Annotated in this window: 44 protein-coding genes and 1 riboswitch (2 of these 45 running past the window's edge); of the genes, 26 read left to right on the forward strand and 18 right to left on the reverse strand. The window is 39.0% G+C overall.

Annotation, left to right across the window (positions count from 1 at the left end; translation table 11 throughout):
* Positions 1-761 carry the 5' portion of a glycogen/starch synthase gene (locus FZF08_RS23755; RefSeq protein ID WP_137339094.1) on the reverse strand. 46 nt of this gene lie to the left of the window's left edge, so the window shows 761 of its 807 coding nt (coding positions 1-761); the start codon lies at positions 759-761; the stop codon falls past the left edge of the window.
* Positions 762-986: 225 nt separating this feature from the next.
* Between FZF08_RS23755 and panC the strand changes: the two genes are divergently transcribed.
* Positions 987-1829, forward strand: a complete 843-nt coding sequence (panC, locus tag FZF08_RS23760) for a pantoate--beta-alanine ligase (protein ID WP_159474482.1) — start codon at positions 987-989, stop codon at positions 1827-1829.
* A 65-nt stretch (positions 1830-1894) separates the two neighbouring features.
* Here panC and FZF08_RS23765 read toward each other — a convergent pair whose 3' ends face one another.
* The gene (locus FZF08_RS23765; protein ID WP_159474485.1) at positions 1895-3367 is read right to left on the reverse strand and encodes a Gfo/Idh/MocA family protein; all 1473 of its coding nucleotides are present in this window, start codon (positions 3365-3367) and stop codon (positions 1895-1897) included.
* Positions 3368-3694: 327 nt separating this feature from the next.
* On the opposite strand from FZF08_RS23765, the gene panD reads away from it, so the two are divergent.
* From panD to FZF08_RS23790, 5 genes are all read left to right on the forward strand, one after another.
* Positions 3695-4045, forward strand: coding sequence for an aspartate 1-decarboxylase (gene panD, locus FZF08_RS23770; protein ID WP_159474488.1), 351 nt, complete (start codon positions 3695-3697; stop codon positions 4043-4045).
* 49 nt (positions 4046-4094) lie between these two features.
* Positions 4095-5129 carry a lysylphosphatidylglycerol synthase transmembrane domain-containing protein gene (locus tag FZF08_RS23775; RefSeq protein WP_159474491.1) on the forward strand — a complete coding sequence of 345 codons (1035 nt, stop codon included), beginning with the start codon at positions 4095-4097 and terminating at the stop codon, positions 5127-5129.
* Positions 5130-5163: 34 nt separating this feature from the next.
* Positions 5164-5649, forward strand: a complete 486-nt coding sequence (gene rfaE2, locus FZF08_RS23780; protein WP_159474494.1) for a D-glycero-beta-D-manno-heptose 1-phosphate adenylyltransferase — start codon at positions 5164-5166, stop codon at positions 5647-5649.
* Between the two features lie 96 nt (positions 5650-5745).
* On the forward strand, positions 5746-6426 hold the full coding sequence (locus FZF08_RS23785; RefSeq protein ID WP_159474497.1) for a zinc metallopeptidase: 681 nt from the start codon (positions 5746-5748) through the stop codon (positions 6424-6426).
* 129 nt (positions 6427-6555) lie between these two features.
* On the forward strand, positions 6556-6939 hold the full coding sequence (locus FZF08_RS23790) for a DUF5618 family protein (RefSeq protein ID WP_159474500.1): 384 nt from the start codon (positions 6556-6558) through the stop codon (positions 6937-6939).
* A gap of 1 nt (position 6940) precedes the next feature.
* Here the strand turns inward: FZF08_RS23790 and FZF08_RS23795 are convergent, their stop codons facing one another.
* Positions 6941-8110, reverse strand: a complete 1170-nt coding sequence (locus FZF08_RS23795; protein ID WP_159474503.1) for a VCBS repeat-containing protein — start codon at positions 8108-8110, stop codon at positions 6941-6943.
* A gap of 162 nt (positions 8111-8272) precedes the next feature.
* Here FZF08_RS23795 and gcvT point away from each other — a divergent pair, with 162 nt between their 5' ends.
* The 9 genes from gcvT (at position 8273) to FZF08_RS23840 (ending at position 18542) form a co-directional block, all read left to right on the forward strand.
* Positions 8273-9355, forward strand: a complete 1083-nt coding sequence (gene gcvT / locus FZF08_RS23800; protein WP_159474506.1) for a glycine cleavage system aminomethyltransferase GcvT — start codon at positions 8273-8275, stop codon at positions 9353-9355.
* 89 nt (positions 9356-9444) lie between these two features.
* Positions 9445-10155 carry a 2-phosphosulfolactate phosphatase gene (locus tag FZF08_RS23805; RefSeq protein WP_159474509.1) on the forward strand — a complete coding sequence of 237 codons (711 nt, stop codon included), beginning with the start codon at positions 9445-9447 and terminating at the stop codon, positions 10153-10155.
* 43 nt (positions 10156-10198) lie between these two features.
* Positions 10199-12169 (forward strand): hypothetical protein, encoded by a 1971-nt coding sequence (locus FZF08_RS23810; RefSeq protein WP_159474512.1) that lies wholly within the window; start codon positions 10199-10201, stop codon positions 12167-12169.
* A 26-nt stretch (positions 12170-12195) separates the two neighbouring features.
* Positions 12196-14004, forward strand: a complete 1809-nt coding sequence (locus FZF08_RS23815) for a two-component regulator propeller domain-containing protein (protein WP_159474515.1) — start codon at positions 12196-12198, stop codon at positions 14002-14004.
* 74 nt (positions 14005-14078) lie between these two features.
* Positions 14079-14717 carry a uridine kinase gene (locus tag FZF08_RS23820; protein WP_159474518.1) on the forward strand — a complete coding sequence of 213 codons (639 nt, stop codon included), beginning with the start codon at positions 14079-14081 and terminating at the stop codon, positions 14715-14717.
* A gap of 68 nt (positions 14718-14785) precedes the next feature.
* The gene (locus tag FZF08_RS23825; protein ID WP_159474521.1) at positions 14786-15532 is read left to right on the forward strand and encodes a hypothetical protein; all 747 of its coding nucleotides are present in this window, start codon (positions 14786-14788) and stop codon (positions 15530-15532) included.
* Between the two features lie 33 nt (positions 15533-15565).
* A complete protein-coding gene (locus tag FZF08_RS23830; RefSeq protein ID WP_159474524.1) occupies positions 15566-16297 on the forward strand; it encodes a hypothetical protein in 732 nt (243 codons plus the stop codon).
* 132 nt (positions 16298-16429) lie between these two features.
* A complete protein-coding gene (locus FZF08_RS23835; RefSeq protein WP_159474528.1) occupies positions 16430-16567 on the forward strand; it encodes a lasso RiPP family leader peptide-containing protein in 138 nt (45 codons plus the stop codon).
* 31 nt (positions 16568-16598) lie between these two features.
* Entirely contained in the window at positions 16599-18542 is a 1944-nt protein-coding gene (locus FZF08_RS23840) for an asparagine synthase-related protein (protein ID WP_159474531.1), read from the forward strand.
* Positions 18543-18568: 26 nt separating this feature from the next.
* Here FZF08_RS23840 and FZF08_RS23845 read toward each other — a convergent pair whose 3' ends face one another.
* Positions 18569-21982 (reverse strand): C25 family cysteine peptidase, encoded by a 3414-nt coding sequence (locus FZF08_RS23845; protein ID WP_159474534.1) that lies wholly within the window; start codon positions 21980-21982, stop codon positions 18569-18571.
* A 27-nt stretch (positions 21983-22009) separates the two neighbouring features.
* Positions 22010-25033, reverse strand: a complete 3024-nt coding sequence (locus tag FZF08_RS23850; RefSeq protein ID WP_159474536.1) for a C25 family cysteine peptidase — start codon at positions 25031-25033, stop codon at positions 22010-22012.
* A gap of 571 nt (positions 25034-25604) precedes the next feature.
* Between FZF08_RS23850 and acpP the strand changes: the two genes are divergently transcribed.
* Complete coding sequence (gene acpP, locus FZF08_RS23855) at positions 25605-25838, forward strand: acyl carrier protein (protein WP_159474538.1); 234 nt, start codon at positions 25605-25607, stop codon at positions 25836-25838.
* A gap of 80 nt (positions 25839-25918) precedes the next feature.
* Here the strand turns inward: acpP and FZF08_RS23860 are convergent, their stop codons facing one another.
* Together FZF08_RS23860 and FZF08_RS23865 are read right to left on the reverse strand one after the other, a co-directional pair.
* Positions 25919-26554 (reverse strand): response regulator transcription factor, encoded by a 636-nt coding sequence (locus FZF08_RS23860; RefSeq protein ID WP_159474540.1) that lies wholly within the window; start codon positions 26552-26554, stop codon positions 25919-25921.
* Positions 26555-26566: 12 nt separating this feature from the next.
* Positions 26567-27799 (reverse strand): sensor histidine kinase, encoded by a 1233-nt coding sequence (locus FZF08_RS23865; protein ID WP_159474542.1) that lies wholly within the window; start codon positions 27797-27799, stop codon positions 26567-26569.
* A 687-nt stretch (positions 27800-28486) separates the two neighbouring features.
* Between FZF08_RS23865 and FZF08_RS23870 the strand changes: the two genes are divergently transcribed.
* From FZF08_RS23870 to FZF08_RS23880, 3 genes are all read left to right on the forward strand, one after another.
* A complete protein-coding gene (locus FZF08_RS23870; protein ID WP_159474544.1) occupies positions 28487-29302 on the forward strand; it encodes a hypothetical protein in 816 nt (271 codons plus the stop codon).
* 165 nt (positions 29303-29467) lie between these two features.
* On the forward strand, positions 29468-31966 hold the full coding sequence (locus FZF08_RS23875; protein WP_159474546.1) for a T9SS type A sorting domain-containing protein: 2499 nt from the start codon (positions 29468-29470) through the stop codon (positions 31964-31966).
* 301 nt (positions 31967-32267) lie between these two features.
* On the forward strand, positions 32268-33797 hold the full coding sequence (locus FZF08_RS23880; RefSeq protein ID WP_159474548.1) for a malate:quinone oxidoreductase: 1530 nt from the start codon (positions 32268-32270) through the stop codon (positions 33795-33797).
* An 82-nt stretch (positions 33798-33879) separates the two neighbouring features.
* Here the strand turns inward: FZF08_RS23880 and FZF08_RS23885 are convergent, their stop codons facing one another.
* The gene (locus FZF08_RS23885; RefSeq protein ID WP_159474550.1) at positions 33880-36009 is read right to left on the reverse strand and encodes a HAMP domain-containing sensor histidine kinase; all 2130 of its coding nucleotides are present in this window, start codon (positions 36007-36009) and stop codon (positions 33880-33882) included.
* A 464-nt stretch (positions 36010-36473) separates the two neighbouring features.
* Between FZF08_RS23885 and FZF08_RS23890 the strand changes: the two genes are divergently transcribed.
* Entirely contained in the window at positions 36474-39398 is a 2925-nt protein-coding gene (locus FZF08_RS23890) for a TonB-dependent receptor (RefSeq protein ID WP_159474552.1), read from the forward strand.
* Positions 39399-39690: 292 nt separating this feature from the next.
* Positions 39691-42483, forward strand: coding sequence for a TonB-dependent receptor (locus FZF08_RS23895; RefSeq protein WP_159474554.1), 2793 nt, complete (start codon positions 39691-39693; stop codon positions 42481-42483).
* 69 nt (positions 42484-42552) lie between these two features.
* Here the strand turns inward: FZF08_RS23895 and FZF08_RS32220 are convergent, their stop codons facing one another.
* The 10 genes from FZF08_RS32220 to FZF08_RS23945 form a co-directional block, all read right to left on the reverse strand.
* Entirely contained in the window at positions 42553-43473 is a 921-nt protein-coding gene (locus tag FZF08_RS32220) for a bifunctional helix-turn-helix transcriptional regulator/GNAT family N-acetyltransferase (protein WP_200837158.1), read from the reverse strand.
* Positions 43470-43970, reverse strand: a complete 501-nt coding sequence (locus tag FZF08_RS23905) for a GNAT family N-acetyltransferase (protein ID WP_159474556.1) — start codon at positions 43968-43970, stop codon at positions 43470-43472. Before FZF08_RS23905 ends, FZF08_RS32220 begins: the two co-directional genes overlap by 4 nt.
* Positions 43971-44141: 171 nt before the next feature.
* Positions 44142-44420, reverse strand: a complete 279-nt coding sequence (locus FZF08_RS23910; RefSeq protein WP_159474559.1) for a hypothetical protein — start codon at positions 44418-44420, stop codon at positions 44142-44144.
* A 195-nt stretch (positions 44421-44615) separates the two neighbouring features.
* Positions 44616-45806: a cysteine desulfurase family protein gene (locus FZF08_RS23915; RefSeq protein ID WP_159474562.1), complete on the reverse strand. Its 1191-nt coding sequence runs from the start codon at positions 45804-45806 to the stop codon at positions 44616-44618.
* Positions 45807-45847: 41 nt separating this feature from the next.
* Complete coding sequence (locus FZF08_RS23920) at positions 45848-47092, reverse strand: peroxiredoxin (protein ID WP_159474565.1); 1245 nt, start codon at positions 47090-47092, stop codon at positions 45848-45850.
* 157 nt (positions 47093-47249) lie between these two features.
* Positions 47250-47342, reverse strand: a riboswitch (SAM riboswitch).
* Positions 47343-47431: 89 nt separating this feature from the next.
* Entirely contained in the window at positions 47432-48277 is an 846-nt protein-coding gene (locus FZF08_RS23925; protein ID WP_159474568.1) for a sugar phosphate isomerase/epimerase, read from the reverse strand.
* Between the two features lie 39 nt (positions 48278-48316).
* Complete coding sequence (locus tag FZF08_RS23930) at positions 48317-49486, reverse strand: VCBS repeat-containing protein (protein WP_159474571.1); 1170 nt, start codon at positions 49484-49486, stop codon at positions 48317-48319.
* A gap of 69 nt (positions 49487-49555) precedes the next feature.
* Positions 49556-50809, reverse strand: coding sequence for a DUF6786 family protein (locus FZF08_RS23935; protein WP_159474574.1), 1254 nt, complete (start codon positions 50807-50809; stop codon positions 49556-49558).
* A 14-nt stretch (positions 50810-50823) separates the two neighbouring features.
* Positions 50824-51906: an L-rhamnose/proton symporter RhaT gene (gene rhaT, locus FZF08_RS23940; RefSeq protein WP_159474577.1), complete on the reverse strand. Its 1083-nt coding sequence runs from the start codon at positions 51904-51906 to the stop codon at positions 50824-50826.
* A 271-nt stretch (positions 51907-52177) separates the two neighbouring features.
* The gene (locus FZF08_RS23945; RefSeq protein WP_159474580.1) at positions 52178-54403 is read right to left on the reverse strand and encodes a T9SS type A sorting domain-containing protein; all 2226 of its coding nucleotides are present in this window, start codon (positions 54401-54403) and stop codon (positions 52178-52180) included.
* A gap of 137 nt (positions 54404-54540) precedes the next feature.
* Here FZF08_RS23945 and murF point away from each other — a divergent pair, with 137 nt between their 5' ends.
* The 5 genes from murF to FZF08_RS23970 all read left to right on the forward strand — a co-directional run.
* Positions 54541-55848 (forward strand): UDP-N-acetylmuramoyl-tripeptide--D-alanyl-D-alanine ligase, encoded by a 1308-nt coding sequence (gene murF / locus FZF08_RS23950; RefSeq protein ID WP_159474583.1) that lies wholly within the window; start codon positions 54541-54543, stop codon positions 55846-55848.
* Positions 55849-55927: 79 nt separating this feature from the next.
* Positions 55928-56131 (forward strand): hypothetical protein, encoded by a 204-nt coding sequence (locus FZF08_RS23955; RefSeq protein ID WP_159474586.1) that lies wholly within the window; start codon positions 55928-55930, stop codon positions 56129-56131.
* Positions 56132-56165: 34 nt separating this feature from the next.
* On the forward strand, positions 56166-56525 hold the full coding sequence (locus tag FZF08_RS23960) for a PIN domain-containing protein (RefSeq protein WP_159474589.1): 360 nt from the start codon (positions 56166-56168) through the stop codon (positions 56523-56525).
* 279 nt (positions 56526-56804) lie between these two features.
* Positions 56805-57356, forward strand: a complete 552-nt coding sequence (locus tag FZF08_RS23965) for a peroxiredoxin (RefSeq protein WP_159474592.1) — start codon at positions 56805-56807, stop codon at positions 57354-57356.
* A gap of 151 nt (positions 57357-57507) precedes the next feature.
* Positions 57508-57671, forward strand: partial view of a carboxymuconolactone decarboxylase family protein gene (locus tag FZF08_RS23970; RefSeq protein WP_159474595.1) — the 5' end (the start) only. It continues 427 nt past the right edge of the window; only the first 164 of its 591 coding nucleotides appear in the window; the start codon lies at positions 57508-57510; the stop codon falls past the right edge of the window.

Consider the following 57671-nt stretch of genomic DNA (forward strand, 5'->3'; position numbering starts at 1 on the left):
TTTTCGTCTTCCTCGTCCAGTTCAACACGTTTCGGTGCGTCATTGAAGATCTGGTTAAGGCTGTCGCTGCAATGTTCTTCTGCTTTTACAACGGCATCAGCATACGCACATCCAATTTTTACAAAGCCTTCAAAATCCGCTGAATGAAGATGCGAAAGCGCCTCGTCACTAACATCAATTGCCTTTGCTTTGCTCATCAGATCAGCATCAAATTTATAGTCAAAAGCGTTGTTGTGTACTGTAAATACACTTTTTGTATCTTTAAACATTGGATCATTACGATACGTTGTTTTAAGGTACATTGGAATAAGAGCAGTCATCCAGTCGTTGCAATGTACAACATCCGGTGCCCATCCAAGTTTTTTTACCGTTTCAAGAACACCTTTGCAAAAGAAAATGGCACGCTCATCATTATCATCGTAAAAGTTATTTTCTTTATCAAAGAAAACAGATTTACGGTGAAAATAGTCATCGTTATCTATAAAATAAACTTGTAATTTGGCGTTTGGAATGGAAGCTACCTTGATAATAAGCGGTTTTTCTTCATCGCCAACCGTAATATTAATTCCTGACAATCGAACTACTTCGTGAAGCCTGTTTTTACGCTCATTGATTAGACCAAATCGAGGTACCAAAATCCTGATTTCTGCGCCACGTTCCTGCATTGCTTGCGGTAATCTTCTTACATAATCCGCAACATCTGTGGTTTGGAGAAAAGGATTGATTTCACTGGCTACATACAAAATTCGTAGTTTGTCCATTAGATATTTAGCAGTTTGTGAAAAAAAGTTTTGCAAAATTACATAAAAAAAACGGGGATTTCAATAGAAATTAAAAACTAATTGTAATATTGCGCAGAGTTTGGCCGTATTAGTGCCAAATATTTTAGAAACCCCCACGAAAAAGCCGGAATTTATCTTTTCACCAACTGACATGTAATCCCGTTTGTAACGGATCCGGCGTCTTCTAATCTATTAAATACCTTCATGGAAGTTTTTACTTCAATACATAGCCTTAAAAATTTCCTTTCCGTTCAACGTCTCCAAAATAAAAGTATTGGACTCATCCCAACAATGGGCGCGCTGCACGAAGGACATATCTCATTAATTGAAACTGCGGGCACAGAGAATGACATTACGGTCTGCAGCATTTTTGTAAATCCAACGCAGTTTAACAACCCGGAAGATCTGGCAAAATATCCAAGGACACTGGAAGAAGATTGTAAAATGCTGGAAGAGGCAGGTTGCTCTGCGGTTTTCGCGCCTACTGTAAACGAAATGTATCCGGAACCGACAATGATAACGATGAATTTCGGATTGCTTGAAACGGTCATGGAGGGCGCTTCACGGCCTGGTCATTTTAATGGTGTGGGAATTGTAGTTTCCAAACTGTTCAATATTGTTCAGCCGCAGAGAGCTTATTTTGGTCAAAAAGATTTACAGCAGGTTACCGTTGTTAAACGACTGGTGGAAGACCTTTCTTTCAATCTTGAATTAATTGTTTGTCCGACGGTAAGAGAAAATGACGGCCTGGCCATGTCATCACGAAACAGAAGACTGAATGAGACAGAGCGGGCACATGCACCGATCATCTATAAAATACTGCTGGATGCTCAAGAAAAGCTTTTGTCAGGAAATGACATAGAAGAAACAAAAGAAGCCGTTCAACGTGAATTTTTGGTACTTGCCGGCTTCGAGCTTGATTATTTTGAAGTTGTCAATATTAAAACTTTACAACCAATTCATACCATTGGTGCTGCCGGAACAACGGCACTTTGCATCGCTACTTTTTTAGGCCCGGTCCGGCTGATTGATAATATAGTTTTCTAATTCCGGTTTGATATAAACAGAAAAAGCCTCTTTCGAGGCTTTTTCTGTTTATATCAAAATTTATCTTATTCCAATTTCCAGTCTCCGCGGTATGTGCGTTTCACAAACTGATTCGCTTCGTCAAAGTTGGTAATTTTCATATTCGTCCCATCCCACAACAATTTCTTACGTCCCGGGAAATCGAAACCTTTTCCATCAGCTTTCGCCTGGCGAAGTGTATAACTACGAATACCCAGATTACCCATAATTACCGTTTCAGTAAGTGGTCCGGCGTAGTCAAAAGATGAAGTCAACGCTTTATGCTCTTTACTCTGATAACCCGCTTTACAAGCATCAGACCAGGAAACATGGTGACCAAATTCTGGCATTGGCGTGTATTTGTTGCCAAAATCACCTTCTTTGTATTCCAGTTTGGTGCCGTTTTTCAAATAAACTTTCGGCGCTTTTCCGTACGTTCCGCAAGTCATCACACCTTTTTCACCGATAAGCAAAACACCATTGCTGCTGTCCGGCTCTCCTAGTGGATCGTTTGCAGGAATCAAATCCGGATGGAAAGGACGCAAACCGCCGTCGTGCCATGTCAGTGTAACTTCTGACTTATTCACTTTATTGGCTGGGAATTTCAACTGAACTCTTGCCGATGGCGGACAGCCCTCAGGAATATATTCAGCATCCCAATCCTTGATAAATACTTGTCCAACACTACATTCAAGCTCCGTTGGGTAACCAAGTCCTAATGTTCTGAAAGCGGGGTCAATTAGGTGACATCCCATATCTCCCAAAGCACCTGTTCCGAAGTTCCACCATCCACGCCATTTGAATGGATGCCATGCCGGGTTATAGTCAACCCATGGTGCAGAACCAACCCAAAGATCCCAATCCAGCCCTTCCGGAGTTGGCATTTTTGCAGTCGGAACAGGAATTCCCTGTGGCCATACCGGACGGTTTGTCCAAACGTGCGCTTCATGCACATTACCAATCAAACCTTTATTGAACCACTCCTTCATCTGGGTTTGAGCCGGATTGGAAGCACCCTGGTTTCCCATTTGGGTCACCACTTTATATTTTCTCGCAGCTTCTGTAAGCATACGCGCTTCATAAATATCATGCGTCAAAGGCTTTTGCACATACACATGTTTCCCTCTTTGCATGGCCGCCATCGCGATGATCGCGTGCATATGATCGGTAGTCGAAACGGTTACTGCGTCTATATCCTTACCCATTTCATCGAACATGCGTCTGAAATCCTTATATTTCTTGGCATCCGGATGAAGTTCAAAATTCTTTTTTGCCTGGTTCCAGTCAACATCACAAAGTGCTACCAGATTTTCCGCACCTTTATTCCATGCATTGTTGGTATCCGAAAATCCTTTACCGCCAACACCAATACCGGCAATATTCAATTTATCACTCGGAGCGATAAATCCTTTGCCCAGCACGTTCCTTGGAACGATAAAAAAACTTCCCACTGCCGCCGCGGTAGTTTTCTGAAGAAAGTCACGACGTGTCACGCCGCTTGGTTTATTCTCTGTACTCATCGGGTTTTGGTCTTAAATAAGATTAATAATAGTCAAAAGCGTAGTTAAACTAATTCTTACTGAATGAAAATTATCAGCGCTTAAATATAGCAACGTTCGGTTATATAGTACCATTTTTTCCTATTATTTCAACATTACTATTTCTTAAGACCTTAGGATACCATAAATATTCCGGTTGTAAAATGTCCGGTGGTATGCTGTATTTGAATACTATTCAAAATTGGAACTACCCACAAAACGGTTATGTTTTGAAGGCTGTGTATAATTCCTTTAACTTTGCGGAATTTCAACGCATTCATAATAAAAATTCACTCATCTAGCTGAGTAATGCAACTAACCATCATGAAGTCCAAGATTCACCGTGTCAAGGTGACTCAGGCAGAATTAAATTACGTAGGAAGTATCACCATTGATGAAGATCTGATGGATGCTGCCGGATTACTTGAAAATGAACAGGTTCACATTGTTAACAATAATAATGGAGAACGTTTTGTAACGTATGTTATTAAGGGAGAACGCAATTCCGGTATGATCTGCCTCAACGGCGCAGCAGCCAGGAGGGTTCAGATTGGTGATATCATCATCATTATATCCTATGCAAGCATGACGCCGGAAGAAGCAAAATCTTTCAAACCTATGGTTGTTTTTCCTGACCATAACAATCAGCTTGTTGCCTAGGCGTTTCCGCTGACGACTGTCTTATTACTCACAATCGAAATTTCTTAAAATGAAAAGCGCACTTCGCTATATTATCTCGCTGGGACTGGCGGGTGGTTTGATCTGGTTTGTTTTTAAGGATATCGACCTTGACGATATGCTTAAAAGATTCGCTCAGGCCGATTGGCGTTGGATCGCGCTTTCCTGCATACTCCTGATCTTCGCACACATTACCCGTGCCTGGCGTTGGGGAATGCTGATGGAACCTTTGGGTTATAAACCGAAACTTTTGAACAGTACGGTTTCTGTATTAACTGGCTATTTTGCCAATTATATTGTTCCAAGGATGGGAGAAGTAACCCGTTGTGGAACACTTTACAGACTTGAAAAAATTCCTGTTAACCTCAGTTTTGGAACGGTGGTAGCGGAGAGGATTTTTGATGTTATAATCCTATTAGGACTTATCGGATTAAATTTCATTCTGGAATTTGATCGTCTGAGCAGCTTTTTTACTGATATATTTCAAAGTAAAATTCAAGGCAGCGGACAACCTGCGGCTGGTCCAAATCTTTTTCTGATCATTGGCGGTCTTATTTTCTTAGCGGGAATTATTGCAGTAATCGTTATTCTTCGCAGCAGTTCTCTTCGTGAAAAGTTAATGCAGAATACCATTATTCAAAAAGTTGTCGCATTCCTTCAAGGTATGCTAGAAGGTTTGTTAAGTGTTAGAAAATTAAAAAATCCTGGTTTGTTTTTCCTGAGTACCGCCATGATCTGGGTTTTTTATTATCTGGTTTCCTATGTTCTTTTCTTTTGTATTCCTGAAACTTCGAACCTTGGTATGCTGGCAGGATTAACCTTGCTTGTCGTTGGCGCCATTGGTATGACAGCACCCACGCAGGGAGGAATCGGAGCTTATCATTTATTGGTAGGAAGTGTAATGGTTTTGTACGGTTTGACACAAAAAGATGGTATCACTTTGGCAACTTTTATTCATGGTACGCAAATGTTATTTATGCTGGTAGTAGGCGCTTTTGCATTTTTGTTCGTACTCATTCAGAATAAAACAACCGAAGAGCCGGTTGCAGCAGTTACAAATAGTTAAACATCTTTTCCTACAACCAAAATATTAGTTGAGAATGAATCCGACAGAAAGTAAAATCGTACGCATCGATGAAGCAAAAACGCTGATTGAAGATTGGCAAAGAGCTGGACAAAAAGTGGTTTTCACCAATGGCTGTTTTGATATAGTACATTTAGGACATATTGATTACCTGGAAAAAGCACATGCCTTGGGAGGAAGACTTGTACTTGGACTTAACACAGACGCATCGGTAAGCCGCTTAAAAGGCCCACTTCGCCCCGTTGTAAATGAGTACGCCCGCGCCCGTTTGATGTCAGCCCTGTCATTCGTTGATGCTGTCATTTTGTTCGACGAACCTACCCCAAGTGAGCTGATTGAGGCCCTAAAACCTGACATTTTGGTAAAAGGTGACGATTATACAGTTGAAAATATCGCTGGCGCAGATTTTGTTCTTGGTAATGGAGGAGAGGTAAAGACGATAGCACTTGTTAAAGGATATTCGACTTCCGCAGTGATCGAGAAGATTAAACAAGGATATTGAAATTCAGATATTTTTTACATAAGTGACTAATATCGAAAGCTCCGTTTAAGTATTGAAATTTTAATTTTTTCATAACAATATAAAAGAGAAAAAGATATGATGGGTGCATATGTAATTGGTATACTTGTCATGCTCATTAGCGTTTACGTGCAATGGCGTTTGAAAAGTAAATTTGAAGAATATTCTCAAGTTGGACTAAGTAATGGTATGAGCGGCCGTGAGATCGCTGAGAAAATGCTTAGAGATAGCGGAATTTATGACGTTCGGGTTGTGTCTGTTGAAGGACAATTGACCGATCATTATAATCCGGAAGATAAAACAGTGAACCTGAGTCCTGATGTATTTCATGGACGAAGTGTATCTGCGGCGGCAGTTGCATCGCACGAATGCGGTCACGCTGTGCAACATGCTACGGCTTATAAATGGCTGCAATTCCGCTCGAAGATGGTTCCGTTTTTAAGCATATCATCCCGTTATATGCAGTGGGTGATTTTGGGAGGAATTTTATTGTTAAATACTACTCCGCTTCCATTAACAATTGGTGTGGCACTTTTTGCGATAACCACACTTTTCACCTTCATAACCCTTCCTGTTGAATACGATGCAAGTAACATAGCTCTGGCCTGGATACAGCAAAACAGAGTTGTAAATGAGAGAGAGTACGTGATGGCTGCCGATGCCTTGAAATGGGCAGCAAGAACATACCTTGTTGCAGCAATAGGTTCACTGGCAACTTTGCTTTATTACGTAAGCATTTTGATGGGCAGAAGAGATTAATTTGATTTTTTAATCAAAGTTTGAATATAGAGAGAAGCCAGCTTTTGAAAGTTGGCTTCTCTTTTTGTTTTGGTATATTGTCAACTAACCAATTGAATAAGTTGAACATATACAAAGCTGAAAAACAATATGAAATCTATTATTGAGGCACGACGTCAATTAGCAACTGCGAAGGAAATATTAAAAGAGAAGGCCGGAAAAGAAGATGGTTATTATCTTAATAAAAAATATGTAAAAATGGCCGGATTAGCAGCCTACAAAAGTGTTCTTTTTTCTTTGGACGATGTGTTAGGTAATAAGAAAAGATCTCCTAGAAAAAGTGCCGAATGGTATCAAAACCAATTATCAAATATAGACCGAAAAATCACAAGGTCATTTGACGATGTTCATCAGATTCTTTATATAGCGCTGGGGTATGACGGTGCCGGGAATAGCAAAATTGCTGCCATCGGTTTAAAAGAAGCTGAGAAAATTATTAACTGGGTAGAAAAGCATAATCAGATTTCGAAATGACTCATTTCCGCTGATTCCAGTAAATCACAACATTATGCGTCGAGCGACCAGAAGCTACAACATCAAGATCTCCGTCTCCATCCAGATCCGCTGTTGTTAAATCCTCACAAGCAATTTTGATTTTATCATCCAGCGAATATTCCTGCCATTTTTTCCCTTCAGCATCCATTCCTACAAACATTCTTACACCCATCTGATCTGCCACATTGGGATTTCGCCAGCCAACAACGATCTGGTCACGGCCTTGTCCAAAGAAATCAGCGCAGGCTAATGCATGTCCTTCTTTCATTTTATCAGTCAGAACTGTTCTGTTATCTTTTGAATAAACAACCAGAGAATTTCCATGCATAGGTTCAACAGAAGCAGAAAAGAGCTGATTCTTGCCTAAACTTCCCATTCTGATCTCTCCTACTCCCTGTCCCGGAACCATCCAGTTTCCAGAAGGTGCCCATCCGTCCACACCATTTAAAAATACCTGAACACCTTCCTTACTCGCAACAGCCAATCCCACAAAACGACCAGGAACTTCCATAGGTTGGAAATTGTGCGTCATATGCATATTTGTTTCAATCAGATTATAACCCCACAAACCTTTACGATTTTCGGGCACATCAAAAGCGATTATATTTACACCCGCTCCTGTTCCATTCACATTTCCTTCCCCATGCAGCGGCAATACGATCAGTTGAAAAGTATTATCTTCTCTTTTAACCCATTGCATTCTGTGAATTGTAACTTCATGATGTAAGCGCACAGGTTCCCAAAGTTTGGTTCTGTCTTCGGTTGGAGAAAGATAAAATACGGCTCCGGATTGTTTGGTACTCTTTGTTTCGGACGGATTCCACTGCGCGCCTACCGCAATTTCCACTTTTCCGTCCCCATCAATATCCCGTGCCGCGATACACACATTATCCTGTTCGGTTAAATCTTTTGCTATCACAAAACGTACCCATTTCCCAGACTTCTCTCCCGGATTTTTATACCAGACAATTTCTTTTTTATCCGCCAGCAAAATATCAGGTTTTCCATCACCGTCCACATCCCCGGTTGTCACGCCATACCCAATGCTGATTTCGTCGTCAATTACTTCTCCTTTAAATGTAGCCGTCTGACTGTTAGATTTTAAAGGGAAAAGCAAAATGATAACGAAGTATAATATTTGTTTTTTCATAGATCAATTTTTCAATTTCAATGCCGGGATCAGGCCATAAAGCCTACTTTTTCACAATATACTTCAAAAAAATTATCAGTTGCATTTCAAAACACACATTTTTGCGTCGCTTTGGTCTGCTTTTCATACTTTTGTAGTTTACAGAGAACCAAAAACCATTTTATGAAAACCGTTCCCCTACACCAGGTCCACGTTGAGTTAGGTGCCAAAATAGTACCCTTTGCAGGTTTTGAGATGCCAGTGCGCTATTCTTCTGATATGGAAGAGCATCACACCGTCCGCAATAACGTAGGTGTTTTTGATGTTTCACACATGGGGGAATTTAGTATTAAAGGTCCGGGAGCATTGGATTTGATACAAAAAGTAACTTCCAACGATGCTTCGACACTGTTTGATGGAAAAGTACAATACAGCTATTTGCCAAATGCAGACGGCGGCGTGGTGGATGATTTACTGGTTTACCGTTACAATGCTGACGAATATCTTTTGGTTGTAAACGCATCCAACATAGAAAAAGACTGGAACTGGATTCAGAGCCATAATACGGAAGGCGTTGAAATGAAAAACCTTTCGGATGAACTGTGTCTTTTGGCTGTTCAGGGACCAAATGCTACGGCAACTTTACAAAAACTGACCAGTGTTGATTTATCTGTAATGGATTACTACACTTTCCAGGTTGGTAAAATGGCTGATATTGAAGATGTCATTATTTCGGCAACAGGTTATACCGGTGCAGGCGGATTTGAGATTTATATCAAAAATGAAGATGCGAAAAAAATGTGGGAAGCCATATTTGAAGCCGGAAAGGAATTTAACATACAACCTGTTGGATTGGGTGCACGAGATACGCTGCGTCTTGAAAAAGGGTTTTGCTTGTATGGAAATGATATAGATGACAAAACTTCTCCACTGGAAGCTGGCTTAGGCTGGGTTACCAAATTCACAAAAGATTTTATCAATTCCTACGATTTGAAAAGTCAGAAAGAAGCTGGTTTGAAAAATAAACTGGTTGGGTTTGAAATGATTGATCGCGGAATTCCACGCGGCCATTACGAACTTTGTGATGCCGAAGGAAATAAACTGGGCGATGTAACATCAGGAACACAATCTCCAACTTTACAAAAAGGAATTGGCTTAGGTTATGTACCAACGGCTTACAGCAAACCGGAAACAGAAATTTTTGTTAAGGTGAGAGACCGCCTTTTGAAAGCAAAAGTTGTAAAACTACCTTTTGTAAAAGGCTGATATACTATTTCTTGCCGAATTGATTTCTCAATTCGGCAATCTGTTTTTGTCTCAAAATCTCAATACCAAAATTCTGTTTAGTTGATAGTATGAAACACCTTGATGTTTGCCTTACCCCTGATTTATTGCATTTACATAAACTTGATAATTCAATTGTAGTCGTTGCCGATATTTTCCGCGCCACTTCCTGCATGGTTACCGGCCTTGCTTATGGTGTGAAAAGTATAACACCTGTGGCCACAATAGAAGAATGCAAACTTTTACAAGACAGAGGATTTATTGCCGCAGCAGAACGTGATGCCCATAAAGTAGAAGGTTTTGATCTGGATAATTCCCCGTTCAGCTATATGAATGAGCGATTAATCGGATCTGAAATTGCAATGACAACGACCAACGGAACGTTATCCATTGCAAAAGCAAGAGCCTCTGCGGTAAAAGTAATGGTTGGCGCTTTTTTAAATCTTGGTGCGCTGGCAAACCATCTAAGATCTGAACAATACGATGTACTCGTACTTTGCGCAGGCTGGAAAGGCAGACCAAATCTGGAAGATACATTGTTTGCAGGTGCTTTGGCCGAAGCTTTGAAGGATCAGTTTATGCTAAGAGAAGATGGCACGCTGATGGCACAAAGACTATATAATCAAAGCCGGGAAAATTTGCTTGCTTCGGTTTCCAATTCATCACACGTAAGACGATTGCAGCGTTTGGGAATTCATAAAGATATCTCTTATTGCTTACAAACAGATCTTTATGATGTAGTTCCGGTATTAAGAGGAACAACACTGGTTGCGATGAACTAGCCGGTTCTATACTTTTGTAATAAATAAGTTTCAACAACTATACATGTCAAAATTCTTCATCATTGCTTTTCTTGGATTACTGTTGGGCATTACCTCAGTGAATGCGCAGAAAAGCGCTTCAAAGGCGAAGCCTGCTGCAAAGCCTAAGACTGCCAAGCCTGCCACTATCAATAAGCCTGCGGTTGCGACCAAGACAAAATCAGACAGTCTTTTACCAAAAAAGGCAGTAAAAGAAATCATTAAGCCCAAAGAAGTTGTAACAGATACTTTGCAAGAAGTTTCAGGGGATACTTTGACAGAAAAAGCTGCGGAAGAACAAGTAGTGAAAGCGGCAAAAGCCGCCGGAGATACGGTTTATTCTTACAAAATAATTGCCGATGACTTGTCTTATATGCAAGTCTGCCCGGGAACTACGATTACATTGCCTTTTACTACCGAAGGTCCTTTTGATGAAGACAATAATTTTATTGTACACATTATCGATCCAACCGGGAAATCAATTCCTATTTCTCTGCCAACAAAAAAAGGCCCGATAAGAGCAGTTATTCCTTCTTATAAAATTGGTGGAGAGGTTTACAAATTGCAGATTTTAAGTACCATTCCGGTTGTAAAAAGTCAGGAAGTACCCATACGTTTACTGCAAACACCAACAGCGAGAATCGAGATAATAGACGGAACGCAAACCGTTCGGATCATGCCGGGCAAGGAAGCCCAGCTTCGCATTAACCTTCAGGGCAGTGCTCCATGGTCGTTCAGACTTTCGGATAGTACAACGATTCAAACCATGTCCAATCCATATTATATGACTGTAAAGCCGACGCATGTTAAAGCATACCGGATTATCGGCGTGTCCAATGCATGTGGAAGCGGGGTGAGCTCAGGTGAACCGATTATTAATGTCGATGACAATCCGGAACCAAAACTGGAATTAAAAGAAGTAGATAAACTGGTTCGCGTTTGTACCAGCATTCCTTTCCAGGTTCCATTTAACGCAACAGGAAAATTTAAATCAGGAAATAAATTTGTCGTGCAGATTGCCGATCACTCCGGTAATTTTAAAACGATCTCATCTCCGGACACGACGGGTTATATCGCGACACAAATTCCGTCAACTTACAAACCGGGAGATTATCGCCTTCGGGTTGTTTCTTCCGCGCCATATCTGGTTAGTCAGGTTGCTAATATTACGATTGTATCGCCAACCGTTGCTACTTTACAAAGAGATTCGTTGCATTTACCTGAAAATGGGTCAGGCGACTTGTCAGTACGTTTTGATGGTGGAGGCCCATGGTTTGTCCTTTTATCGGATGGAACCTACGAAAACAATATCATGGATTCTCCGCATAAAATCACGGTAAAACCTTTTTACGATACCAATTTCCAGATTACCTCTGCGGGTGGCCTATGCGGGGTAGGTAAATTCTCGGGCCGCGCCAGCGTCACTGTTACAACACCTCCAGCCAGCATCACCATGGAAAAGCTCCCACAGTCACTTGTTTGTGCCGGAAGCAGTATTGAGATTCCATATAAAACGGTTGGACGATATTCGGCAACCAACCGGTTTGTTGTCCAGATTACTGACAAAAACGGAAGGTTTGTTGATTTGCCAACAACGGTAACGGCTACCACTTTTACAGCAAAAGTAACGCCCGCGGTTTCTCCCGGTGACACAATTCGCGCTCAAAAAATCAGAATTATTTCCTCATCTCCTGCCGTATCAAGTAAGGTGGAGGAAATAAAAGTAATTCCAAATAACAAAGCCATTGGAGAAGTAACAGGTAAGGCATTTATCGCTTCCGGAAGATCCACCAGGATTCAGTTGAAATTCAAAAATGGATTACCTCCGTGGTCATTTACATTGTCTGACGGTACTGCCGTAAATGGAACATTCCTGAATCCATATTTGATAACAGTAACCCCGGCAGCTTCGACGGAATATACAATCAGTTCGTTAAAAAGTGGCTGTGGAACGGGAATTGGTACAGGATCTGCCATCGTTACTGTTGACAAATAATTTTGAAATCCCAAAGTAAAAGCGAAATGATGCGCAACTTTATATTGCTTTTACTTTGGGGAATATTAACCAGTGCAGTTCATGCACAAAATGTTCCGTTGGGAAGCTGGGAATCGCATTTCAGTTACCGCTCAGCCAAACACATTCTTAAAGTCAGGACTAAAGTTTTTTGTTCATCCTATAATGGACTTTTCAGTATAGATCAAACTGATAATCACATTGTAAATTACTCAAAAGCGAATGGTCTGAGTGACGTGGGCGTAAGTAGTATGGCTTACGATTCCACCGAAAATCTTATCATTCTTGCATACCGGAGCGGCAATCTTGATCTGTTATATCTTAATGATACATTAGGACCGTCTCAAATTATTAATTGGCCTTTTCTCGCAGATGCATCTGATTTACCAGCGAGCAAGCAAATCTCCAAAATATCGTTTCAGAATAAGAAAGTATATTTGAGTACCAATTTTGGAATTATTGTACTTGACCCAAAACTTCGTGAAATTGAAGAAACCTATCGTTACATCGGTCCAGGCGGCCAGGAAGTTGGCGTAAGCGATATTACTTTTAGCAACGATTCTTTATTTGCAGCCACATCACAGGGACTTTTGGCTACATCGTTAAGTCCCACTATCAATAAACAATATTTCGCCAACTGGAAAACCGTACCAACGCCCTACAAAGCCGTTGCAGTTTCTTACCAAAATGGAAATATCTATGCCGGGTTTTCAGGATATGGAGTTTATAAAAGAAACAATACGGAATGGGAATTAGTATATCAATCCATCAGCCCGACTTATTCTTTCTCGGAGAAAAACAATCTTGTAACGCTTGCTGATAGAATTTTGGTTTTAAATCAAAATAAAACAGACGTATATCAAAATCCCATATTCAATCTACTTCACGAATCCTTGCGCATCAATTCCTATTTCTGGAGCGCAGATTCAAGGCAAGGATTATTAAGTAATAAAGACGGCGCATTTCGATCTTACAGCCCGGCAGATACTGACACCACTATATCTCCACGAACAGATTCTACCATTATCGATTTAAACGGATTGACCTGGTCAAGATTACCTGATTATCTGGGTGGTGGAATTTCCGTAAAAAATAGTCAAACCAATAAACAACGCATTCTTTCCACATCCATCGGAAACGGCGGCTTACCATCGTCCCTGATCCATAGCCTGGCGATAGACACGGACGGCTTCATCTGGTTTGCCAGCGAACGCGGTGTTGGTTATTTTATACCCGATGGTATTTTATCCGGAACGCAAGTTGATGCGGTATTACCTGTTTACGGACAAAGGAAACTTTTTTCCAGTGAAAGATCTAATGCCATTTCAGTAGAACCCGGTAACCGGAAATGGATCGGGACTGATAACGGATTGTTTCAATTTTCAGCCGATGGTACTGAACTGATAAAACAATTTACGGCATCTGATAGCCCATTACCTTCAAGCAAGATATCCGCATTAAATTTTGAAGGAGAAACAGGACTACTCTTCGTTGACACACCAAACGGAATGGTTTCATACCGAAGCGACGCGAGTACGGCAAATGAAAATTTAGCAACGATTACCGTTTTCCCAAATCCTGTAAGGCCAAATTTCGACGGCGTTCTCGGAGTTAAAGGGCTTATGGATAATTCCACCGTTAAATTTACAGATCTTTCCGGCCGTCTCGTTTATGAAACCCGTTCACAAGGCGGCACAGCATCCTGGAATTTAAATGATTATACTGGCAAAAGAGTCCGGGGTGGAATTTATTTGATCATCATTGTGTCTTCAGACAGAAGCGAAAAAATGGCTGGGAAACTGGCAGTTATTTATTAGAGACAACCACATCATAACCAAATATTTAAATCAGAATATACATTTGTAACTGATAAGATATCAAAAACACAAAAATGATACCCCAAGAAAAACCACCCTTCATTATTGGTATAACCGGCGGCAGTGCATCCGGAAAAACTTTTTTTATGAAATGTCTGATTGATTCCTTTAAACCGGAAGATGTCTGCCGCATTTCACAGGACAACTACTACCGCCCGATCCATGAAATACCACGTGATGAAAACGGTGTCGAAAATTTTGATCTTCCCGAAACAATCGATCACCATCTTTTTGCAGAACACATTGCCGTATTACGTGCAGGAAGAGAAGTTCATCAAAAAGAATATACTTTCAACAATCCGTTAATCAAACCTGAAATACTTGTTTTTGAACCCCGTCCGATTATCATTGTAGAAGGAATCTTTGTATTATATTTTCCAGATATCGCCCGTCTTATCGATCTCAAAATTTTTGTAGACGCGAAAGAACACGTTAAAATAAAACGCCGGATTATTCGTGATAATAACGAACGGGGTTACGATCTGGACGACGTACTTTACCGTTGGGAGCATCACGTCGCTCCTACTTACGACAAATACATTTTGCCCTTGCGCTCAGAAGCGGATATGATTATCAACAACAACACGCGTTTTGATACCGGGCTGGATGTATTGGTTGGTTTTTTGAGGAAGAAATTGGAAGAGCGGGAGTAGGTATTCATTGTATTTTAAAACAGAACTAATTATTTTTTGCTACATATGTTTATCTTAATTACTAGAAAATGAACGTTTGCACACACTATTCCAAAACAATTATTTCAAAAATTCTCGGCGTTGCTTTATTATTAATCATTGGTATTTTACAGTCGTGCAATAATGATGAAACAGAACCAACAAATTCTTATGATTACTATCCCTTAGAAGTGGGACAGATTTCTATTTATGAGATAAAAGAAACAGTATATTCAGCCGGTCAGAAAGATCCGGCAATAAATAGCTGGCAAGAAAAAGAAGAAATAAATTCTGTAATTACAAATTCTAGAGGAATTCCAACTTATTTAATTTCAACATCGAGAAGAGATAATTCCAGTAGCTACTGGCAAAAGATAAAACAGCAAACTGTGGAGCAATATCCAGACAAAATTGTCCAAAATATTGATAATGAACTTATTGTACCTATGATATTTCCAATTGACAAAAGCCTGGAATGGAACGGATACATCTATTTAAATTTGAATACAACAGACAATCGCTATGGGAATAATTTCAATTATGAAAACCTTGGCGAACCTTTTAATACGGGATTAACTACTTTTGAAAAAACATTAAAAGTTGTGGAGCGCGTTGATACATCGGGACTTACAAAATATAATTTTGCATCAAAACACTACGCAAATGGTGTAGGTTTGATTATTGAACAACAAGCAGATTTTGATTATTTACAAATAAATGGAGAACTATCAGGCTATAAAGTCATAAGTTCCGGAAAAAGAAGAACTAAAAGACTAATTGAGTACTCCCAAAATTAATTTTATCTTATCAACACACAAAAAATTAATTCAATGACCCATTATAATTTTACAAAAAAAAGATCGAGTTGGAAGTTTTTCAAATCATTTCTCTATCTCATTCCATTACTTGCAATTCAATCCTGTAACGATAGTAATACTGATCCTGTCAATACATACGATTATTTCCCGCTGACTGTAGGTCATTATATGGTTTATGACGTAAACGAAGCCGTTTATTCATCCGGCCAAACCAAGCCAGTTATAAAGGCTTATCAGGAAAAAGATGAAATAAGCAGTGTGACTGTCAATTCCGATGGAAGTTCAACTTACATAGTTTCGCGTTCATCACGCAATACAGCGTCCGATTATTGGGTTAAAACGAAGGAATACAGCATAAATCAGTTTCCTGACAAGCTGATATTTAATATAGATAACCAAAGTCAGGTCCCACTTGTTTTTCCAATAGATTCCAAAATTACCTGGAACGGAAATATGTATAATACGCTGGATGCGGAAGACTATCATTATGAGAACATCAATCAACCTTTTACGTTGGGTGCATTATCTTTTGATAAGTCGCTAACCCTGATAGAGAGAAGCGATACAACTTCCGTTATTGACTACGACCTTGGTCTAAAACGCTTCGCTATTGGCGTAGGACTAATTTATGACGAACAAACATCCTATGAATATTGCCAGGCAACGGCTGATTGTATTGGAAAAGGAATAATTGATTCAGGTTCTAAAAAAACTCGGAAAATAATTGAGTACGGGCCCAAATAAGTAGATTCTATATATTCCATTCGATTAAAGTGCCTTAATTCTATTATTCTTTTCACTTCAATATTTGGAAATTAAAAAAATCCAATTAATTTTACAGCGGATATAACGTAAACACATTAAAACAACACGAAAATGACTAGAATGCACTCTACACAGACGAAAAAATCGTACAAGAAGCCGGTATTGGTTAAGAAAGGTACTGTTAGTAAATTGACAAAAGGTGGAACAGGTGGGTCAGCTGATTTGCAGTTAACACAAAAGCCTGCCTAATAATTATTATTCTGTAACCAAATATCAATTTGTGGTTCTTGAAGGTTTTGTTTCGTTTAATTATAAAAAATTAAAAACTGGACTTTTTGTTGATGACCAAAATTTAGAAAATTTTATTCTAGATAATTGCTCCTTCAACATTAAGTCAATCAGTAAACAGCCAGATGATAATAATTATGTAGTTATTAATTCAAAAAGTAGTAGTACCCGATTAATTAGATCTAAGATATCTTATAACTTAGATCTAATTAATCGGTTTTTTTTTGATACTACTGTAAAATCAATTTCGCCTCAGCCCCATATTTCTATTTGGTATGACGAAAACTCTAGGCAATTAAGTATAATTAGGCACAACCTCGGAATTACACCATTATATTATATTTACGTTCCAGGTACCTATTTTACTTTTTCCACTGATTTGACATCTCTTATTAGAACGGAGTCAATAGTTAAAAGTATAGGCATTAATAATAATTGGGTTGCCTCCTATCTGTCAGGTTCTGGCAATAATCCATACACTGCTGATACAGTATATAACTCAGTAAAGAGACTTTTACCAGGCCATAATTTATTATTAACGGATTCTGGAAATAAAGTTACTGAGATTCCTTTTTTTTCATATAAACCGGAAAAATGGAATAAAATTAAAACGATGCCCGAGTATGGAGAAGTTTTTAAAGATTTATTTCAAAAATCAGTAAAGCAATCTATATCTTCAGATAAACCGACTATTGCACAACTTAGTGGTGGCTTAGACTCTTCATCTATATCATGTGTTGCTAGGGAATTGTTTCCAAACTGTGATCTTCATACAGTATTTTTGGACATACCAATAACACTAAGAAGTGAAAAGCATCTAGCACTTGAAGTGGCTAATCAAATTCGCTCAAAGCATCATGTTCTTGAACCTTCAATCCACGACTTGGACTCCCTCATTCTACACACTTCCTTGTATGGATCACCAGAAGAGATGATTTCTGGATCTGCTCTAACACGAAGCATTCAAGAAAAAGCACGTGATGTAGGAGCACTTACTATGCTTAATGGACATGATGGAGATGGAATTGTTGGTATTGGAATAGAATACCCCGAAATATTATATGATCAGTACAAATGGCAGGAACTTAAAGAATTATTGGATATTGCATCCATGATTTACCCCTACTATGACATTAATTCAAACTGGGATTCTCTATCATCTCTAAAAAAACAAGAAAATTATGTTAACCACTTTCTTTATCGACAACTAGTCCGTAAGAGGAAAGAGTTGAGTCCACAGAATTTTTTATTGCATGTTTTCAAAATACATGACTTTTTTGGTAACTCTTCGGCTATATCATTGTTCATAAAAAGCACCAAAGCATTACTAAACAAAATTAAAACCGGTAATATTTACCCAAATTCGATTTTAAGGGATGATTTTACTCAGAACTTACCGCTGAAATCATTTCAGTTAAATTTACCCGATACTATGTCAAAAGAACTTGATAATATCGATATATTCTCATTTAAGGACATTTATGGTGGAGAATCTATAACTGTTCCTGAGAAATTATATGCACTTAGAAAACATTATGGAGTAGTTGAAAAATTTCCATTTTTTGACAACGATTTATTTGAATTTACTATGTCTGTACCTTTATCAATAAAATGGGATAAGGGAAGGAAAAGGGCTTATCTTCGCGAAGGAATGAAAGGCATATTGCCAGAAAATATTCGTACCCGAGGCGACAAAGGTAAATTTAGTTTATACGGGAGAGAAGTTGCAATTCGCTTATATAGTCAATCTAGGGATTTTCTATTACCTGAAAATGAAATATGGAATTATGTTGACTTTAGGAAATTTAATACCATAGTAAAAATTCTTCATCAGGACCAACAGCCAGGAAGAGCAACTTTTCAAGTTCTTCGAACCATATTTTTAGCTATTTGGCTTGAATGGCTCAAAAATGAGAAAATAATAGCATCTAGTTAGACGACAGCCCTAGTCCATGCGTGTGTCTACTTTATTAATACTATTTTGCCTCTTAAAACCTGCTCCTTTCCATCGTTTCCTTTTAGAACTATCTTATAAATATAAAGACCGGATACTAAATTTGGTTTCCAATACCATGTTGTGTTATGGTCTTTTACCTCAATCTGTTCTCTCACAATTCCATTTATGTCATATACCTGATAATATATCGAGGTATAATCGTCTACACTATATCCTTGTAATTCAAAATGAACATAATCTGATGCTGGATTAGGGCTTGCAGTTACCGAAACATTTGTTGATGATTCGTCCGAAACACTAAATAGTATTCGATACGGCTGGACTATGCTATTCCCCGATATATCTTTTGCACTTACAAGTAATTCATATTCTCCGAATATTATTCCAGTTGGGAGATATTCAATTTCTAAAGACCCGTCTGATTTCAATGACAAAGTAATATGATTTTTAGAATACGACACTCTTTTAAAATCACAACTATTATCACCACAAAGCTTTATAGAAACATCTACCAGCGTAGTATCACTGGTAAGATAATAATTATCTGTCAAAAGAATCTTTATTGCTGGATTTGGATAAATTAAAGACCCATTTTTTAAGATTTCATTGTTAAATTTAACACTAAGAATTGGTGCTATCACATCTTTAATTGCTTCATCAGGATACATTTTCTTATCCTTAATAAGACCCCATTCAATTAATAGCTCTGCATCATTATTTACTTCACTACTCTCCTGCAATACGTTTAGGGGATCTAACTTAACTGCAATTCTCTCTAAGGGTTTTAGGTTATTTACAGTAACTATTAAAGTGTCTGTGCTGAGCATTGATAAAACATTTGCAGTTTTTGTATCAACTGAGCCATCCTTATAATGGAAATCTAACCGTATGGGTAAAGTAATGTCTTTAACATTTTTACCTAAATTTGACAAAATAACAGCGACCTTTAGCTGATTTGATTGTCCGATTGTTTTTTGATCAGATTCGGAATGTATCACAATACCCGTATTCCGATCGATTGCATAATCAGGGAGTGCTACTCGTATGATATGCATTGCAGGATCACCTTGCAATACAGACTGATGTAAATTAGACATGTCATAAATACTAAAAGACTCGCTTGTTAATTGCTTGGCTATATCTTGCTGAATTTGCCCAATAGTAAAATCTGCGCTCTCCGGCTTATCAAAAATACGAAGATATAGTTCTTTTATATACCGCGAAGACGGTGCCAGGAATGTGTAATATGAATTCGCTATGATTGACATTGCGCCTTTGTCCTTTGCTCCAAGCCAGTCAGCTGATAAGGGCTCTCTCTGAGAAGATGTATAATCTTCATTTATATTACCTTTAAAAATATTTCCTACACCACAACCATTAAAATACATTAAAGGATATTTATTGATATTTTGATATCCTCTTGTAACGTCAGAAACATAACCCATATCCAGATCTGTCACTGTTGGCGAGCCATGACCAAAATATGAAATCATTCCAACACCTTCATTTAATTCCGGTGTGATATTAACTTTTTCAACTTCAATAATACTTTGCTTTTGGAAAGCCTTGACTGAGCCACCAACATCCCCATTTTCTACCAAAGGCACCAAAGCCTCAAGCGCACTCTTGAGTTCAATGATTTCACTAGCCGATTTACCTCCTGATAAGTGAAGAACATTTTTCTTCCATCCAGTATTTAAATTGGCATTCGATTCGTAACTCTTAACCTTTTCAAGATAATTCCTTACTTGCTGCACGCTTGTAGCAGATATCCTTCCTACGGGTATCGCCGGAACATCGAGTTTTGCCCCGCCTAATCCACTAACAAGTAATAAATCTGATCCGGGATAACCCGCAGTGGGTACCTGACCTTTTAACTCTTTATTTTGTACAGTTGAATCACCATTAGATATGGAGTTACCTATCAGTAACAAATTATGCTTAGGCCTTATACCTTTTGATAACATGTAATCTACAAATCGACGGATTGCTACAGGGCTTGGTTCTCCATAATTAAATTGATTATATACATCAGCAATAGATAGTACCAGTGAAGAATAAGATCCACCAGCAACCGACATTCTATAATCTGAGTATTCTTTTGCTGCCGTTAATAATTTATCTGTTGTGAGTATAAGATAATCATAATTTGACGGCTCTATAAGTGGTAAACTAATGTCTTGTATCTTACTACTTGCTAAGTCAATAATTTCATTAGTGACTAGCAAAGAAAGAGACTGATTTACATTACGGGGTATCATTAATTCCAAATTCCCATTAATAACAGTCCCGCTAATTATTACTGGAATATCAGGATTTGTGACATCATAAACCGCTGCATTTGCGGCGGGGTTGGGAATACTTACACGACTAAAACTATTTGTTGAAGGCAATAACGTATATAATTTGCTTCGTTTTCCTGCCATACTAAAAGACTGAGGATAATCTATCTTATAATAGGTGACCGAATACAGACCAACAGCATTCCAATCACTGGAGACCTTATTAGAAAACAGTTTTAAGACAAAATTACCATCCTGAGTTATATCCAAATTCTCAGAAGCATCTAGTTCAAATTGTTTTTGCGTATCCGTAAAACCTACTGTCATTAAGCTGCCTGGAACTGTTCTTAGGGATTCTAAATTTTTACCTACCTGAACGGATACATCGTTACCAGAATTTGTTCTACCATATATCATCACCTCAACTTTGGGCTTTAAAGTCAGATCATTAATTAAATTATCAAACTTAAAAGTATAAACAGGATCCCCAAAAAGGGAAGGGTTAGATAATGTAGCATTCTTCCCATAAATTTTACTAGTCATACCTTTACCTCTTTCAAGAAAGCTATGAATTAGGGTTAAAGTAAAAAAATTCTGATCAGGGCTATAAGAGCCCTGATCAGTAAAAGTAACTATATCCGTTTGTAGGTGATATTTCTCAGCCGTAGTATTCAAATCTACTGTCTTAGAAATGCTTTTTGCTCTGACAGGAGAACTTGAAATTGTTAAAAAGTAAGAACTTTCATCGGAATAGATACTAAAATACGGATTTGTCCTCGCCTTTGGATCTGGAACGAAAGAACTGTTTCTATAAAGTAGTTCATCTGATTTCCCATCATTTTTCACACCATAGAAAACAATCTCATTACTATTTGCACTTATCAATGTTACCTCTTTTCCACGGTGCCAAAGCTGAAATTTCGATGGATCGTTCTTTGGAAAAGAAGACGGCAGAGACGCAATCGGAATTCTGTAAATACCATTTTCTTTAACTTGAATTTTCACAAAACTTTGCTTGTGCAAATCTTGAAGCCAGCTATTTGAATACGGCGCTCCCCACTGAGCATACAAATTTGTAATTGATAAAAGGCAGAAAAGTATTATTATGAATAATACAAAAGGACGCTTATTTAGCATAAGGACTCAATAATAGTATGCGATGCTCTACTGTTTAACTATTTTTTTGCTGTAAACGTCTCCATTGCTAGTGACGATTTTAAGTATATATTCTCCATTTTTAAAACCTTTGATAGAAATTGGTTTTAACGTAATTCCTTTTGAAATAATTTGTCCCGATACGTCTGTCAATGACCAAGACGTAAGTGTTGCAGGAATATTCAAGCCGACATTAACAGCATCGCTGGAAGGATTAGGATATACTAAAAATACATCGTCCTGTGACGTAACAACTGATATAATACTTGAATAATTAAAATTCTCATTAGTGCTGCCAGAAGAAATTAAATCAACCTGTTTAAGTCTATAGTAATTAATGCCTTTAATAGGATTAGTATCGAAGAAGTTATAGTAACTCTGCTGGTTCGAATTCCCTTTACCTTCTACACTTCCAATTTCTACGAAATTTTTTGCATTGTAACTTCGCTCAACTACAAAACGTCCGTTATTCCTTTCCCAGGCAGTATTCCATTCTAACATAACGCTATTTCCATTCGGTTTTCCTTTAAATCCAAAAAGTTCAACCGGGAATGGAATCGGACTAGTAGAAAGAATTCTTAACGCCGGGTCCCCTTGTAGTAGAGATTGATGTGTATTCGCCATTGTATAGTCGTCAACTGCTGCAACCCTTCCATTGGCTGTACCCGTAATGATAAATCGGGCTGTACTTTGATGTATTTTCCCAATAGTCATTCTTTCATTATCACTTTTTGGGAAGACCTGATCATATAACGCAAATAAATAATCCCTTGAAGACGACTCAAAAGCGTAAAAGCTATTTCCTATAATAGCAATTGCTCCCGCCTGTTTCGCAAGCATCCAATCCGCCGTCATAGGCATAACTTCTTTTGCAAGATTTTTATCGCTTCCAGTATAATTATCAGGGTAAGGTAAAATACTTCCTTTAAAAATATTTCCTACACCACACCCATTAAAGTACATGACAGGATATTTACCAGTGTTGTTATATAATTTTCTTTCATCAGAAATATAACCCATGTCATAATCCGTATAATGAGGATTACCATGACCAAAATAAGACATAAACCCAACTCCCGAATTAACATCTTGAGTAATATCCAGGTCTTCAGGGGAATTAAGCTTATCTGCTGGTTTTTGCTTCGTTATTACCGAGCCTAAAAAAGGCGCAGAAGTTACCTTTGAATTTAGTGTACCAGTATAGTAACCTCCAAACCTGTCAGTTTCCCCAATATTAACTCCACCATTCATGTGAATTGCCTTTTTTCTATAAGAAAGACTTTCATTGCTTTGCTCATAAGATTCTACTTTTTCCAAATAGTTTCTAACTTGCTCAACTGTTGTTGCAGTTATTCTACCGGTTGGGATTGCAGGAACTTCGCTCGCCGTACCTTTTAGCCCCTCTACCAACAAAACATCGGATCCAGGAAATCCAATTGTTGGCACTTGACTTACGAGTTCCTTATTAGTAGGCGTTTGATCTCCCTCTGATACAGAATTCCCAATAAGAAGTAAATAATGATTAGCACGAATGCCCTTGGATATCATGTAATCTACATAACGACGGATTGCGACAGGGCTAGGTTCACCATAATTAAACCTGTTGTATATGTCGTTAATATTAGTAACCAATGGATTCAATGATCCACCAACTCGTGACCCCCTGAATACTTTATATTCATCAGCCGCGGGCTTCAAATTTTCTGTGGTGACAATTAGATAATTGAAAGACGCAGGATCATAATCAACAATTTCTACACCATTTACTTTTGATGATACGTCTATAGGATTAGCTACTGTTACTAATAAAGTCACAGGTTGATTGATCTCGCGAGAAACCATTACATTTAAACTTGAAGCTTGATAATAACCTGTTAATATTTTAGGCTTATCCGGATTACTAATATCGTATATCTTTGCATTGGCAGGGGCGTTAGCTATTATAACTTTACTCATATTAACATCAGTTGTCTTAGCCGGTAATCCCAATAGATACGAACTTTGACCACTCATATCAATTATCTGAGGATATTTCATCTGTAAGTAAGTTACAGAATAAAGCCCCGTTGTACTGTAATCAGCAGTCACCTTATTAGAAGACAATTTGACACTAAAATTTCCGTTTGACGGAAGATCTGAACTAGCTTCTTGGTCAGAAACATTTAATGTAAATTGCTGTTTAAATCCGGTAAATCCAGCGAATGCCATTTCAGTACCAACGGACCTTAGACTTGAAGCATCCTTACCGACCTGAACTGTTACATTATTACTTGAAGTCGTTCTTCCATACAATAAAACTTCCAATTGTGCTTGCACTTCCGAGTTTGAGTATAGATTTTTTACTGGAAGTTGAATTGTTGGATCACCCAATAACGACGGATTTGTTACAGTGGCATGTTTACCATAAATACCGCTTGTCATACCTTTCCCGTTTTCCAGGTAGCTCTGTACAAGCGACAGCGTAATGAAGTTTATATCAACACTGTAAGAATATTGATCTGCGAAAACCTTCAATTCAGTTTGAATATGATATTTTTCTTCAGATATATTTGTCACAGCATCATTAAGTACATTAGCTCTTTCTCCATTAGCAGAAGTTGTGTAGGTTAAAAAATATGCACTTACATCCGAGTAGATACTATACTTGTCATTCGTACGCTGATTTGGATCAGGATTGTGAGACTGGTCTCTATACAATAATGCATCAGAGGCTCCATCATTTGGTACCCCATAAAATTCAATCGCATTTGAAGTTGCACTAGTCAACGCCACCTCAACACCTCTATGATATAAATGCAATTGGCCTTGCTTCCCAATAAAATTACCAGTTAAAGTTACTTTCTGAATTCCTTTCTGATTTACACCAATTTTAACCCACTCCTGTCCATATTTTCCGGCTAGCCACTCATTCCCGTAAACACCGCTCCATGGAGTTTGTGCATTACTCCCAGCTATTCCCAGAATTAACCCTAAAAAGGTAAATACTGCTATCCGAAATACTGCTGATCCATTAAAAGTAAATTTTTTGTGCATAGTGCTAATTAAATTATAGTTACGATATTTTTTTTTCTAAATTTTACCATAATCGAAAACGATTATAACATACTTATATACTACTATATAGAGTGTTACCCCAAATTCGCAATCATAATAAAATAAGGTTGAAATTACAACAACTTCAACATCTCTACAAATTATAAATTTAAATACCATTAAAAATTAGTAGGTGTAATAAATACGCTACAATTTAAAACGCAAGTTAATTATCATTTGTACTGAGACGAATGTTTTGATCTAAAAGTAACATAATCAAAAATTAGTATCTCATTAAAACAATTCCCCATCTAATAATTATATTTTATAATTAGAGCAAAGAAAATAGCTATATATCCCCACAACAGCACTAATCCAATTTTAAGCCCAATATTAAACCCATATTAAAATATTTTAATATAACATAACAATTTAATAATGAGATAAATATAAAATATATGTAACGAAGGGAACGTTTTGCATTATTTAATGGTACTAATTCTACGTAAATTTCGTTTATCCCGAAAGAGAATATCTTAAAAATTGTAAATCTTACATATTAGCCACGAGCATGAAAGAACGTATTATTAAAATTTTGAACAACTTTGGCATTGATAAAAGTGCGGTGTCCGATAATGCTAATTTCATGAAAGATCTTGGATTTGACAGTCTGGATACCGTTGATCTGATGATGCAGCTTGAGCAGGAATTCAATATCGCTATTCCTGATGATGATTATGCTAAGATTGTGACTGTAAAAAGTCTGGTTGACTATCTTGAAGAACGCCAGGCAATTCCTGCCTAATCCTAGAAGTAAAGGACTATATCCTGATAAAACCTGACAATAAATGACTTTTTATTGTCAGGAATGATTACGCTACCAGTCTATAAAGCCCTCCCCGTCACCCATTTATTCGAATTTGCTACTTTTATTGCATCTGCTTTGCTGGATACTTCAAGTTTCCGGTAAATATTTTTGATGTGACTCCGTATCGTTTCCTTGCTTACATACAAATCCAGCGCTATTTTAGAATAGCTTTTCCCCACAGCAATACTTTGTAATACTTCTGTTTCCCGTTCAGTCAACGGAGAATTCTGTTGCTGCTGAAATGATTGCACAACCATTCTTGCAATTGACAAGCTCATTGGCGCTCCGCCAGCCAGCGCCTCATCTATATTCTGGACAATTTCAGAAATATTTGAATTTTTGACGATATAGCCTCCGGCTCCTGCACAAAGAGATCGAAAAACCTTCTCGCTATCTTCCAAAACAGTTATAATCAAAACGATACACTCCGGATATTGTTTTTTAATCCTGATTGTTCCTGCAATACCATCCATTCCGGGGAGTTCAATATCCATTAAAACAACATTGGGCAGATCCTGGTCCAGATATTCCAGCGCCTCCTCCACATTGCTATATAAATTCACTACCTCGTATTTTTCAATCGTCTCCAGAACCGCCCTGAAACCTTCACGGATCGAAATATTATCCTCAACAATTATTATCCGTTTTTTCATAATTCGTTATCCTTACTCCACAAGGGTAAAATGTACAGGCGCATCGATCTGCAGCCGCGTTCCCTGAGAACTACCATATACCTTAAACCTGAAATTATTTTCTTTACTTCGTTTTTCCATGTTATGGAGCCCGTTATGGGGTTGTCCTTCGAGGGGCTCTTTCCAGGAGCCATCGTCTTGCAGGGAAATGGAAACATATTCCTGAAAAACGGCCATTTCTAAAAGCACTTCCCTGGCACCCGAATGTTTGGCCACGTTGGTCATCGCTTCTTTAAAAATAAAAATAATATGACGAGAAGCAAATGCCTGTAAATGAGCCGATTCTATTAAGCTATTAACCGTTGATTTTACTGAAAAGGCGATATCGAACTGGTTGTAAAATACTTGTCCAAATGAAGTCAGGTATGCAAAAAGTTCCTGGGGATCATCGCTGTTGTTGTTAACGCTCCATAGAAAATCCCGGCTGGAAGCATATAATTGATCACTGTTCATGATTATATTATCAACTATCGAAAGTACCGCAGGCTGGTCTTTTAATTTTAATTTTAAAATAGCAGCCTGACGGGTAATCGCTGACAGCATATTCCCTGTCTCATCATGAAAATCACTGGCCAGATTTTGCCGCATCGTTGACAACTGCTGGGTACGGTCTTTCACCGCCCTATCCAGCAGATCAATACGAATATGCTGCTGTTCCCTGATCTGTAAACGCGCGGCGTCATGTTGTTCCTGGACGAACCAAAAGAAAGCTCCAAAAAAAATTGTCAGAACGATGTGAGAAACAACAGCATATAAATTTTGACCATCCGCTTCCGGAACAGAATAAAATATATAAATGATTGCCAATATGTTTAAACCAATCATAACAAGGCCAATCCGCCTGTTGAACCAAAACCCGGTCAATAATAAAAGGTACAGTGTAGTTACAGCAGGAGAATCGATAGCACCCGTTTCAAGTGTATCATTTATAATGACGACATAAGTGGCCAGCAGTCCCAGAATTAACGGAGGCCAGTAAATGCCATACCATTTGAGCGAATACAAGGTACAAATGCCAAGTCCTGCCAATATGTAATAACCGATAAGCGTGGGCGGGAAAAAGAACATAGGTACGGGCAGGATAAGCAGCAAAGTAGTTGCCACAATGGTACCGCTTACAATGGTACGAACCTGATCATATTCCGGATGTAACTTATTTCGCAGCTCGGGTGTCAAAAAATAATTAATCAGCTTTTCACTTATCATGCAAATGTTATTGACAATGTAATACTAACAGCCCCATTTTAATTTGATATTTTCATAATAGTAATACTACAAAATCCCCCAAAATGGGTGATTGCTTCCCTTAAATTATGCTCCTAATTTTGATATCGCTAAGCAGGTGAATTAAACTGCTCCGAATTAATTCTAATTGACACCCCTAACTGATATCAACAAAGTTATTGATATCATCCGGGTATTGTTTTTATTATAGAAATCCTCCTCTATCAGCCTTGCAAGAAAAGGCCTATATTAATGGCTGGTGGTGTAAAGGCTGCCAGCTTATATCTATCCTCATAATGACGGAACAGTAATATACTACTACCTATATCCATCTATACACACACAATAACATTTTGATTTCATTGCATTTAATAAAATCAAAATGTATTTTTACAAAGATTTATATACCCTCCTTACTCAAAAATTAATGAAACCACTTTACAATCCCACCTTTGCAAATCTTTCCAAATATTGTGAAAGATTTTATGTATCCGGCAGTTCTTTAAAAATAAAGACCATTTTAAAGTCAAGCCCCTATTCCCTGTTTTTGGAACACACTCCTCCCAAAAGTGTATTTCATCTCTGTCTAATAACAGACAGATCAAGGAATAGAATTTAATAAAAAATCCTTTTTCTCATTCTATTTTATCCAAACACACACATTGGTATATGAAATATCTGTGCACCAGAAGTGGTATACTTCTTCTATTTTATTGCTATTTACTTCCTCTTTCCGGCATTTCGCAGCATTTGAAATTAGCTGTACAGGATTTCTCCAAAAACAACTACGAGTCGGTTTCTGATAACTCAACGCTGACCAAAGGCCAGATCAAGTGTTTTTCAGGTACAGGTGTCCTGACTGATCTCATCATTGATGGCGGTACTCTATTAATTACCGGAAAAGTAAAAATTAAAAAACTGACAATGATTAAAGGTAACATTATTGTTGCCAAAAAGGCATCAGCAACCTTCCCGGCACTTGAATTTAATGGAAACACATCTTTGGAAAATTATGGATCTGTTACATTTACGGGTAATGTTTCCTTAAATCGTACACACAATTATATAGCCAACAATGGCCTCGATTCCAGAATGAACTGGGGTTCGTCACACTTTAATTTTGGCGGTAAAAAATCCATTTTTATCAACAACGGTACTACAGACATTGGAACGTTTGTAATGAATTCCAAAAATGGGAAAATATTTTTGGGACCCAACTCGCTTACCAATGTTGTAAATCTGGTGAATAACTACAAAAACAGAATTTACGTCATGAAAGGAATAGCTAAACTTAGCCAGGCAGGTTTGGCTCAATTAACGCAATCGCTCACCAATAGCTCTAACCTGATTGTCTGTCCAGGCCCGCACTCGGATATCCGCAATGTTTCTATTTCTTCCGGTGGGTACGGCCATGCCAATGTCATGGAAAAAGGTTGCACCTCTTTTCCTTCAATGTCTAGTCATATCTTAACGTCTTACAAGTAACTGACTTAACCGCAATATTTACTATCAACTATTTATCCGTTAAATAAGTTACCGCCTTTGTATTTGCAAATTGACATAAAGCTTCTTAGTTTTGTCCTAAATTTTATTTATTACAGTATCTTAATTTCATACCTCTCTATATCTTACTCAACTTAAAAACCTACTGTGGGAAAACTATCTCTACAAATTTTTCTTTATTTAATCTTTTTTACAACAATTTGCAACGGACAAGTCACAGTTACTTATCCCGCCAACCGAATCGTTTTCCAAAGAGATAATTCCAATCAGGCCTCCGTAGTTATCGCAGGTTATTTTGCCGGTTGCGCAGATCGTATTGAAGCACGATTTGTTCCAAGAGAAACGGGGCAAGGTACAGCTACTCCAGCAGGGGGCGGATGGGCAACCGTGCAGGAAAATCCCCGAGGTGGTAATTTCTATGGTTCTATGGCCGTTAGCGGTGGCTGGTATAAGTTGGAAGTCAGAGTAATTGTCGACAATTCTGTAACTGTAACCACTACGGTTGAACGTGTGGGTATAGGGGAAGTTTTTGTAGTAGCCGGTCAATCCAATGCAACGGGTGGTGATGGAAATGCCAATGGTCCTGGAGCTACCGATGACAGAGTGAGCAGCGTTAATTTTCAAAATTACAACGCCGCAAATTCTCCCACCATTGCACCCTATTCCGCAATTAACTTGCCTTGTCCTGAATATGTTCATTTGGATGATCTCACAAAAACATCTCCTTTTGGAAATTATGCCTGGTGCTGGGGTGCCTTTGGAGACAGTCTGGTAAAAAAGATACAGGTTCCGGTTATGATTTTCAATGCCGGCTGGTCCAGTACAGGTGTTAGAAACTGGAAGGAATCTGTTCCTGTAAATGCTTTAACGATAAGTGATTTTGGCTTTCAGTTTCCTGCCGGATTACCTTTTGGACACGTAAGAATTACTCTGAATAATTACATAGCTCAATTGGGTGTACGGGCCATTCTGTGGCACCAGGGAGAAACTGACAATTTGGTAAGCCGTACCCGCGAAGATTATTTGTCTGACATTCGGGATGTAGTAAAGGCTACAAGGGATTTGTCCGGAAAAAACAATCTGGCCTGGGTTGTATCGAGAGTTTCGCGCTTCAATGTGGATGGAAGCACGCGAACCTGGCAGCCTGTTATTGATGCCCAGAATGACCTAATTGGTCTGGGAAGTCATGGTAATGATTTGAATTATAAAATGGCCAACGTATTTCCTGGACCGGAAACAGATAACTATTACGATCTTACTTACCGAAATAGTGACCAGGTTCACTTTACAGGTAATGGACTTTTACATTTAGCCGGATGGTGGACCGAGAAACTGGATGCCGATTTTTTCAAAAACTCAACGCCATATCCAGCGACGCCGCCGCCAAATGTTTCAGTTCTCAGGACAGAAACAGCAAGTGTTGTTTTTCAGGCTCCTTCTGGTTTACAAACATATGACTGGCTTTCCAGCGACAATTGTAATACCAGTCTTGCCAATAGTCAGCAGTGGGCTATTGCTGCCGGAGATTATCAGCTAAAAACTACGGATGTATTTAACAATGTAGTTTTGTCTCCTAGAATCCGGGTTCCATTAAGCATTTCACCCGCTTCCATTGCCGGAAATCTGGATATGAGCCAGCAGATTATCACCAGTAATGTTAATAATCTACTTGTAAACGATTGCAGAATTCTAGGCAAAATAACGCCCGTCGCCAATTCTTCTATGATCACCCAAACTATAACTGCAAAAACGTTTATAGATGGTTCTGTTCAATCTTATCAAAATTCCCCTTACGTTCAAAGGCATTTTGACGTTAAACTGGAACCTGTAAATAGCACTCCTGCTGCCAGAGTAACTTTATATTTCCCTCAAAGTGATTTTGACGCGTTCAATGCAGTAAGCAGCGTCGATATTCCTTCTAACTCCAATGATCAAACCGGAAAAAATAATCTCCGTGTCATCCAGTTTAGTGGAAGTCCCTCCGGAAATACTGGTGCGCAAAACAGTTATAGCGGTAGTCGTACAAAAATAACTCCGGCATCCGTGATCTGGAATACTACTTTAAATAGCTGGGAAGTCACTTTTGACATGACTAGCACCGGCGGATTTTTCATAGGGACCACTGACACGCCACTTCCTGTGACTTTAACATATTTCAAGGGAAATCCAGAAGGATCATCCGCTACGTTGGAATGGGAAACAAGTACAGAAACAAATTCGGCCTATTTTGAATTAGAACGCAGCACCGATGCAATCCATTTCACATCCATTACCAAGCAACTTGCCGCCGGAAACTCTGCGATCACCGAACAGTACAATTACCAGGATCTTTCTCTATCGGCGGGCATTTATTATTACCGCTTAAAACAGGTTGACCTGGACGATTCATACCATTACAGCCGTGTTATAAGCGTAAAAATGAGCGATAAATCATCAATCAGGCTCTTTCCAAATCCAGTGTCTGACCAAATGACAATTCAATCAGAAATTGAAATAAACTCAGTTGAAATCATAAATTCCTTTGGGTTGAAATTGCAATCTAATGTAGTGAATAAGAATTCCTTACAGCTGGACATGAGCAAATTCCCTTCCGGCCTGTATATTATCAGGGTCAATAAGGAAACTTTTAAAATAATCAAGAAGTAAGTTCAACTTGGTCTATTTTTGGTGACTTAAAATATTGGAAAATAAAAAATGTTGCCAGAAACCTTCTGGCAACATTTTTTATTTTGTTATTGATTAAATACCCAAAACTAAAATCAGACAAATAAATGGTACGAAGCAAGGTTTTTATTGATCGATAATAAGAACTTTTAGTTTTTAGGTCAATTTATTTTTTCAATTGGCTTATTTTGGAAACAATTAATACAAGCACTATTGTTCATTATAGAGATTTTGGATTTTTCCGGGCTTATGGCCTTAATGAACTATAATTCTTTCTTACACAATGCGTACCAAAAAGTCTATAAAATCAATTACTCCCGATGTTGTTCTGATTGGAGCAGGCATCATGAGTGCAACGCTGGGGATTTTGCTTAAAAAGTTAAATCCGGCTTTTACAATCTCCATTTTTGAGCGATTGGACAGGGTTACCGCTGAAAGTTCTGATGCATGGAACAATGCAGGAACCGGACATTCTGCTTTTTGTGAATTGAATTATACACCACAAAAAGAAGACGGCTCCGTAGCTATCGACAAGGCAATTAAAATTGCTGAGTCATTTGAAGTGTCAAAAGAATTCTGGTCGTATCTGGTGGAAAATAAAATTGCCGGTGCACCTGAAGAATTCATTCGACATATTCCGCACATGAGCTTTGTTTGGGGTGAGGACAATGTTGACTATTTGAAAAAAAGATACGAAGCCCTGACAAAACATCATTTGTTTCAGGGAATGAAATATTCAGACAATTCCGCTGAAATAGAAAACTGGGTTCCTTTAATTATGGATGGCAGGGATCCGGCTGAAGCAGTTGCCGCAACTCGTATGGATTTGGGTACGGATGTAAATTTTGGCGCTTTAACCAGAGCCATATTCAACTATCTGGAAACTCAGGAAGGTGTTAATCTGTATCTGAATCATGAAGTGGACGATTTCAAACATGAATCCGATGGTTCTTGGACAATCGCCGTTAAAGATCTGTCGACCCGCACAACAGAGAAGCTGCGCACGCCTTTCGTATTTATCGGAGCAGGTGGTGGTTCTTTACCTCTTTTGGAAAAATCAGGCATACCTGAGGGAAAAGGATTTGGAGGTTTTCCGGTAAGTGGTCAATGGCTGGTTTGCAACAATCCTGAAATCATTGAACGCCACCAGGCAAAAGTGTACGGAAAAGCAGCTGTTGGTTCTCCACCGATGTCGGTTCCACATTTGGACACACGCGTTATTGATGGTAAAAAAGCGTTATTGTTTGGTCCGTATGCTGGCTTTTCAACAAAATTCCTGAAAAACGGATCATACCTGGACCTTCCCCGTTCTATTAAATTTAATAATATCAAGCCCATGCTGGCCGCTGGTATTCACAATATACCTTTGACAAAATACCTGATCGATCAGGTAAGACAGTCACCGGAAGACCGGCTTGCGGCATTAAGAGAATATATGCCTCAGGCGCGTATGGAAGACTGGGAGCTTGAAAAGGCTGGTCAGCGTGTACAGGTTATCAAAAAAGATAAAAAAGAAGGTGGAGTTCTGGAATTTGGAACAGAGATGGTGACTGCTTCGGATGGTTCTCTTGCAGCTTTGTTGGGTGCGTCTCCTGGTGCATCTACTTCGGTTTCCATTATGCTTGAACTGATCCAGCGTTGTTTTAAAGATCAGGCGGCGACGCCGCAATGGAAACAACAGCTTCAAAAACTGATTCCTTCTTTTGGAAATTCATTAGCGACAGATGTCAGGCTTGCTGCCAAAACCCGTGACTGGACTACTCAGGTTTTGAAACTTAGTGCTTCAAAAAAGGAACAGGAAATTCTGGCATAATCGAATTATAGAACATTATAAAAAGTAAAAGCGGATTGTGAAAATAATCCGCTTTTACTTTTTTAGTATGCCAACAAAAAAACTAAACTATCGCAGACGAAGACAAGGTAAAAGCTGATTTTTCTTTGGCCGCTGGTAATTCCAGGTAAAAAGTTGTGCCCTTATCCACATCACTTTCAAACCATATTTTACCGCCATGCGCTTCTATGATTTGTTTTGAAATGGAAAGCCCCAGTCCAAATGGTTGCTCTCCGGAAGTTCCAACTCTTTTAGCACCGGAATAAGCATCAAATATCCTATCTTTTAATTCATCGGGGATTCCTATTCCATGATCTTTAACGGATAGCTCTATTTTCTGATCTCGTTCCAATAATTTCACCGCAATAACGGATCCTAATGGACTGAATTTTATGGCATTAATGATCAAATTGCTTAAAACGCGCCAAATCTTTTCCTTATCCGCCAAAACCAGCACATCTGCTTCTATGGCCAGCGTTACTTTCTGATCCTTTTCATCGGCCTTGAATTTTAATTGTTCAACACAATCATGCAGCAGGATCCGCATATCCACAACATCCTTTTTCATCTCCTCCGGCCGGTAATTAAAATTAGCCGTCAGCAGATCATTAATCATTTCAATTGAATGCAGGCTTGATGTTTTCAGCAATTTTGCCAACTCCAGGTGTTCTGTTGAAAAGTCGACCTCTTCCAGCAAAATAGAGGATATTGAAAATATGGCTCCAATTGGATTTCTTAAATCATGCGCCACTACCTTTAATATCCTGTCTTTATCCTTATTGCTTTGCCGCAGATCATCCAGTGTTTGTTCAAGTTGTTTATTCTGAAATGTAATTTGCTTGTTCAGTTTTGTAAGTGCAGCTACATTCAGTTTTGAGCTTTTCCAGTTTTGTAACAACAGCAGTAAAATTGCAATAGCCATTAATGAAAAAAGCAGCGTGGCGTATAAATAATTTTTCTTTAGATTATTTTCTTTACTTAGAAGTGTATAGTTATATTGCTGTTCAAGACGTTGAAACTCTTTTTCCACATCTGCGTTAACCAGCTTTTTGTTTTCAAGATCCATGGAATCTTTCAAAAACATATAATGCTGCAAAGCAATATAGGCCTGCTCGGGTTTTCCAATTTTATCATAATACTGCCAGTTCAGTTTGTTGAGGCCGGTTTCAGCATATAAATTATAAGTTGTATCCAGCGAAGCTTTTAACTGCCGGGCTATTTCCTGTGACCCTTCCAGGTTTCCTTTAACAATATACAATTCTCCCAGTTTGATCATAGAAATCTGAGCATCTGCAATATCAAATCCTTTCTTCCGGTTTGTAGCAATGCTTTTCTTTAACAACCTCTCCGCAGCAAGCGTGTCTCCTTTCTTGTAATATCCCTCCGCCTGATTCCCATAAACAACAGCCTGCGCCATTTCTATGTAATCTTTTCGCTCTGGAAATTTATTGCCTTCTTCATTGAGAAATGCCAAAGCCTTATCGGTATAAATCAACGAGCTGTCCGTCTTGCTATACTTGCTGTAACTCAGTGCAATGTTGGCAAGTAATTCCTGACGCAGGGCAAAATTTCGAAAATCTTTTGTACAGTAATCAGCGTCTTCAAAACACTGCTTAAAATTATTCACTGCTTCCGAGTACTTGGCCTGCTTATAACTCACCATCCCCAACCGGTAAGTATACTCACTGACCGCACACGGATCCATGATCGTTTGCGCAATTATTTTTCCACGATAATAAAACTGGTATGCATCATTATACCGCTTGATTTTAAAAAGAAGGTCACCCTTTTGAAATAAGGCTGTGGAATATTCTCTGGTGTACTTTTTCTTTAATTCTTCTGTCGATAAAATAAGAAATATACTATCGAGCTGTAAAATCCCCTTGTAATGATTTCCTGTTTTGGGGTAATAATCCTGACCTTTAAAACTGTGTTTTCTTATCTCATCCCCAATTCCGGGATCATCTATAACCTGATAAGCAGAATCAAAAAAAGCCAAAGCCTCTTCTGTTTCTCCTTTGTCCATCATACGCTTGGCCTGCTCCCGGATCATATCTACGTAAGCGGTATGATCGGTCTTTTCCGAATCCGAATTTTCACAGGAATTTAAACTGAACAACGCCACGATCACCGCAACGATATTACCTCTCCTTTTTATCAGCAAAATAGATCTGAAGAGACAAAATATGACCATTTTTTAACGTTGACGATGAGACTATTATAAAAAAATATGCTTTGATCAGGGAATCCCGAAATTACTTTATTACCAGTACATTAAAAAGCGCTGTCAAGAATTTAGGCAATATTTATACCGCAAAAAGAGAAAAGAATTTTCTTCTATGATCTTCTCGTTCATATCCATATGATTGATAATATATAACAAATTCTTAGTTTTATTAATTTGTAACTTTTATCACAAAAATTACAAATATCACTTCTGTTAATGATTATTTAAGCATCACATTAATCACTACAAGTATCTCTTTATCAACAAATTAAAACAACAAAAAAAATCACTTTCAGAACTTCAATAACGAATCAATAAGGAAACCCGTTACTTAGAATTTTTATATTTCTTTATTTAAAATTTGAACTTATCAAAAACTGAATTACTTTTGTCTACTAAATCGATAGAGAATATAATAATATCCCAATTCCATGAAAGCATTGTTACTTTTAAAAAGAATTATCCTCATTACGCTTTTAGCATTTCCCCTGCTGACCTTTGGTCAGGGAAATAATTTTATCGAAATCTCTGGAAAAATCATTGACAAAGATGATAAGACGGCCCTTCCGGGTGTCAGCGTGCTGATAAAAGGAACTGTGGCAGGAACCATAACCGACAGCGACGGAAGTTTTAAACTACGCTCCAAAGCAAAATATCCCTTCACCTTAGTCATTTCAAGTATAGGATTTAAAACGCAGGAATTTGAAGTCCAAAATCCTGGTTCCAATATTAATATTGAACTGGTAACACAAACTCAGCTTGCACAGGAAATTGTGGTAACAGCCTCCCGTGTTGAAGAAAGCATCCTGAAATCGCCTGTTGCAATCGCCAAACTGGACATCCGCGCGATACGCGATTCACCATCTCCTTCATTTTATGACGCATTGGAAAACGTTAAAGGCGTGCAAATGACTACTTCAAGTCTTACCTTTAAAATACCGAATACGCGCGGGTTTAATATTCCAAGTAATTACCGTTTCATGCAGCTGGTAGATGGTATTGACATGCAGGCAGCTACTTTGGGCGTTCCGCTTGGAAATGCTATCGGGCCGACGGAACTGGATATTGCCAGTGTGGAAATCACTCCGGGAGCAGCATCGGCACTTTATGGATTGAATGCTATTAACGGTATGTCCAACTTGTTAACAAAAAGTCCATTCTTTTACCAGGGTTTAAGCGTTTATCAAAAAACCGGGGTTAATCACGTTGGCGGAACCGGACGCGAGGCGAGTATGCTGACGGAAACTGCCCTACGTTATGCAAAAGCTTTCAACAATAAATTTGCCTTCAAAGTCAATTTCAGCTACATGCGCGGAACAGATTGGCTGGCTGATACACGCCAGGATCAAAATCCGAATAACCTGAAAAGTGCAAATCCATCGTTTCCTGCTTTAAACGGAGCGAATAATGCTGCCTATGATGGCTGGAATAAATATGGTGATGACGTACTTGCCGGAAGTAACACGGTTTCGGTGAGTGGTTTGAATATTAACGGAAAACCAAATCAGACGTTGAACGTAGCGCGAACAGGATACTGGGAAAGGGATTTGGTGAACCCCAATGTGGATAACCTTAAATTTGACGCTGCGCTTCATTACCGGATCAGTGATAAGGTGGAACTTTCTTATAGCTACAGGATTGGAAAAATGGATGGTGTTTTCCAACGTGGGAATAAAATCCAGCTCGACAACGTGATTATTCAAAATCATAAAGTTGAATTAAAAGGAGCTGATTTTTTGGTTCGAGCCTATACTTCTTCTGAAAATTCGGGAGATTCTTACAATGTGAAACCTCTTGCCGACAACATGGACCTTTCCACAGGCGGAAGCGGAACGGTTTGGGGCGCGGCTTACAAATCGGCACTGACACAATATGCTACAAATAATGGCGGCGGCCTGACAGACGCTAACCTGGCAGCAGCAACGGCCTATGCTCGCGGCATTGCAGATGCGAACCGCGCAGTACCGGGTACAAAGGCATTTAATGACCAGAAAGCACTGATTATTGGTATCAACAACTGGGATATAAAATCCGCCCAAATTCCGGATGCTCCGGTTTCAGGTGGTGCTGCACTGGTGCAAAGAAGTCATTTATATCACGTGGAAGGACAATGGGATCTTTCAAAATATACCAAAGTTTTTGACATGTTGATCGGCGGTGATGCCCGTTTGTACGAAATCACACCGGACGGAAACAGCTTTGTAGATTTTTCCCGCCCAATCGCGGATCGTGGAAAACCTTTGGAAAATGGCAGTTACGGTAAAAATATTGCCTATAAAAAAATCGGAGCGTTTACACAGTTGACCAAAACTGTTTTCGATGAGAAACTAAAAATATTCGGTTCACTTCGTTTTGATTATAATCCGGAATTCAAACCAATCCTGACACCTCGTATTGCTGCGGTTTACTCGCCCGACAAAAGCAATAATTTCCGGTTTACCTATCAGCAGGGATATCGCTTCCCTGGATTATTTGAAGCGCTGTCTTATGTTAACAATGGCCGTGTAAAACGTGTGGGAAGTCTTCCTTACATCAACGAAGGACTGGGATATCTGGATAATAGCTACACCCGCGCTTCCGGAGTTGTATTTAATGCGGCGGTTAATGCAGCCGTAGCCGGTGGTGCAACACGTAACGACGCCGCTTTGGCCAACAGAAATTTACTGGTGAAAGCGCAGCTTGACAAAGGTCGTCCGGAAGGAATTCACTCCTATGAGTTCGGATACAAAAGCGTATTCCTGAACAATACTTTGGTACTCGATTTTGATGCCTACACCAATACTTATGATGGATTTTTAGGCCAGGTTCAGGTGGATGTTCCCCGTGGACAAACCGTTGGATCAGATGCGGCAGTTTTGGCTATGCTGGATGCCAACAGGGATTCACAAGATAGGTATCGTGTGTATACCAATGCAAAAAATAAATACACCAACTATGGTTCGGCGTTGGGCATTACTTACAACTTCTTTAAAGGATACACAGTTTCAGGAAATACCAGCTTCAACAAAATAAAATCAAATGCAACAGCTGATATTTTTGTTACAGGATTTAACACACCGGAACTGACTACGAACATCCAGTTTGGAAATCGTCAGATTACGAAAAACCTGGGTTTCAGCGTTGTTCACAGATGGCAGAAAAAATTCCTTTGGGAAAGTCCTTTGGTTAATGGTTACGTTCGTGCGATCCATACTTTTGATGCGCAGGTAACTTACAAAGTGCCAACCATTAAAGGAACTGTGAAAGTAGGCGGAAGTGATATTTTCAATAATAATTACATTCAATACGCCGGAGGGCCAACACTCGGCGGTCTTTATTACGTTGCCATTACTTTTGATGGTTTGCTGAATAAGTAACAAGACAACTTAGCAAATAATACCAATACCTCAGGTGCAGAATTTTACAAAAATAACCTGCACCTGATATTTTTAACCCTCACTGCATATTTCCCGGTTTCCGGATATCTTCCATTTCTCTACGTTTCAAGGACTTCACACCTTCCTTAACAATCACGTTTCATTCATTTTTTAAATCAATTTAATCCAACATTTTAAAATTAAAATTTAATCTGTTTTGTTAAAGCATTTGACGCCGCAACAGTGATTTCTGACGGGAGGTCATTTCATTATTCATCAAACAAGTACCATTATGAAAAGTTTATTACTCTTTAAAAAACTGAAAGCCGCAATTTTTCTGTTTTTTTTATCTGTTAGTCTAAGTTTTGCCCAGTCTGTAATTCAGGGAACGGTGAAGGACGGACAGGAACTATTACCGGGTGCTTCCGTGTATGTTCAGGGACAAAGTTCCGGCGTAGTAACGGATGCACAAGGAGTTTATAAATTACCTTTATCCCCGGGAACTTACACCATCATTGCAAGTTTTACTGGCTTTGCACCAAACCAGAAAGTGGTAACACTCACAGGCGGACAGACACTTGAACTTGATTTCGATTTACAAATAACGTCCCTGAACGAACTTGTTGTACTGGGCTCACGCGGAGAACCACGCTCACAGCTTGATACCCCTGTGCCTGTGGATGTCATTGACGTACAAAGAATTGTCAAAGATGTGGGCCAGGTTTCCCTGAACCAGATTTTAAATTATGTAGCTCCTTCTTTCAATTCTAACACACAGGTACTGGGTGACGGAACCGATCACATTGATCCGGCTTCACTTCGTGGTTTGGGTCCGGATCAGGTTTTGGTTTTGATCAATGGAAAACGTCGCCATACCACTTCGCTGGTCAATATAAACGGGACTTTCGGAAAAGGATCGGTAGGTACTGATTTAAATGCTATTCCGACTTCTGCTATAAAAAAAATTGAAATTTTGAGAGATGGTGCGGCGGCCCAATACGGTTCTGACGCGATTGCCGGGGTCATCAATATTATCCTGGAAGACAACGTCAACCAGTTACGCGCCAATGTCACAACAGGTGGTTTTGTATCTAAAAATTCGGAAGGTACGATCGACGGTGAAAATGTGCAGGCGAATGTAAACTACGGTTTGGCATTGGGAACAAAAGGCGGATTTTTAAATCTGGCAGGATCTTTTGATTTCAGAAATCCGACAAACCGGATGAAAGAATTCACCGGTGTAATCTTTAGTGATTATAACAATCCGTCCCTCTACCCGAATCCTACCGGCGTTGATATTACCAATGCAGAATTGCAGCGACGTGGTATGACACGATCCGATTTTAATTCACGAATCGGCCAGGCATCCGGCCGCGGAGGTTCTTTTATGCTGAATAGTGTAATTCCTTTAAACGAAGGAGCAGAATTTTATGCCTTTGGCGGACTGAATTACAAAAGTGGTCAATCAGCCGCTTTCCGCCGTCAACCGGCTCAAATCACACAAAATATACAGGAAATTTATCCTCTGGGATATTTACCGTTGATTGGCACTGATAACTATGACCAGTCTTTTGCAACCGGGATCAGAGGAAAAGTTGGAAAATGGAATGCTGATTTCAGCAATACTTTCGGCCGCAACCAGATTGATTTTACAACTTCCAATTCTCTGAATGCTTCTTTATTAAAAGCATCGCCCACAACCTTTACAGATGGCGGGTACCGTTTCGCACAAAACACAACCAATATTGATCTGAACCGAAAATTTGATAATGTACTAAGTGGCCTTAATGTGGCATTTGGCGGAGAACATCGTTTTGAGAATTATAAAATCGTTGAAGGTGAAGAAAACTCCTATGCGGATTTTGGTCGGGCCATTAAAGTTGGTACAGATGGAGCCGGAAAAGATATCCTGATTCCGGATATTACAGGAAATTTACAGGTTCGCAGAGCACAAAACGGCAACCCTTATAGCGGAGGCGCACAGGCATTTCCTGGTTTCCGCCCCGAAAATGCGGTAAACGTTTCTCGTACTTCCGTTGCGGCTTACACGGATCTTGAACTGAATTTTACAGAAAAATGGCTTGTTGACGGTGCGTTGAGATTTGAAAATTATTCTGATTTCGGATCGACTTTAAACTGGAAAGTTTCTACCCGTTACAAACTTGGTGAAACCTGGGCTATTCGTGGAGCTGCCAGTACGGGTTTCCGTGCACCATCTTTGCACCAGCGCTATTTTAGTGCAACGTCAAGTTTGTTTATTGACGGACAAATTATTCAGTCAGGTACATTTACAAACGATAGCCGTCCCGCCCAACTACTTGGCATTCCTGCATTGAAACAGGAAACTTCCAAAAATTACAGTCTGGGAATAACAGGCAGCTTTGGCAATTTCAAACTTACCGTAGACGGATATTACGTGCGAATTAACAACCGTGTTATCTACACCGGAAATTTCACAGGAAGCAACAGTCCGACGGCTTCTGCGCAGGATAAAGAAATTTATCAGCTTTTAGATCAGGCAAACGCACAAACAGCACGTTTTTTTGCAAACGCAATTGATACCGAAACCAAAGGAATTGACGCGGTACTTACTTATTCAGAACGTCTGGGAAAAGGTCGTTTCCGTGCCGATCTTTCCGGGACTTTTGTAAAAACAAATGTGGTAGGCCCGGTAAAAGCATCGCCTTTACTGGCAGGAAAAGAAAATATTTATTTTGATAAAGCAAGCAGAACGTATTTCGAATCTGCGGTGCCGCGTATAAAAAGTAACTTAACGCTGAGTTATAATTTGAACAAATTCGGTGTATTTCTGAGAAATGTTTACTTTGGGCCTGTTAATGCAGCAACTAATGTAGATGCTGATGCTCAGACTTTTGGAGGGAAAGTTATTACGGATCTTTCTTTGAGTTATGACATTGTCAACAGTATTCGGCTAACGCTTGGGGCAAATAATTTGCTGGACATTTACCCTGACAAAACAATTGGCGGAAACACCGGAGCGGGCTATTTCCCTTATTCAAGAACCGGACAACAATTTGGTTTCAACGGAAGATTCCTGTTCGCCCGGGTATCATTTACGCTATAATGAGCCGTTAGCTTTTAGGATTTGGCGGTTAGTTTGGTCAGTTCAAACTGGTTGGCTAACCGCCCATTTTTATTTATACAATTCCATTTTCACATGTTCAATATTTTGTTCAACAAACAAATCACCGAACTTTGAGAATCCATTTTTCTCATAAAACTTAGCGGCTCTAACTTGTGCATGTAGATAGGCCCTCGCACCTTCTGGCAAATCTGACAGTAATGCCTGCACCAATGTACCCCCTACGCCACTTCCGCGGTAAGCATTCAATACTGCAAAACGTTCCAGTTTATACCCATCTTTGGTTTTTCTCCATCTCGCTGTTCCGGCAGGCAGATCATTTACCTTGGCCAGATAATGTGTTGCCACATCGTTCCCGTCTTCTTCCGCCGCGGCATCTACATTTTGATCGATCACGAAAACCTGGCGCCTGATCGCAAACGCCGTTTTCAAATCTTCCGGATTCGCTATTTTTGATACTTCAATTCTATCCTCTGACACTTTCCCTTCTTTTTTCTCTTCCATGATGGCAAGCGCTCTTTCCAAAAAACTTTTCTTTTTGAATGCCGCATCGACCTCATTAATGGCCAGCATGATATTGTTGGTCGTATCGGTAAGTTCGGTCATGGCGGCAATCATAATTCCCCAAACCGGTTTCATTTTGTCAATCAATTCCTCTGCTTTTGGAGTCAGCGAAATTAATCTTCTACGATCATCGGTTTTATCTTTTGTTGAACTGATCAGTTTTTCCTTTTCGAGCTCTTTCAGTAAACTGATTGTTGATGGATGTGCATAACCAATTTCGGCGGCAAGTTCACCGATACTTAGCGAGTTTTTTTGTTGTAAAGTGTAAATAACCGGAAACCATTTAGGCTCAAATTCAATGCCGTTTTCTTTATAAATCTGTAACCCATCTTTTCTCAAACGTTCACTTATTCGCTGTAAACGCGTAGAAAGTGCAAGGATTCCGGACTGATCTATGCTATTATTCATAATTTTTCAATCTCCAGATGATAAAAAACATTGTCGGCAGACATAATGGGAAACGTTGCCGGCAGATCTTTCTTTTCAATTTTTTCAAAATTGTTTCTTTCATAGAAACGCATTGCCGCCTGCAAAACATCGACCGTTCCCAGATAAAGATCTGTAATATTTTCTGACTTGCAGTACTGAATCAGAGTTTCAAGCAGTTTCTGCGCCAGACCATGTTCTTTACCCCGAAAATCTTTGTTCACAAACATTTTCCGGATCACGCCCTGTCCATTTCCGATACCGATCAACGCGATGGTACCAATTACTTTGTCATCATTAATTGCACCCCAGAAGTTACCTCCCGTAGCATGGTAATAATTTTCAATATCCAGCAAATCCGGCTGGTTTTGTAAGGTAATCGGGATACCAAATTCTAATTGTTGAATCGGAAGAATAAGATCTATTACCTGTGCAGCATGTGAATTTCCAATCTGGGTGATCTGATGTTGATTTGTCATAATTTTTAATTTATACACAAATATATGTAGTTGACTACATAATAACAAAAACGACTAAATTATTACTCAAATGAATTTCATTCATAGTAATAAGATCGGAATTTACAGATTCAACAGAAAGCAGATAGGAAAGGAAAATGACGGACAATTATTTGACGAGTGCAGGAATAATCAAAGCGAATAATACAGATCGCCTGAAACAGAGAATTGACCGGGGTTTATCTTTTCAACTGTAGATACATCCCGGTTTTTACGCATAAGCGCAACAACAGAATCTAGATCCATCATTTGAGAAACTTCCAGTGCAAGAACACCGACAAAATTTTTCCCTTTGACAATCAAATTAAGGTGTTTAATTTTTACTCCTTTCACCGATTCGATCAGCGAAGTTATTTTGTGAAGACTAAGACCTTTGCGGTATGCAATTTTAATCTGATACGTGTTTTTCATTTCGAAACCTGTTTATGATCATAGTAATTGGAAAACACTATTGCACTCATACTTAAACAAATACCTCGTTACAATGTAAGAAAATTATTAAATCAATCAAACCGCAAATTTGGATATTCACTGTTTTAGAAAAAATTTTAATCTTAATGATCCAAAACAGTGAATATATGCAAAAGCCGACTCAACCAACTTCCATCATTGGGCCCAGGCAAACAATTGCTGGGCACCAATTGACTCCTCAACTATATTATTATCAATCTCATAAATTTTCGAAATTGTGCTGACAATCCGGTCAATTTCTTCTGTTGTGTTGAATTTGCTAAAAGAAAAACGGACATTTTCCCTGTTATCTTCATGTTGAATAGCGGAGATCACATGTGAACCGCCGTTGCCTAAATTGGAACAGGCGCTACCACCGGACACGGCTATACCGAAAGTATCCAGGCTATTGACCAAACTTCCCGACTGCAAACAAGGGAAAGAAATATTCACAACCGAGCTAAGGCTTTTAGATGAAGACTTACTTTCGCCATTAAAACTGATCTCCGGTATTCCAATGTTTTCAAGCTGGGAAATTAATCTCTGTTTAAGTGCAGCTGTTTTTTTATGAATACGATCAAAATCACGGTAAGCGATTTCCAGTGCCTTGGCCAGACCAACAATTCCGATCACATTTTCGGTACCTCCTCTTTGTCCTTTTTCCTGTGCCCCTCCCAAAATAAATGGTTTCAGCTTATGTTTTTTATTGATATAAATAAATCCGACACCTTTTGGGCCATGAAATTTATGAGCCGACCCAACCAGAAAATCTGCTGGAAATTCTTTTAAATCAATTTTCACCTTACCAATCGTTTGTGTAGTATCGGTATGAAATACAGCATTGTATTTTTCCGCCAGTTTGTTAATCGCTTCGATATCGGTAATATTTCCAATCTCATTATTTGCATGCATCAAACTGATGAGCGATTGTGGGTTGGCCGCTAATAAATGTTCAAGATGATCAAGATCTATATTGCCTTTTTTGTCAAGCTTCACATAACTGATTTCAATATTGCCTTCTTTTTCCTGTTTCAACAAAGGCTGCAAAACCGCTTTATGTTCAATTTTACTTGTGATTGCATGTGTCAAATCATATTCCCTGACCGATTCTGACAAAGCGAGATTATTGGCTTCGGTAGCACCTGACACGAAAAATATTTCTTCGGATGATACTCCTAATAACCTGGCAATTGTATTTCTGGAATTGTCAATCATTTCCCGGACTTTCCGTCCAGCCCAATGACTTGATGATGGATTTCCAAAATTAGTTGTCAAATAAGGCAAAATTGCTTCAATCACCTCAGGATCAATGGCCGTCGTCGCAGCGCTATCACAATAAATTTCCATAATCTGGTTTTTAGTTTGTTATCTGTTTACTGAAAGAAAAGTTACGGCAGCGGCTCAGCGATCAGCTTTGCAAGATCTGTGTTCCATTTTTTGACATAGTCATCATAAAACTGTCCGGTTCCTTTTCCTGAAAATCCGGTATGGATTTCTTTCACTTTTCCATCACGGCCTATAATAATTGTTGTTGGAAAGGCAATGAATTCTTTGAGCGCAACCAATTTCCGGGCTACTTCATCTTTGTCATTTTTACCTGCAAAAAGTAAGTCGTACTGTATATCGTAGCGGGTCTTTAATTTGGTCAACGTGTGTTTTGCAAATTCGTAATCATCTTTTGCTTCAAATGCCAAACCGATGATCTCAACACCTTTACTTTTATTTTCTTTATACCAGGGCGCCATAAACGAAACCTGATCGATACAGTTCGGGCACCAGGTTCCCATTAATTCAATGATCACAACCTTTCCTTTGTATTTTTCATCACTCAGCGAAACCTGGTTTCCATTCAGATCCGGGAAAGTAAAATCCAGTTTTTCATAACCCGGTTTTAAGAAAGTAAGCGAATACGCGTCGGCAAGTGCTGCGTTGTCATCTTTAATTCCTTTGAATTTTGTAGCATTCGGTCCGAAACCGATGGCGCCTTCAATGGATTTTCCGTCAATAATTTTCCCGGTAACATACGAAGGACCTGATCCTGTAAAACCTGAAAGTAAAAATTCGTCTCCCTGAACATTTCCCTGCAATTCGCGACTATCGCCGGTAATTGACAAAATGATACCATTCAGTTTGTTTCCTTTTTGTTCAAAAACAGCCACACGATCCGCGACCGCTTTATCTGACTGAATTTTTACCACCCATTTTCCGGTAATATCTGCTGTTGGCTTAATCTCCTTACCTGGTTCAACAAAACGGTAATTTTTATTTGGTTGAGCCGTAAAAGGAATTGTTCTGTCTACACCAGGAACCAGACTCTTATGAACGCCAGTCATACTTCCATCACTTTCTATCTTTGCAAAAAAGGCCGCTTCAAACGTATTCATCGTCACCTGCAACGAATCTGTTGAGAAGTATTTAGCATTAAAATCATCACGACGATCACCGTTAATTGCCGTCAACACCAGTTGATTTCCGTCTTTCTTTTTCACTTCAAAATTAAAAGGAACATCTGTTTCTCCTACTTTGAAAACCCCACGCCAGATACCTTCTTTAATCTGCTTGCCCTGTGCATGAGCAGAAATGACAACCGTAGCCGTCAGAAAAATTGTCAATAATAAGCGATTGATTTTCATATGAGCTTGAACTTAATAATATAAAGTATATAATCTCTACCAGTTAACTATATAATAAGTTAAAAATTTAATTAAATCACTCTTTTTCAGAGTAATGACAACAAAATTCCCTTAACGTTGTATCTCGGGCAACAATTTGTATTCAGTGGATTCTAAAGATTTATCATTAGAATTAGGTTGGGGCACCTTATTAGTCATAGGTTGCCAGAAGATCATTGAGCCTAACCTCTCCCTTCGTTCTTTATAAATCTACTATTTTGATAGACAAAGTTCTATTATATTTTTTTCCTGTGCAAGCATTATCTTTTATTTTTTTTAAAGATTAATTTGAAGCATTTTTCACAGGTTTAAGGACCGAAGAAATTTCAGTCCATCGATGGCAATGGATTCCTTTGAAGGTTCCATTTTTCGCCATATTGAAGCAGCTTTGGCTATAATTTTAACATCAGGCGTGAAAGATTCAATTACGATATCGCCTGCATAATCGATTTTATCGAGTGCAACAAAAATCCTTTCCCAATTAATCTGGTCACCGCCAGGTGTACCTCTGTCACTGCCGGACGCATGTAAAAGTGCTAATTTGCTTCCTGCTTTCAGGATCGCCAATGCCGGATCCTTCTCTTCAATATTCATATGAAAAGCATCGAGATGGATACGAAGTGCGTCGCTGCCCACATCGCGGATCAGGGTCAGCGCCTGTTCACAAGTATTGATCAAATCCGTTTCGTAGCGGTTTAGCGGTTCAATGGCTAACTTGACATTTACCTTTTCAGCATCAGCGGCAAGTATCTGAAGATTTTTTACAACAGTAAGCCATTGTTTTGTCTTTTCTTCTTCCGGGACAAGATCGGCTCTTCCAACGGCAGAATAAATTGGTCCGGCAACGAGCGAACTTCCTAAAACAGGAGCTATATCAATGAGTTGTTTAATATATTCCAAAGACACCACCTGCTCTTTTCTATTTCCACGCAAATCCCTTCCGGGACCCGTTGCAGCACAAACAGAATGGCATTCCAAACCGTTATCGTCCAATGCTTTTTTTATCAAAACAGCATCAATATTCGCTGGATCTTCCACCGCAATTTCTACAAAATCAAAACCCCATTCTTTAAACTTTGGAAAAAAGCTTATGCTCTCATTCGTAAAAGGAGAGGAAAACAAATAGGTATTGATACCGAATTTCATGAATATTGAATTGAAAGTGTGTATTAAAGGTAGATGAAATTACTGTTTTTGCTGCTCAAAATAATGAACTCCTTTTTTATTTCCGATCACAAAATCCGGCAGACCATCCTTATTCATATCTTCTATTTCAATATGCAGACCTCCTCCTGCCTCATTATCAATTTTATGCGTAATCCAGGTCGGCGTTTTTCCGGGTTTAAATTCATACCAATACGTCACAGCTGCATCTTCCGCTCCCGGATCTCCTCCATTATGTGCATACCAGCGTTTTCCCGTAACCAGATCCGGGAACCCGTCACCATTTATATCTTTAAAGCCAAGTCCATGCGATTGAGAAAAATCTTTGGCAATTTCATGCTCTGTCCAGGATCCGTCTTTTCCCTGCTCATGCCACCAGATTCCGTAATTATGCGCCGAAGAGCTGATGATATCATTTAACCCATCCTGATTAACATCGTAAACATACATTTGTGCGCAATCCTGACTTAGCTTTGCCGGGTGAAATTTCCAGTTCGGTTTTTTAGGATCAGCCGAACCTTCCCACCACCCGTCTTTCACAAGAACATCTTTTTTCCCATCTCCGTTAATATCTCCATAACCCAGGCCGTGGGTATATTTATCGGTAGCAACTTTTTCATCGCTGCTGATTATGTTATTTTCCCATTCAGTATCACCCTTTTTTCTTGGCGGACTAAGCCAGATCACCTGCTTTTTCTGTGGATCATTCGCCAAAAGATCCAAACGGCCGTCTCCATCAATATCAACAAAAACCGGCGACTCATTTCCTATGGAAGGATGAATTACCCGAGCCGTCCACTGTCCCGTTTTATTTTTAGGATTTTCATACCAAACTGCCGGATTTCCTGCAATATCAATCCGTATCAAATCCACCCAGCCGTCCTGATTGACATCTGAGCTGAAATCCAGAAAGGAATCGCTGTATCCGTTTTTCCAGGAAAAAGCATTTACCGGCATAATTTCATGTTTTGTCCAATTTGGTGCTTCAAACCAGTAGGCACCGGAAAGAATATCTTTTTTACCATCCTTATTTACATCACCAATAGCGGCGCCTTCGGCAATAAAATCAGGCGTTACCTCATACTTTTTAAAAACACCGCTGGAAACTTTCTTTTGTGCCTCGGCTACAAAACCTCCTGCCAGCATGACCTGTGCGAAACAAAATAATTGAGCATACTTTACATATTTCATATTTTCAGGTAATTAAGTGGTCAGGAATGTTTTGTCAGGTTATTTTTATAAAGCAATGCGGGATGCGAATTATTTCAATGAAAACGTTTCTTCAACAGAATCAAGGTCGACACCCAAAACAGCTTTTGATATCTTGTTAAGATGCGCTTTTTGTCCTTCAAAATGAAAAGTACTATGCCGGTGAATCAACTTTTCATTTTTCTTTAATAACAATACATTTGAATTCGATTCCAGCTCATAAAACGGCCCCATTTGAGTGCCATCTTCCAGCGGACCATCGTTATAGGCGTTAAGCGCATCGCCGCCAAAAGGATCTTTATGCAGTTCCCAGGTGGATTTGAGGTATTCTCCTTTCGGTTCCAAATCATATAAAATGATTGTTAAAATACCTTTTTCAGCATCATAACTTCCCGCAGTATTCCTGGCAGACTTTGGCGACAAGCCTATTTTACTTCTGAATTTCCCATCAGCTTTCAAAAACACTGCAGAATCTTTAATGACCAGTCTGTCCTCCGGAATATTCCCAAAATAATTGGAAGTCAGCAACGGTTTCTCTGAATTGGCTTTTGAAAAAGGAGCTACAATCGTTGTTTTTGGTGATGGTTTAAACATACCCAAAATCCAGATACCCAAAGCTCCGGTTTGTTTTTTCCAATCTTCACCCAAATTGGTAACCGCGTTTTCAGAAGTATAACCAATGGTTTTTATATTTTCAAAATCCGGAACAGAAAGCAGATTCTTAATCTCAGCTTTGCTGATCATTTTAACCTGACGCTCAATTAAAAGGTCAAACTTTGTTCCGATGTTATTTTCCAGAACTGTTTTTTTCTTAAAACGTACCGAAGCAGCATCTGAGGAAACCACATCAAACGGCTCGGAATCGATTACCGCCGGAGTCTGCCAGTTTTCATAAACAAACGATTTTCCCTTTTTGAAATAAACAGAAAACTGACCGCCTTCGGGAGAAAACCAGAATCTATCTTCGCCTCCCAGTGCGTTAAAATGAGGTTTATTTTCACCGCTTTTGATAAGCTCATAATTCAGCCAGCCATAACTGTTTCCGGAATCTCCGGCAGCTGTACTCGTCATAACCCTACCCTGATAATCCGCAACAACGATAGCCTGTGATTTTTCATCATCAGGAGATTTCAAAACGATAACCTGTTTGTATTTTTTCAAAAAAGACAGGTCGTACCCAAAGGTACCTTCCTGGCTTGCTGTATTTTCTTCCACGTTATTTTCCTGCTTATTTTTCTTCTCCTGACAAGCCATGGCTTCCAGCATAATGATAATATAAATTGAAATTTGATTTTTCAGGATCATTTCACAAGACCAGATTATTCATGCAAATAATTACCGTAGCCCACGATCAAAACGGAGAGGACAATAACCAAAATCCCGGAAACAATCGTTGTCAGCGTTTTTTTGGCAACACCTTTCCATTCATTAAGAACCAAACCCCACGTATTGGCAATTAAAATGATAAAGGCCATATGCAAAATCCATGAACTTGCACCGTTCCCCAATTTACTTTCTCCCATACCGTAAAAGAAAAACTGAAGAAACCAGGTTGTACCGGCAAGTGCTGAAAAAATGTAGTTTGAAAGAAGCGGTGTACTTTTATCTGTGTAGTTTCCAAACGTTTTATTACGAGCATTCAACATCATGCACCAGATAAAATTGGTAGTCAATCCACCAAGTAAGATCACGATATAGGTCACATTATTCTGGAAAAGGAAATTGCCTTGCCCGGGATTTGCAGCCTGCCAGGTTGCATTTGCTTCTTCCGCCATTACTTTTCCGGCATCAATTCCAAATGCAAAACATGCGCTGAGAATACCCGAAATAATAGAAACTGTAAGACCTATACCAATTTTGAATTCGGTGTTACCCTCTGACACAATGCCACTTTTTTTCAAGTCGCTATCTTTCATCGCACCGGCTTTTCCACAGATAATAATACCGATGACACAGACCAGCAAGCCAAGCAAAACCATTTGTCCCCAGTTGCTATTGATCAGATCAGAAATGGAATCTTTCCCTGTTTTTGGATTAAATTCGTAATAAACGGATGGAATCAAAGCACCAAAGACCGAACATAAACCGAGGATGATAGAACTCCCCAGCGACACGCCCAGATACCTCACACCCAGACCGTAAGTCAAACCACCAATTCCCCACAGCACACCAAAAAAGTAGGTCAGAAATAAAACGCCGCCATCCGTATGCGCGATAATTTCAGTGTAACCCGGAATGGTAAGATAAGCTGCAAGTGGTGGAACGATCAACCAGGAAAACAAGCCACCAACGATCCAGTAAGTTTCCCATGCCCAGCCTTTGACTTTTTTGTAAGGAATATAAAAACTGCCGGAAGCAAAACCGCCAATGAAATGAAAAAGTACACCAAGAAGTGCCTGCATGAGGTTTTAGGGTTTAATGGTCTGTGGTTAAGATATCCGGCTAATGGCCAGTTATGCATTTAACCCGTAAGTTGCCATACGAACAGAAATAGCGCATCCTGTACCGTACTGCTCGAAATACGTCTTTTTGAATTATAAATTAAATAATTCTATGGACACTACCTCCTAAGTAATTGAGTGCTAGTATTTACTCTTTCACTAGCGATTTTATAATTTTAAGTTACTTTTTTATCAATAATTTAACATGGCAAATTCTAGCCATCAGAAGAAATCAGCGGATCACAATTTTCCTGGAAATCCGCGAACGGCTCGTTTGAAGTTCAAAAACATAGAGACCGGGCGTCCATTTCGTAGTAACAATTTCCTTTTCAACATTCGCCCTTACGACAATATTGGATTGAATAACCTGACCTGATACATTGAAAACCGTTAAAGAAGCATTTTCGGTTGAAAGCACTTTGATATATTCACCCGCCGGATTTGGATATACTTTTACACTTTGTTCAACCGGTGGTTCGACAGGCGTTATACTGATAGGTAAAATATTTTTAAGAAGACGAATTCCCCCTGAACTGTTCCCAATGGCAATATCCGGTTTTCCATCGCCATTATAATCAGCAACCGTGGCATATAAATATCCGCCAAAAAGTGGATCTGTTCCCAAACCGTTCCTATCAATTAAAAGACTTTCCCGCTGAGTCCATTTCCCCCAGTCGGCAGAATGAAATATTCTTAATTTTCCTGAAAAATCGACGGTTACCAGATCTGGCTTTCCATCAAGATCCACGTCGGCCACGGACAATTGGACATTTCTACCTTCATAATTTACAGTAATTCCGGCAAATGCATCGGTAACAAGTGTCAAAACCGGCAGTTTGTTTGTTCCCGTATTTTGATAATAACTGATATTCCCCTGCGGTTTTCCAACAACCAGATCCAGATCGCCATCGCCATCCGTGTCATAGAAATATGGATAGTCCGTAATCTGTGATTCAACCGGCATCGTGATCGTAACCATATCCGCTACATTTAATTGTGCAGCCTGATTTAGTGCTCCTTTATTTGGAATATAACGAAATTCCAACCCTTTGATCGTTGTTCCGGAGAATCCCAGATCGGGAACGCCGTCTCCGTTAAAATCCGCCCACTGGGTTTTCAAATTATACATATCCAGCGTTGCCGGAATATTCAGATAGTTATCCGAGGAAATTTCAAAAGCTGGTGCCTGCCTGGTTCCCGTATTTTTCAAAAGCCACAACCGGCCGCGGAAATTGTTTCCATCACGTGTACCACCTGTTCCAACAATCATATCAAGATCGCCATCTCCATCAATATCATAAAAAGAGGGCGTAGCGTTTTCGCCAACATCCAGCATCTGATCCTGAAGGAAGTTTTTTTGTACCAGTTTAAAATTGGCATTATCGCTCGTACCCGCATTGTGGTAATACCAGTTTGACGATTTAAAATCCATCAGATTTCCATCATTATTTGACACATTAGGCGCCGATATCAAATCTTTTACCCCATCAAAATCGACATCTTCATAATATGCAGAAGGAAAAATGTAGTAGACAATAGGATCGACCGGTGGATAGATGTGGGTGAAACTTGAAAAATTAGCAATTAAGTTTTCACCGGTATTTTTCAAAAATGACATATGGTCGTTGCTGATATGCCCTACAAGCAGATCTTTTTTCCCATCACCGTCCAGGTCATGAAGCAGAATGGAATTCCCCTGGTGCAAAATACGGCTCGCATCAGGATTGCTCACAACACCGCAATCCTCGCCCATCACAAAATCTTCGCCATCGCCTTTGTGAAAATTTCCCCAGCAAACTCCATTTCTTTTGTACACCAGGCTATCCGGAATACCATAGCGCTCCATGCTCATATTCTGATGAAATTCTATAAAAACACCCGAATAATCAAAAGTGATCACATCCAGATCACCATCATCATCAATATCCGTGATTCCCGGAATGTCCTGGCTCGATACCTGAAGATTTACATAACTGGATAAACCTTGCGTATACAAAGCGTCTTTTGCCAGTTGCCAGGACCAGTTATTACCGTTTTTCACTTGCTTGTAAACAGTGATTCCAAGAGCCGTGTAGGTGAAAAGATCTTTTAATCCGTCACCATTATAGTCATTCAATATCAGCCAGTTATCAATTTTTGGAAAAAGATATTCATAGTAAGGCGCGTGGAGATAGACTTTTTTCTGAGCATTTGCCGGATCTGTTGATGCCAAAAAAGTTGACAAATCACCGCTTGTTCTCTCAAAGACAACCAAATCTTCGATCCCGTCACCGTTTAGATCCATTTTATTTATTTGAGAGGCATTCAAGCCGCCTGCCCAAGGATTTAGCAGAGCTTTTCCACCAGAAGAAAGTACGGTTGTTGTATCGAGTTTGAACCACGATTGCTGTGCCCGACTTTCGGAAAGAAAGAGGAGAGAAAATATAAAGAATAAGAGGCAGGTAAATTTCGTACGCATCGTTGAATAATAATCTATTAATTTTGTCAGTCAATCCGGCCAACATTAAGCTCGTAAACGTAACGAAATTACAAAGCATTTGATTGAGCCGAACCTTCAAACTTTATTTATAGATTTTACAACGTCAGATCATTTATATGCATACCTCTCTTGAACACCTTTACGACATTTACCTTAAAGGCCATACAATCAGCACCGATACACGCCAGATTACGGCGGGATGTATCTTTTTTGCTTTAAAAGGAGATAATTTCGATGGCAATACTTACGCCGCAGAAGCATTAAAAAAAGGAGCAGCTTATGCCGTTGTAGATAATCCGGAAGTAGCAACGGATAATAAATTTTTATTGGTTGAAGAGGTTTTGACCGCTCTTCAGAATTTGGCAAGGCATCACAGAAAAACATTTACTTTCCCTGTAATCGCTCTAACCGGATCAAACGGAAAAACGACGACCAAAGAACTTGTTGCCAAAGTTTTATCGATGAAATATAAAACTTACGCAACCAGGGGAAACCTGAATAATCATATTGGTGTACCGCTAACATTGCTCGCTATTGATGCTGCAAAATACGAAATGGCCGTTGTGGAAATGGGTGCAAATCACCAGGAAGAAATTGCATTGCTGAGCAGTATCGCGCAACCTACGCATGGATTAATTACCAATATCGGGAAAGCGCATCTGGAAGGTTTTGGCGGTGTAAAGGGAATTGTCAAAGGGAAAGGTGAACTTCTGGATTATTTGTCCAAGAAAAAAGGGACTGTTTTTGTCAATGTTGAAAATGAAGCCGTGATGGATATGGTCAGCAAGCGACGTGCTTTTGGCGAAATTGTTTTTTACTGCACCGAAAGCAGTCCCGTAAACCCGAAATTAATTCAGGAAAGTCCGGTTGTTACTTTTGAAGGTAACAAAGGAAAAATCGTGACTACGCACATTCCGGGACAATACAATTTTGATAATATATGTGCAGCCCTAGCCGTTGGAAATCATTTTGGCGTAACAGACGATGACGCCTATGAAGCCGTTGCCAATTACCAACCCGACAATAATCGCTCACAAATTTTAAAACGCGGTAGCAACACGGTGATTATGGACGCATATAATGCAAATCCATCCTCGATGGAAGCCGCTATTACAAACTTTGCCAACATGGAAGCGAAGCACAAAATGGTAATCCTGGGTGACATGTTTGAGCTTGGTGATGCTTCTGAAGAGGAGCATTTAGCTTTGGGAAAACTCGTGGCCGATGCAAAATTTGATCTCGTCATTCTGACCGGAAAACATATGCAGGCTGCTTTACCGGCATTACCAAAAGCTTATTATTTCCCTGATAAGTTTTCACTCCACAACTGGGTGATGGACAATCCGCAACATGAGACTTTGATTCTTATAAAAGGATCAAGAGGAATGGCTTTGGAGTCCGTCTTGAGTGTGATGGCCCAGTAGTAATTAACATTGCGAAACTGCATATAACCTGATTTTGACTAAATTGTTATTTCTTAGTATATTTGATAAAAAGGAATTTATGATTATCGAACGTCAAAATCAGGATATTATAATCAAGGCTAACGGCTCAATTAATTTGACCGCTGTTCAAAAGGTTATAGATTATATCAATGTTCTTGAAATTGTTTCAGAAAATGGCGGAACAGAAGAACAGGCTTCGGAACTTGCACGGGAAGCAAATAAAAACTGGTGGAATAAAAACCGCAGCCGTTTTATCAAATGAATATTATCGTTGATACCAACATATTATTCAGCGCATGTATTTCCCCAATAATAAAATTGCAGAGATTCTTTTCAGTCCTCTTCCGGAAATAAACCGTATCAGCTGCTATTATACAATTGCTGAAATGTTTAAACATCAGCCCAAAATATTAAAACTTTCCAAACTTACAGAAGACCAGACTACTGCACTTTTTTATGAAATCATCAAGCAGATTGATTTTATAAATGAATCGATCATAGAAGATAAATTTTGGATTGAGGCAGATCGATTAACCTCTGGCGTAGATAGTAATGACATTGCATTTGTAGCCTTAACCTTACAAAAAGATGGCATTCTCTTGACTGGGGATAAACATCTTACGTCACATTTAAAAGTCTCGATTTTAATCAGATAATCAGCACACAAGAACTTTATAAAAAATTAGATTTCGAAAATCCTGAACAATTATCTTAATATAGTATAATTACCTAATTTATTAATATAATTATATAGTACAAATTGATGGATATATAGATAAAATTTATAGATACTTCTTTTTCAATAGAAAACATAAATTCATTTATTTTATTCAAGCATTGCTTAGAATTGTACCATAGAAAATCTTGCCTTGAGTTCTGGTTCTGACTAGTTTTGTATCAAGAAATAATACAAAATAACAGAAACAGTAATAACAATGAAAAATACAATTGTATCCGTTGGATCAAGATTCCCTGAATTCAAAAAAATCTCAGTAGTTTCTCTTGAAAAAGGTAATGAATTCTACGATATCACTTCTGAAGATCATATCAATGCTGAGAAATGGATGGTGATGTTCTGGTGGCCAAAAGACTTTACTTTTGTTTGTCCTACTGAAATCGCTGAATTCAACAAAAAGACTTCTGATTTTGCTGACCGTGATGCAATCCTTATCGGTGCTTCAACAGACAGCGAAAATGTTCACCTGGCCTGGCGAAAAAACCATGACGATCTTCGTGATCTTCAATTCCCTATGCTTGCTGATACTTCAAAATCATTGGCAGAAGAATTGGGAATTCTTGAGGCAAACGAAAAAATCGCTTACCGCGCTACTTACATCGTTGATCCACAAGGAATTATTCGTTGGGTTTCAGTAAACGATCTTGCCGTTGGACGTAACGTTGACGAAGTTCTTCGTGTACTTGATGCTCTGCAAACGGACGAACTTTGTCCTTGCAACTGGGTTAAAGGAGAAGCTACGTTAGCATAGCTTTTAGCTTTTAGCTTTTAGCGAACAGTCGCAATTTCAGCAAATAGTTGAGAGATCTTTTAATTATTTGCTGAAATTGTAACAAAAAGCACTAAAGTGAACTCTTCAATGTGAACTAAAAGCTTCATCTTCCACTTCCAATCCAACCAACATGTATCCATTTGCAGCCACAGGGAATACGAAAGATTCTCTGTATAAAGAAATCAATTTGCCTGCTGAATTTGAAAGCGTACTTATCAACAAGCTGGCAGCACTAGATCACCGTTACCTTAAAGATTTGAAAATCAACATCGGTAACGTTTTAAAATCTCAGAA

Source organism: Dyadobacter sp. 3J3 (assembly GCF_009801115.1).
Classification (GTDB): domain Bacteria; phylum Bacteroidota; class Bacteroidia; order Cytophagales; family Spirosomataceae; genus Dyadobacter.

Bases quoted from the DNA above. Each gene is read 5' to 3' on its own strand.
- FZF08_RS23810 (WP_159474512.1), top strand. From the start codon at position 10,199: ATGTCAAAATTCTTCATCATTGCTTTTCTTGGATTACTGTTGGGCATT.
- FZF08_RS23785 (WP_159474497.1), top strand. From the start codon at position 5,746: ATGATGGGTGCATATGTAATTGGTATACTTGTCATGCTCATTAGCGTT.
- FZF08_RS23925 (WP_159474568.1), bottom strand. From the start codon at position 48,277: ATGAAATTCGGTATCAATACCTATTTGTTTTCCTCTCCTTTTACGAAT.
- FZF08_RS23765 (WP_159474485.1), bottom strand. From the start codon at position 3,367: ATGAGTACAGAGAATAAACCAAGCGGCGTGACACGTCGTGACTTTCTT.
- rfaE2 (WP_159474494.1), top strand. From the start codon at position 5,164: ATGAATCCGACAGAAAGTAAAATCGTACGCATCGATGAAGCAAAAACG.
- panC (WP_159474482.1), top strand. From the start codon at position 987: ATGGAAGTTTTTACTTCAATACATAGCCTTAAAAATTTCCTTTCCGTT.
- FZF08_RS32220 (WP_200837158.1), bottom strand. From the start codon at position 43,473: ATGAATAATAGCATAGATCAGTCCGGAATCCTTGCACTTTCTACGCGT.
- FZF08_RS23965 (WP_159474592.1), top strand. From the start codon at position 56,805: ATGAAAAATACAATTGTATCCGTTGGATCAAGATTCCCTGAATTCAAA.
- FZF08_RS23895 (WP_159474554.1), top strand. From the start codon at position 39,691: ATGAAAAGTTTATTACTCTTTAAAAAACTGAAAGCCGCAATTTTTCTG.
- FZF08_RS23860 (WP_159474540.1), bottom strand. From the start codon at position 26,554: ATGAAAAAACGGATAATAATTGTTGAGGATAATATTTCGATCCGTGAA.
- FZF08_RS23960 (WP_159474589.1), top strand. From the start codon at position 56,166: ATGTATTTCCCCAATAATAAAATTGCAGAGATTCTTTTCAGTCCTCTT.
- FZF08_RS23890 (WP_159474552.1), top strand. From the start codon at position 36,474: ATGAAAGCATTGTTACTTTTAAAAAGAATTATCCTCATTACGCTTTTA.
- FZF08_RS23775 (WP_159474491.1), top strand. From the start codon at position 4,095: ATGAAAAGCGCACTTCGCTATATTATCTCGCTGGGACTGGCGGGTGGT.
- FZF08_RS23835 (WP_159474528.1), top strand. From the start codon at position 16,430: ATGACTAGAATGCACTCTACACAGACGAAAAAATCGTACAAGAAGCCG.
- FZF08_RS23845 (WP_159474534.1), bottom strand. From the start codon at position 21,982: ATGCTAAATAAGCGTCCTTTTGTATTATTCATAATAATACTTTTCTGC.
- FZF08_RS23815 (WP_159474515.1), top strand. From the start codon at position 12,196: ATGATGCGCAACTTTATATTGCTTTTACTTTGGGGAATATTAACCAGT.
- FZF08_RS23825 (WP_159474521.1), top strand. From the start codon at position 14,786: ATGAACGTTTGCACACACTATTCCAAAACAATTATTTCAAAAATTCTC.
- FZF08_RS23805 (WP_159474509.1), top strand. From the start codon at position 9,445: ATGAAACACCTTGATGTTTGCCTTACCCCTGATTTATTGCATTTACAT.
- acpP (WP_159474538.1), top strand. From the start codon at position 25,605: ATGAAAGAACGTATTATTAAAATTTTGAACAACTTTGGCATTGATAAA.
- FZF08_RS23790 (WP_159474500.1), top strand. From the start codon at position 6,556: ATGAAATCTATTATTGAGGCACGACGTCAATTAGCAACTGCGAAGGAA.
- FZF08_RS23920 (WP_159474565.1), bottom strand. From the start codon at position 47,092: ATGAAAATCAATCGCTTATTATTGACAATTTTTCTGACGGCTACGGTT.
- FZF08_RS23870 (WP_159474544.1), top strand. From the start codon at position 28,487: ATGAAATATCTGTGCACCAGAAGTGGTATACTTCTTCTATTTTATTGC.
- FZF08_RS23910 (WP_159474559.1), bottom strand. From the start codon at position 44,420: ATGAAAAACACGTATCAGATTAAAATTGCATACCGCAAAGGTCTTAGT.
- FZF08_RS23865 (WP_159474542.1), bottom strand. From the start codon at position 27,799: ATGATAAGTGAAAAGCTGATTAATTATTTTTTGACACCCGAGCTGCGA.
- rhaT (WP_159474577.1), bottom strand. From the start codon at position 51,906: ATGCAGGCACTTCTTGGTGTACTTTTTCATTTCATTGGCGGTTTTGCT.
- panD (WP_159474488.1), top strand. From the start codon at position 3,695: ATGCAACTAACCATCATGAAGTCCAAGATTCACCGTGTCAAGGTGACT.
- FZF08_RS23820 (WP_159474518.1), top strand. From the start codon at position 14,079: ATGATACCCCAAGAAAAACCACCCTTCATTATTGGTATAACCGGCGGC.
- FZF08_RS23850 (WP_159474536.1), bottom strand. From the start codon at position 25,033: ATGCACAAAAAATTTACTTTTAATGGATCAGCAGTATTTCGGATAGCA.
- FZF08_RS23830 (WP_159474524.1), top strand. From the start codon at position 15,566: ATGACCCATTATAATTTTACAAAAAAAAGATCGAGTTGGAAGTTTTTC.
- murF (WP_159474583.1), top strand. From the start codon at position 54,541: ATGCATACCTCTCTTGAACACCTTTACGACATTTACCTTAAAGGCCAT.
- gcvT (WP_159474506.1), top strand. From the start codon at position 8,273: ATGAAAACCGTTCCCCTACACCAGGTCCACGTTGAGTTAGGTGCCAAA.
- FZF08_RS23915 (WP_159474562.1), bottom strand. From the start codon at position 45,806: ATGGAAATTTATTGTGATAGCGCTGCGACGACGGCCATTGATCCTGAG.
- FZF08_RS23905 (WP_159474556.1), bottom strand. From the start codon at position 43,970: ATGACAAATCAACATCAGATCACCCAGATTGGAAATTCACATGCTGCA.
- FZF08_RS23880 (WP_159474548.1), top strand. From the start codon at position 32,268: ATGCGTACCAAAAAGTCTATAAAATCAATTACTCCCGATGTTGTTCTG.
- FZF08_RS23955 (WP_159474586.1), top strand. From the start codon at position 55,928: ATGATTATCGAACGTCAAAATCAGGATATTATAATCAAGGCTAACGGC.
- FZF08_RS23885 (WP_159474550.1), bottom strand. From the start codon at position 36,009: ATGGTCATATTTTGTCTCTTCAGATCTATTTTGCTGATAAAAAGGAGA.
- FZF08_RS23935 (WP_159474574.1), bottom strand. From the start codon at position 50,809: ATGATCCTGAAAAATCAAATTTCAATTTATATTATCATTATGCTGGAA.
- FZF08_RS23945 (WP_159474580.1), bottom strand. From the start codon at position 54,403: ATGCGTACGAAATTTACCTGCCTCTTATTCTTTATATTTTCTCTCCTC.
- FZF08_RS23795 (WP_159474503.1), bottom strand. From the start codon at position 8,110: ATGAAAAAACAAATATTATACTTCGTTATCATTTTGCTTTTCCCTTTA.
- FZF08_RS23930 (WP_159474571.1), bottom strand. From the start codon at position 49,486: ATGAAATATGTAAAGTATGCTCAATTATTTTGTTTCGCACAGGTCATG.